The sequence below is a fragment of the Micromonospora sp. NPDC053740 genome (assembly GCF_040677775.1).
In the GTDB taxonomy this organism is placed as follows: domain Bacteria; phylum Actinomycetota; class Actinomycetes; order Mycobacteriales; family Micromonosporaceae; genus Micromonospora; species Micromonospora alfalfae.
The window spans coordinates 395,965-452,540 of the sequence record NZ_JBFASO010000005.1 but is presented as its reverse complement, the minus strand read 5'-3'; the positions used below and the strand labels follow the sequence as shown (position 1 = coordinate 452,540).

47 protein-coding genes and 1 riboswitch are annotated in these 56,576 nt (G+C 72.7%); of the genes, 32 read left to right on the top strand and 15 right to left on the bottom strand.

Translation table 11 applies throughout. From position 1 onward, the window contains the following. The first annotated feature begins 150 nt into the window (after positions 1–150). Positions 151–621 carry a GNAT family N-acetyltransferase gene (locus AB0K35_RS17200; protein WP_363886137.1) on the top strand — a complete coding sequence of 157 codons (471 nt, stop codon included), beginning with the start codon at positions 151–153 and terminating at the stop codon, positions 619–621. Positions 622–808: 187 nt separating this feature from the next. On the opposite strand, the gene AB0K35_RS17195 is transcribed toward AB0K35_RS17200, so the two are convergent. After that, positions 809–2,920, bottom strand: coding sequence for a glycogen debranching N-terminal domain-containing protein (locus AB0K35_RS17195; RefSeq protein ID WP_238671761.1), 2,112 nt, complete (start codon positions 2,918–2,920; stop codon positions 809–811). A gap of 145 nt (positions 2,921–3,065) precedes the next feature. Here AB0K35_RS17195 and AB0K35_RS17190 point away from each other — a divergent pair, with 145 nt between their 5' ends. From AB0K35_RS17190 to AB0K35_RS17175, 4 genes are all read left to right on the top strand, one after another. Further along, positions 3,066–4,055, top strand: a complete 990-nt coding sequence (locus AB0K35_RS17190) for a LacI family DNA-binding transcriptional regulator (protein WP_363886133.1) — start codon at positions 3,066–3,068, stop codon at positions 4,053–4,055. A 24-nt stretch (positions 4,056–4,079) separates the two neighbouring features. Beyond that, entirely contained in the window at positions 4,080–5,330 is a 1,251-nt protein-coding gene (locus AB0K35_RS17185) for an extracellular solute-binding protein (protein WP_363886130.1), read from the top strand. Between the two features lie 72 nt (positions 5,331–5,402). Next, positions 5,403–6,524 (top strand): sugar ABC transporter permease, encoded by a 1,122-nt coding sequence (locus tag AB0K35_RS17180; protein WP_363886128.1) that lies wholly within the window; start codon positions 5,403–5,405, stop codon positions 6,522–6,524. 1 nt (position 6,525) lies between these two features. Beyond that, positions 6,526–7,413 (top strand): carbohydrate ABC transporter permease, encoded by an 888-nt coding sequence (locus AB0K35_RS17175; RefSeq protein ID WP_363886126.1) that lies wholly within the window; start codon positions 6,526–6,528, stop codon positions 7,411–7,413. 43 nt (positions 7,414–7,456) lie between these two features. Here AB0K35_RS17175 and AB0K35_RS17170 read toward each other — a convergent pair whose 3' ends face one another. Further along, positions 7,457–8,032, bottom strand: a complete 576-nt coding sequence (locus AB0K35_RS17170; protein WP_238671766.1) for a GNAT family N-acetyltransferase — start codon at positions 8,030–8,032, stop codon at positions 7,457–7,459. 35 nt (positions 8,033–8,067) lie between these two features. On the opposite strand from AB0K35_RS17170, the gene AB0K35_RS17165 reads away from it, so the two are divergent. Beyond that, positions 8,068–9,342 (top strand): glycosyltransferase 87 family protein, encoded by a 1,275-nt coding sequence (locus AB0K35_RS17165; RefSeq protein WP_238671767.1) that lies wholly within the window; start codon positions 8,068–8,070, stop codon positions 9,340–9,342. On the opposite strand, the gene AB0K35_RS17160 is transcribed toward AB0K35_RS17165, so the two are convergent. Then, positions 9,241–9,792, bottom strand: a complete 552-nt coding sequence (locus AB0K35_RS17160) for a GNAT family N-acetyltransferase (protein WP_238671768.1) — start codon at positions 9,790–9,792, stop codon at positions 9,241–9,243. The two genes, AB0K35_RS17165 and AB0K35_RS17160, sit on opposite strands and share 102 nt — an antisense overlap. Before the next feature lie 79 nt (positions 9,793–9,871). Between AB0K35_RS17160 and AB0K35_RS17155 the strand changes: the two genes are divergently transcribed. The 5 genes from AB0K35_RS17155 to AB0K35_RS17135 all read left to right on the top strand — a co-directional run bounded on the left by AB0K35_RS17155 (position 9,872) and on the right by AB0K35_RS17135 (position 16,038). Beyond that, positions 9,872–11,101 (top strand): crosslink repair DNA glycosylase YcaQ family protein, encoded by a 1,230-nt coding sequence (locus tag AB0K35_RS17155; RefSeq protein WP_363886121.1) that lies wholly within the window; start codon positions 9,872–9,874, stop codon positions 11,099–11,101. 4 nt (positions 11,102–11,105) lie between these two features. Next, positions 11,106–11,759 (top strand): DUF2752 domain-containing protein, encoded by a 654-nt coding sequence (locus AB0K35_RS17150; RefSeq protein WP_363886118.1) that lies wholly within the window; start codon positions 11,106–11,108, stop codon positions 11,757–11,759. Positions 11,760–12,582: 823 nt separating this feature from the next. Continuing rightward, positions 12,583–13,323, top strand: coding sequence for an FAD-dependent thymidylate synthase (gene thyX, locus AB0K35_RS17145; protein WP_363886162.1), 741 nt, complete (start codon positions 12,583–12,585; stop codon positions 13,321–13,323). 47 nt (positions 13,324–13,370) lie between these two features. After that, entirely contained in the window at positions 13,371–14,297 is a 927-nt protein-coding gene (dapA, locus tag AB0K35_RS17140; protein ID WP_238671771.1) for a 4-hydroxy-tetrahydrodipicolinate synthase, read from the top strand. A 52-nt stretch (positions 14,298–14,349) separates the two neighbouring features. Continuing rightward, on the top strand, positions 14,350–16,038 hold the full coding sequence (locus tag AB0K35_RS17135; RefSeq protein ID WP_112586590.1) for a ribonuclease J: 1,689 nt from the start codon (positions 14,350–14,352) through the stop codon (positions 16,036–16,038). A 78-nt stretch (positions 16,039–16,116) separates the two neighbouring features. Here the strand turns inward: AB0K35_RS17135 and AB0K35_RS17130 are convergent, their stop codons facing one another. From AB0K35_RS17130 to AB0K35_RS17120, 3 genes are all read right to left on the bottom strand, one after another. Continuing rightward, a complete protein-coding gene (locus AB0K35_RS17130; RefSeq protein ID WP_363886116.1) occupies positions 16,117–17,172 on the bottom strand; it encodes an LPXTG cell wall anchor domain-containing protein in 1,056 nt (351 codons plus the stop codon). Between the two features lie 123 nt (positions 17,173–17,295). Beyond that, complete coding sequence (locus AB0K35_RS17125; RefSeq protein ID WP_363886159.1) at positions 17,296–18,873, bottom strand: YbjN domain-containing protein; 1,578 nt, start codon at positions 18,871–18,873, stop codon at positions 17,296–17,298. An 86-nt stretch (positions 18,874–18,959) separates the two neighbouring features. Further along, complete coding sequence (locus tag AB0K35_RS17120; RefSeq protein WP_363886113.1) at positions 18,960–19,439, bottom strand: YbjN domain-containing protein; 480 nt, start codon at positions 19,437–19,439, stop codon at positions 18,960–18,962. 113 nt (positions 19,440–19,552) lie between these two features. Between AB0K35_RS17120 and AB0K35_RS17115 the strand changes: the two genes are divergently transcribed. Further along, positions 19,553–22,012: a DNA translocase FtsK 4TM domain-containing protein gene (locus AB0K35_RS17115; RefSeq protein WP_363886110.1), complete on the top strand. Its 2,460-nt coding sequence runs from the start codon at positions 19,553–19,555 to the stop codon at positions 22,010–22,012. A 66-nt stretch (positions 22,013–22,078) separates the two neighbouring features. Here AB0K35_RS17115 and AB0K35_RS17110 read toward each other — a convergent pair whose 3' ends face one another. Continuing rightward, positions 22,079–22,324: a hypothetical protein gene (locus AB0K35_RS17110; protein WP_238671774.1), complete on the bottom strand. Its 246-nt coding sequence runs from the start codon at positions 22,322–22,324 to the stop codon at positions 22,079–22,081. Between the two features lie 83 nt (positions 22,325–22,407). Further along, positions 22,408–22,722, bottom strand: a complete 315-nt coding sequence (locus AB0K35_RS17105; protein ID WP_238671775.1) for an SMR family transporter — start codon at positions 22,720–22,722, stop codon at positions 22,408–22,410. A 61-nt stretch (positions 22,723–22,783) separates the two neighbouring features. Then, positions 22,784–22,854, bottom strand: a riboswitch (guanidine-III (ykkC-III) riboswitch). A gap of 92 nt (positions 22,855–22,946) precedes the next feature. On the opposite strand from AB0K35_RS17105, the gene AB0K35_RS17100 reads away from it, so the two are divergent. From AB0K35_RS17100 to AB0K35_RS17070, 7 genes are all read left to right on the top strand, one after another. Next, a complete protein-coding gene (locus AB0K35_RS17100) occupies positions 22,947–23,870 on the top strand; it encodes an ornithine cyclodeaminase family protein (RefSeq protein WP_363886108.1) in 924 nt (307 codons plus the stop codon). Positions 23,871–23,953: 83 nt separating this feature from the next. Further along, positions 23,954–25,462, top strand: coding sequence for a 30S ribosomal protein S12 methylthiotransferase RimO (gene rimO, locus AB0K35_RS17095; protein WP_363886105.1), 1,509 nt, complete (start codon positions 23,954–23,956; stop codon positions 25,460–25,462). Between the two features lie 77 nt (positions 25,463–25,539). Beyond that, positions 25,540–26,130 (top strand): CDP-diacylglycerol--glycerol-3-phosphate 3-phosphatidyltransferase, encoded by a 591-nt coding sequence (pgsA, locus tag AB0K35_RS17090; RefSeq protein ID WP_238671778.1) that lies wholly within the window; start codon positions 25,540–25,542, stop codon positions 26,128–26,130. 266 nt (positions 26,131–26,396) lie between these two features. Then, positions 26,397–26,852 carry a CinA family protein gene (locus AB0K35_RS17085; protein ID WP_238671971.1) on the top strand — a complete coding sequence of 152 codons (456 nt, stop codon included), beginning with the start codon at positions 26,397–26,399 and terminating at the stop codon, positions 26,850–26,852. A 250-nt stretch (positions 26,853–27,102) separates the two neighbouring features. Beyond that, the gene (locus AB0K35_RS17080) at positions 27,103–27,537 is read left to right on the top strand and encodes a helix-turn-helix transcriptional regulator (protein ID WP_238671779.1); all 435 of its coding nucleotides are present in this window, start codon (positions 27,103–27,105) and stop codon (positions 27,535–27,537) included. Positions 27,538–27,735: 198 nt separating this feature from the next. Beyond that, positions 27,736–28,608: a PspA/IM30 family protein gene (locus AB0K35_RS17075; protein WP_112586609.1), complete on the top strand. Its 873-nt coding sequence runs from the start codon at positions 27,736–27,738 to the stop codon at positions 28,606–28,608. A 23-nt stretch (positions 28,609–28,631) separates the two neighbouring features. Then, positions 28,632–29,417: a hypothetical protein gene (locus AB0K35_RS17070; RefSeq protein ID WP_091400455.1), complete on the top strand. Its 786-nt coding sequence runs from the start codon at positions 28,632–28,634 to the stop codon at positions 29,415–29,417. Between the two features lie 38 nt (positions 29,418–29,455). On the opposite strand, the gene AB0K35_RS17065 is transcribed toward AB0K35_RS17070, so the two are convergent. Next, entirely contained in the window at positions 29,456–33,079 is a 3,624-nt protein-coding gene (locus tag AB0K35_RS17065) for a hypothetical protein (RefSeq protein WP_363886102.1), read from the bottom strand. A gap of 165 nt (positions 33,080–33,244) precedes the next feature. Then, positions 33,245–34,054, bottom strand: coding sequence for a DNA-formamidopyrimidine glycosylase family protein (locus AB0K35_RS17060; protein ID WP_238671782.1), 810 nt, complete (start codon positions 34,052–34,054; stop codon positions 33,245–33,247). 109 nt (positions 34,055–34,163) lie between these two features. On the opposite strand from AB0K35_RS17060, the gene AB0K35_RS17055 reads away from it, so the two are divergent. After that, positions 34,164–35,426, top strand: a complete 1,263-nt coding sequence (locus AB0K35_RS17055) for a hypothetical protein (RefSeq protein ID WP_363886099.1) — start codon at positions 34,164–34,166, stop codon at positions 35,424–35,426. Between the two features lie 33 nt (positions 35,427–35,459). On the opposite strand, the gene AB0K35_RS17050 is transcribed toward AB0K35_RS17055, so the two are convergent. Continuing rightward, positions 35,460–35,702, bottom strand: coding sequence for a CPCC family cysteine-rich protein (locus AB0K35_RS17050; RefSeq protein WP_238671784.1), 243 nt, complete (start codon positions 35,700–35,702; stop codon positions 35,460–35,462). Positions 35,703–35,727: 25 nt separating this feature from the next. Next, complete coding sequence (locus AB0K35_RS17045) at positions 35,728–36,528, bottom strand: SAM-dependent chlorinase/fluorinase (protein ID WP_238671785.1); 801 nt, start codon at positions 36,526–36,528, stop codon at positions 35,728–35,730. 101 nt (positions 36,529–36,629) lie between these two features. Between AB0K35_RS17045 and AB0K35_RS17040 the strand changes: the two genes are divergently transcribed. Continuing rightward, a complete protein-coding gene (locus AB0K35_RS17040) occupies positions 36,630–37,187 on the top strand; it encodes a hypothetical protein (protein ID WP_238671786.1) in 558 nt (185 codons plus the stop codon). Between the two features lie 222 nt (positions 37,188–37,409). Here the strand turns inward: AB0K35_RS17040 and AB0K35_RS17035 are convergent, their stop codons facing one another. Continuing rightward, a complete protein-coding gene (locus tag AB0K35_RS17035) occupies positions 37,410–42,080 on the bottom strand; it encodes a DEAD/DEAH box helicase (protein ID WP_363886097.1) in 4,671 nt (1,556 codons plus the stop codon). A 178-nt stretch (positions 42,081–42,258) separates the two neighbouring features. Between AB0K35_RS17035 and AB0K35_RS17030 the strand changes: the two genes are divergently transcribed. The 10 genes from AB0K35_RS17030 to AB0K35_RS16985 all read left to right on the top strand — a co-directional run bounded on the left by AB0K35_RS17030 (position 42,259) and on the right by AB0K35_RS16985 (position 52,975). Continuing rightward, positions 42,259–42,645, top strand: a complete 387-nt coding sequence (locus tag AB0K35_RS17030) for a hypothetical protein (protein WP_363886094.1) — start codon at positions 42,259–42,261, stop codon at positions 42,643–42,645. Positions 42,646–43,060: 415 nt separating this feature from the next. Further along, positions 43,061–45,895, top strand: a complete 2,835-nt coding sequence (locus tag AB0K35_RS17025) for a Na+/H+ antiporter subunit A (RefSeq protein WP_363886091.1) — start codon at positions 43,061–43,063, stop codon at positions 45,893–45,895. Positions 45,896–46,068: 173 nt separating this feature from the next. Beyond that, positions 46,069–46,548, top strand: a complete 480-nt coding sequence (locus tag AB0K35_RS17020) for a Na(+)/H(+) antiporter subunit C (protein WP_238671790.1) — start codon at positions 46,069–46,071, stop codon at positions 46,546–46,548. Beyond that, positions 46,548–48,053 carry a Na+/H+ antiporter subunit D gene (locus tag AB0K35_RS17015; protein WP_238671791.1) on the top strand — a complete coding sequence of 502 codons (1,506 nt, stop codon included), beginning with the start codon at positions 46,548–46,550 and terminating at the stop codon, positions 48,051–48,053. The genes AB0K35_RS17020 and AB0K35_RS17015 overlap by 1 nt, the downstream gene beginning before the upstream one ends. After that, positions 48,050–48,661: a Na+/H+ antiporter subunit E gene (locus AB0K35_RS17010; RefSeq protein ID WP_238671792.1), complete on the top strand. Its 612-nt coding sequence runs from the start codon at positions 48,050–48,052 to the stop codon at positions 48,659–48,661. The genes AB0K35_RS17015 and AB0K35_RS17010 overlap by 4 nt, the downstream gene beginning before the upstream one ends. Then, on the top strand, positions 48,658–48,921 hold the full coding sequence (locus AB0K35_RS17005) for a monovalent cation/H+ antiporter complex subunit F (RefSeq protein ID WP_030489433.1): 264 nt from the start codon (positions 48,658–48,660) through the stop codon (positions 48,919–48,921). The genes AB0K35_RS17010 and AB0K35_RS17005 overlap by 4 nt, the downstream gene beginning before the upstream one ends. Beyond that, on the top strand, positions 48,921–49,280 hold the full coding sequence (gene mnhG, locus AB0K35_RS17000) for a monovalent cation/H(+) antiporter subunit G (protein WP_238671972.1): 360 nt from the start codon (positions 48,921–48,923) through the stop codon (positions 49,278–49,280). Before AB0K35_RS17005 ends, mnhG begins: the two co-directional genes overlap by 1 nt. A gap of 216 nt (positions 49,281–49,496) precedes the next feature. Beyond that, positions 49,497–50,852, top strand: a complete 1,356-nt coding sequence (locus AB0K35_RS16995; RefSeq protein WP_238671793.1) for a hemolysin family protein — start codon at positions 49,497–49,499, stop codon at positions 50,850–50,852. Then, positions 50,849–51,913, top strand: coding sequence for a hemolysin family protein (locus tag AB0K35_RS16990; RefSeq protein ID WP_238671794.1), 1,065 nt, complete (start codon positions 50,849–50,851; stop codon positions 51,911–51,913). The genes AB0K35_RS16995 and AB0K35_RS16990 overlap by 4 nt, the downstream gene beginning before the upstream one ends. Positions 51,914–52,045: 132 nt before the next feature. Beyond that, the gene (locus AB0K35_RS16985) at positions 52,046–52,975 is read left to right on the top strand and encodes a sporulation protein (protein ID WP_238671795.1); all 930 of its coding nucleotides are present in this window, start codon (positions 52,046–52,048) and stop codon (positions 52,973–52,975) included. Positions 52,976–53,133: 158 nt separating this feature from the next. Here AB0K35_RS16985 and leuE read toward each other — a convergent pair whose 3' ends face one another. Next, positions 53,134–53,805, bottom strand: coding sequence for a leucine efflux protein LeuE (leuE, locus tag AB0K35_RS16980; RefSeq protein WP_091400492.1), 672 nt, complete (start codon positions 53,803–53,805; stop codon positions 53,134–53,136). Then, positions 53,805–55,049 (bottom strand): bifunctional pyridoxamine 5'-phosphate oxidase family protein/GNAT family N-acetyltransferase, encoded by a 1,245-nt coding sequence (locus AB0K35_RS16975; protein ID WP_363886086.1) that lies wholly within the window; start codon positions 55,047–55,049, stop codon positions 53,805–53,807. The genes leuE and AB0K35_RS16975 overlap by 1 nt, the downstream gene beginning before the upstream one ends. 36 nt (positions 55,050–55,085) lie before the next feature. Between AB0K35_RS16975 and AB0K35_RS16970 the strand changes: the two genes are divergently transcribed. Further along, a complete protein-coding gene (locus tag AB0K35_RS16970; protein WP_363886085.1) occupies positions 55,086–56,426 on the top strand; it encodes an aminotransferase class I/II-fold pyridoxal phosphate-dependent enzyme in 1,341 nt (446 codons plus the stop codon). The last annotated feature ends 150 nt before the right edge of the window (positions 56,427–56,576 follow it).

The following is a 56,576-nucleotide window of genomic DNA, read 5'->3' as shown; positions in this document are numbered from 1 at the left end:
CCAATCTGCTCCCGCTCCAGCGGACTCAACCTCGACGCCACAACCACCCCAACGACAAACACCGAAGAGTGTTGCAACCACCGGTTGAGCCCGCCGAGCTGACGGAAAGTGTCCAAGATCTACGATCGCGGGCCGGGTAGGATCCGGCGAATGATCAATGGGGGACACCTGGATCGGGCCGGGCGGCGAGTGACGCTGCGGCCGGTCGACGACGACAACTGGCGGGCGGTGGCCGACGTCGCCCCGCGCGACGACCAGCGCCGGTTCGTGGCCGCGCTGGGCGCGCGCTATCTGCTTCTGAGCACTCGCTCCGAGGTGTGGAACTCGCTCGCGGTGTACGCCGACGAAACCGTCGTCGGGCACGTCATGTGGGGCGTGGACGACGACGGTTCGCACTGGATCGGCGGGATGCTGATCGACGCCGCGGAGCAGGGCCAGGGCGTCGGCCGGGCCGCTGTGCAGACGCTGGCCCCCTGGCTGGCGGCCCGAGCCGGCAACCCCCCGGTCCGCCTGTCGTACCACCCCGACAACACCCCAGCCGCCGCCCTCTACACCTCCCTGGGCTTCCACCCCACCGGCGCCGTGGACGACGACGAGCTGATCGCAGAACGAACCCCCTGACCCCCGCGATCTTGCACTTCCTGTCCCCACATAAGGGGCATACCGCCCCATACCGACAACCGAAACCGCAAGATCGCGGGGTTCACCGGGCCTGGCCCACGTCGATCATGGAGTTGTGGGTGCTGACGCCCACCACAACTCCATGATCGACCGGCGGGGGTGGGGTGGGGCGGGGTGGGGGGAGTGGTTAGGGGAGGCGGGTTGGGGTTTTGGGGTGGCGTTGGGTGGGGAGGGTCGGGGTTGCGGTCAGTGGGGTGGGGAGGCCGGTGACTGTGGCTTCGCCAGTGCGGTCGACAGTGACGTGCACCGGGGCGTTGGCCACGCGGAGGCCGTCGACCGCCACGGCGCCGAGCTCTGCTCCCGCCAGGGGTGCCAGTCGCACCGTGCCGCCCGGTACGTCCGGGTAGAGCCCAGCGGCGGCCTGGAGCAGCAGCACCGCGCCCGTCGCGGCCCACGCCTGCGGTCGACACGACGCCGGGTACGGCACCGGGCGGCTCACCTGCGCCCGGTCGTCGCCGCCGTACAGCTCCGGCATCCGGTAGTCGAACGCCTCGGCCGCGCTGAGCAGCCCCTCGGCCAGACCGAGCGCGGCCTCGCGGTGCCCGGCCCGGGCCAGCCCGCCGAGCACGATGGCGGTGTCGTGGGTCCAGATCGAGCCACAGTGGTACGACAACGGGCTGAATCCGGCGTCGTCGCTGGACATGGTGCGTAGCCCGAACCCGGCGGACATCGTTTCGGTGGTGAGCAGGCGCGCTACCTGGGCCTCCTCGTCCCGGTCGAGCAGGCCGGTGCCGAGCAGATGGCCGATGTTGCTGGTCAGCGAGTCGACCGGGCGTTTGTCGCGGTCGAGGGCCAGCGCGGGTTGCGGGCCGTGGCGACCGTCGACCCAGAAGCTCTTGCGGAACCGGCCGACCAGCGCGGCGGCGTGCTCGCGCCAGCGGTCGGCGCCCGGGCGGCCAAAGGCGTCCAGCAGGGCGGCGCCGTTCACCGCGGCCTCGTGCGCGTACCCCTGCACCTCGGCCAGCACGATCGGCGCGGTGGCCAGGGACCCGTCGTGGAAGCGGACGGCGTCGCCGGAGTCCTTCCAGCCCTGGTTGGACAGGCCGTGTCCGGTGGTGTCGATGTACTCGACCAGTCCGTCGCCGTCCGGGTCGGCGTGCTCGCCGAGCCAGTGCAGCGCCGCCTCCAGGTGCGGCAGCAGGGGCTCGATCTGCTCGGCGGGCATTCCCCAACGCCACGCGTCGTGCAGGAGGTTCACCCAGAGCATTGTGGCGTCGACGGTGCCGTAGTACGCCGGTGGAAGGCGCAGGCCGTTGTCGGGCAGGGCGAACGCGTGGCGGCGCAGCTCGTGCAGGATCTTGCCGGGGGCCTCGCCGGTCGCCGGGTCGACGCGGGTGCCCTGCCGACGGGCGAGCACGCGCAGGGTGCCGGCGGCCAGGTCGGTGCCGAGCGGCAGCATCATCCTTGCGGCCCAGAGGCTGTCCCGGCCGAACAGGGTGAGGAACCAGGGCACCCCGGCGCCGAGGAACACGTCACCTGGTGCGCCGGTCTCGGCCAGTCGCAGGCCGCGCAGGTCGTCCAGGCTGCGGTCGAGCAGTCGGGTCAGCCGTCGGTCGTCGGCGCTCACCTCGGGTCGGGACCACTCGGGCTCGCCGGTCGGGCCGACGACGACGGCGCGCGGGTCGTCGACGCTCAACTGCCAGCGCAGCACGGTCTCGCCGCCGGGCGGCAGGTCGACCGGCCAGGCCAGCCGGGGCGTGGTGGCCCGCTCGCCGTCGGCGCGCACGTCGGCGCCCGGAGCGGTGACGGTGACGGTGATCCCGGTGCCCGACCAGGTGAGCGTGCCGGGCCGAGCGGTCGTTGCCGGCAGCGCGTCGGTGGCCCCACCGGACTTGACGACCTCGATGGGTGCCAGGTCGCAGCCGAGGTCGACGGTGACGGTGGCCCGTACGCCGACAGTGGCGGTGGAGACGATCCGCAGTTCCTCGGTGAGGCCGTTGCGGGTGGCCCGCCGGAGCCGGTCGACGCGGACGGTGGGGTCGGGCGTGGGGTCACCGAGCCAGCGGGCCAGGCTCACGAAGTGTGCGCCGTGCGGGCCGTCGTCGCCGCGGGCCAGCCCTTCGAGCTCCCGCTCGTCGATCCGCAGCTCGGCGCGGGAGAGCACCCGGGCGTCGGCGTGGAAGACGCCCTGGACGCCGGTCGGGCGGATCTGCCCGGTCGCGTCCCCCAGCGCGCTGGTCGGGGCGAGGACCACCCCGACCAGCTCGTGCAGGAGGGGTTGCAGCTGGCGTTCGATCACGGTGTGGCTCCAGATCCTCGGGGTGCGGGGCGGCCATCTTGACAACGCGCCCCTGGCGGTGCAAAGTGCGAAACATTCCAGAAACTTGAACGATCCAATCCTGCCTTATCCAAATTGGATCGTTCAAGACGGCGAGAGGGATTAAGTGGCCGAAAAGGTGACCATCGCGACGGTGGCCCGGCACGCCCGAGTCAGCCGGCAGACGGTGTCCAACGTGCTCAACGCCCCGCACATCGTGCGGCAGGAGACCCGTCAGCGGGTCGAGGACGCGATCAACGCGCTCGGTTACCGGGCCAACCAGGCCGCCCGGCAGATGCGCACCGGCCGGTCCCGCCTCATCGCCGCCCGGATCGACCCGACCCGCGACGGCATCAACGGCTCCGTGCTCGACCGCTTCCTGCACGGCCTCACCGAGACCGCCGATGCCGCCGGCTACCGGGTCCTGCTCTACACCGCCACCGACGACGACCGGGAGATCGCCACCTACGGCGACCTGCTCGGCACCTACGAGTTGGACGCGTTCGTGCTGGTGGGCACGAAGTACGGCGACCCGCGTACCGAATGGCTCGCCGACCGGGACGTGCCGTTCGTGACCTTCGGTCGCCCATGGGACGCGCTCGACGCGCACCCCTGGGTGGACGTGGACGGCGCGGCCGGCACCGCCCAGGCCACCCGACATCTGCTCGACGCCGGCCACCGGCGGATCGCCTTCGTCGGCTGGCCGGAAGGCTCCGGCGTCGGCGACGACCGGCGGGCCGGCTGGCGCGACGCCCTGCGTGCCGCCGGCATCGACCCGACCGGGCTGCACCGGGAGACCGAGGACGGCATCGCCGAGGGCGAACGTCTGATGCGTGACCTGCTCCTCGCGGCGGCACCGAGCGCCGTGGTCTGCGCCAGCGACTCGCTCGCCCTCGGCGCTCTCCAGGCGATCCGCGGCATCGACCCGCCGGTGGCGGTGATCGGCTTCGACGACACACCGGTGGCCGCCGCGGTCGGGCTGACCAGCGTCAGCCAACCGCTCGGCGACGCCGCCGCCCGCTGCGTGGACCTGCTCACCGGGGTCCTCGACGGCGACCACGAGACCCCCACCCCCGTGCTGCTCCAGCCCTCGCTGGCACTGCGGCACACCGCGTAGTCCCACCCCCCACCAGGAGAAACCATGGCACCCCGAACAATCACCCGGGCAGCGGTGGCCGGCCTCGCCGCCGTCGCTCTCCTCGGCTCCGCCGCCTGCGGCAGCGGCTTCGACGACTCCTCCGGCGACACCGCCCAGTCCAGCGGCCCGGCCAGCCTGCAGATCCTGATCGGCTCGTCCGGCGAGGCCGAGACCAAGGCCGTGCAGGACGCCGCCGCGAAATGGGCCGGCAGCTCCGGCAACACCGCGACGGTCACCCCGGCGCAGGACCTCACCCAGCAACTCGGTCAGGCGCTCGCCGGCGGCACCCCGCCGGACGTCTTCTACGTGGACGCGGCCCAGTTCGCCAACTACGCCAGCGTCGGCGCCCTGGAGCCGTACGGCGACAAGGTCAGCAACTCGGGCGACTTCTACGAGAGCCTGCGCACCGCCTTCACGTACGACGGCAAGCTCTACTGCGCGCCCAAGGACTTCTCGACACTGGCCCTGCAGATCAACACCGACCTGTGGACCAGGGCCGGGCTGACCGACGCCGACGTGCCGACGACCTGGGAGCAGCTCACCGCCGTCGCCCAGAAGATCAAGGCCAAGGGCCAGGTCCCGGTGGCGCTCGGTGACACCCGGGACCGGATCGGCGCCTTCATGGTGCAGAACGGCGGCTGGCTGGTCAGCAAGGACGGCAAGCAGCCCACGGCGGACACCCCGGAGAACCTCGCCGCCCTCCAGTACGTCAAGACCATGCTCAGCACCGGACTGGCCAAGTACCCGAAGCAGCTCGACGCCGGCTGGTCCGGTGAGGCGTTCGGCAAGGGCAAGGCCGTGATGACCATCGAGGGCAACTGGATCAAGGGTGCTCTGCAGAACGACTTCCCGAACGTGAAGTACAAGGTCGTGGCGCTGCCGGCCGGCCCCAAGGGGCAGGGAACCCTCTCCTTCACCCAGTGCTGGGGCATCGCCGCGAAGAGCAAGTACAAGGACCAGGCGATCAAGTTCGTCGAGGCGATGACCAGCGGTGAGCAGCAGATGACCTTCGCAAAGGCGTTCGGTGTGATGCCGTCCCGCCAGTCGGCCCGCGACCAGTACACCGCCGCCTTCCCGGCGGACAAGGTGTTCATCGACGGCGCCGCGTACGCCCAGGGCCCGGTGAACGCCCCGAAGATGGACAGCGTCCTCAAGGACCTCGACACCGGTCTGCAGGGGTTGGCCAACGGCGACCCGAAGACGGTGCTGCAGAGCTTCGACAAGAACGCCAAGGCGGCGCTCGGCGGCAGCTGAGGTGACGGCGGGGGCCCCGGCGAGCACCGGGGCCCCCGCCGCACGTCGGCCCGAGAGAGGAAGGGAGGGAAGATGGCAACCGAGACACTGACCGCCGAGGCGACCGCGGGCGAGGGCGGCCCGCGCCGACGCAGGGGCGGCATCCGGAGCAACGAGAACCTCGCCGGCTGGCTCTTCGTCGCGCCGGTGATCGTCATCCTGGGGTTGTTCCTGCTGCTGCCGATCCTGATGGCGCTCTGGGTCAGCCTGACCGACTGGAACGGCCAGGGCAGCCCCTTCACCGGCGACGTCCCGTTCGTTGGCGGGCACAACTACACCCAGTTGTTCACCGAGGACGGGCTGGCCCGCCGCGACTTCATGACCAGCATCCGCAACAACATCTACTACGTGGCGATAGTGGTGCCGGCGCAGACGGTGCTCGCGCTCGGGCTGGCGTTGGTAGTCAACAACCGGGTGCTCAAAGGCAAGAGCTTCTTCCGCAGCGCCTTCTACTTCCCCTCGGTGACCAGCTCGGTCGCGATCAGCGTGGTGTTCCTGTTCCTCTTCGCCAACTCCGGCGCGGTGAACGCGCTGCTCGGCTTCGTCGGGATCGACGGCCCGGAGTGGTTCGCCGACTCCCGGGGGGTGCTGCACCTGTTGTTCGGCGCGGTCGGCGTCGACTCGCCACCGGCGGCACTGGCCGACGGCGGCCCGTTCGGGTTGACCTGGTGGGACTGGTTGGCCGGCCCGAGCGTGGCGATGATCTCGATCATCACGTTGGTTGTCTGGACCACCTCCGGCACCTTCATGCTGATGTTCCTGGCCGGGTTGCAGAACGTGCCGGTAACCCTGGACGAGGCGAGCACCCTCGACGGCGCGTCCCGATGGCAGCGCTTCCGGTACGTCACCCTGCCGATGATCAGGCCCACCATGTTCCTGGTGCTCACCCTCGGCATGATCGGCTCCTGGCAGGTCTTCGACCAGGTGTACGTGATGAGCCAGGGCGACCCGGCCAAGACCACGCTCACTCCGGCGTACCTGTCGTACCGGACCGCCTTCCGGGACTTCGACTACGGCTCCGGCGCGGCCATCTCGTTCGTGCTGTTCCTGATCATCATCGTGCTCACACTGATCCAGCGCCGGGCGCTGGCCGAGCGGAACACCGACCGGCCGCGCCGCGGCTGGCGGCGTCGGCGCGTACCGGAAGGGTCCTGAGATGGCAGTGCTCACCGACCACCCGGCGGCGACGCCCGCCCGGCGTCACCAGCGCACGGCCCGCACCCTGGCCACCCGCTTCCTGGGGTACGCCACCCTGGTCTTCTTCGGGCTGGTGTTCCTCTACCCGTTCGTCATCCAGATCGGCAACGCGCTCAAGACCGACCCCGACGCCGCGGCGAACCCGCTCTCACCGTTCCCGGACCCGCTCACGCTGGCCGGCTTCGAACGGATCTTCGCCGGCACCAACTTCCCGCTGTGGCTGGGCAACTCGCTGCTGGTGACGGTGCTGGTCACCATCGGCCGGGTCTTCTTCGACTCGCTCGCCGGGTACGCGCTGGCCCGGCTGCGGTTCCGCGGCCGGGGCGGACTCTTCGCCGCCGTCATCGCGGTGATGGCGGTCCCCGGGGTGGTGCTGCTGATCCCGAAGTTCCTGGTGCTCAACCAACTCGGCCTCTACAACAGCTACGCCGGTCTGGTGGTGCCGCTGCTGGCCGACGCGGCGGGCGTGTTCATCATGAAACAGTTCTTCGAATCGATTCCGGTGAGTGTCGAGGAGGCTGCCCGGATCGACGGGGCGAGCATCTTCCGTACCTTCTGGTCGGTGGTGCTGCCGATGGCGAAACCGGCGCTGATCACCCTCACCATCCTGTCGTTCCAGGGCTCCTGGAACGAGTTCCCGCACAGCCTGGTGTCTGTGCAGGACCCGGACCTGTTCACCCTGCCGCGCGGGTTGGCCGACCTGGTCAGCGGCTCGCTCGGCAAGGGCACCCAGTACCCGCTCAAGCTCGGCGCCGCGCTGCTGGCCACCATCCCGGTGGCGATCATCTTCGTGGTGTTCCAGCGGTACTTCGTCCGCGACGCCAACGACGGCTCCGACAAGGGCTGATCCGGTCGGTGCGGCGGCCCCGACCTCGGGACCGCCGCACCTGTCACTCGACCTTCTCGGCCGGAACGGCCACGTGCAGGCGCACCTGAGGCACCAGCATGTCGTCGACGTCCAGCGCCCGGGCCGCCCCGTCGAGCTCCCAACCGGTGCTGGTCAGGAACTTCCGGGTCGCCTCGTCACCCTCGAACGCCCAGGCCACCGCCCGACTCATCCCGTCCTCCCGCCACAGGTCGACGGCGGCGGCGAGCAGCCGACTGCCGTGCCCCCGCCGGCCCCACCGCGGCTCCACCAGCAGGTCGGTCACCGCCGCCACGTCCGGGCCGAGCGCCTCGGCCGGCTCACCCGGGGCCAACGCCTCGCCGTCGGCCGGGCCGGAGGCGGCGAACCCCACCAGATACGATTGCTCGGCCTGTTCGACGGCGACCAGCACCCGGTGCGCGCCCGAGGGCGGCTCCAGCACCGCGGCGCTCCACCGCCGGGCGAGGAACGCCTCGTCCAGGTTGTCGAGCACATGCCGAGGAAGGATCCGGCGGTACGCGACCCGCCAGGTCGCGAGCTGGATGCGTGCGATCTCGCCGGCGTCCTCGGGACGCGCCGGGCGGACGTACCCGAGAGCCATGGGACGGAAGCCTACGCAGGGCGAGGGAGACGACGGTGGCGCAGGGTGCCAACAGGACAACCGCGCAGGTCGTCGGGGTGGTGGTGCTCGCCGCGGCGGTCACCGGGTTCCTCGCCGTCGCCGCCGTCCGGCACGGGTTCTTCGACCTGAAGGTCTACTACGGCGCGTTGACCTGGTGGGTGCACGACGGCGGGGAGATCTACGACTACCTCAAGCCGGGCACCCAGTACGGCTTCACCTATCCGCCGTTCGCCGCGCTGGTGATGCTGCCGATGGCGTACCTGCCGTGGACGGCCGCGATCGTGGTGAGCGTGCTCGCCAGCGTGGCCACCACAGCGGTGCTGATCTGGTGGCTGGTCGACCCGATCGCCCGCCGCGCCGGCTGGACCCGGTGGTTCGCCCTCGCCGTGGCGCTCTGCCTGGCCGCCGCGTTCGAACCGATGCGGGAGACTGTCAACTTCGGCCAGGTCAACACGCTGCTGCTCTTCCTGGTGGCGGTGGATCTGCTGCGGCTGCTGCCGGCCGGAAACCGGTGGGCCGGTGTGGGCATCGGCCTCGCCACGGCGATCAAACTGACCCCTGGCGTGTTCATCGTCTACCTGCTGGTGACCGGGCGGTGGCGGGCGGCGCTCACCGCCAGCGGCACGGCCGGCGGTGTGTCGCTGCTGGCCGCCGCGCTCTTCCCTGACGCGTCCCGGGAGTTCTGGACCGAGGCGCTGTGGAACACCGGGCGGGTGGGCGAACTGGCCTTCGTCTCCAACCAGTCGCTGCGCGGGGTGGTCGCCCGGCTCGACCCGGAGCACCCGAGCACAGTGCTGTGGCTGCTGCTCGTGCTCGGCACCCTGGCACTCTGGGCCTGGCGCTCCCGGGCCGCCGTCGTGGCCGGCGACGAGGCCACCGGCCTGGCGCTGACCGGCGCGGTGATGTGCCTGGTCAGCCCGGTCACCTGGGTGCACCACCTGGTCTGGCTGCTGCCCGCCCTGATCCTGCTTGTCGACAACGCGATGGCCGCGCCGGCCGGCCGCCGACGGCAGGTCCTGCTGGCCGCCGCGACCATCGGGTACGCGGTGCTGATCAGCCGGACCGTCTGGCTCTGGGAGAAGGACTTCACCGGCGTCGACGGCTTCCTGGGCAGCAACGCCTACGTGTGGGTCAGTCTCGCGTTGCTGGCCTTCCTGCCGATCCGCCGGTGGCTGACCCCGAACGGGTCAGCGGTCGAGGCGTCCGGCGTACCGCAGCTCGACCAGCCCGACCGGCAGGCCCCCACCGGCCAGCGGCACCTGGTAGGTCGACCGCTCACCGTCCGGTGACAGGCCGACGCGCTCGCAGAAACGCCGGGCCCGCCGGTTGTCCGCCAGCACCCACGCCCGGTAGCCGGCCCAACCCCGCTCGGTGAGCCCGCTCCGGGCCGCGTCCAGCAACGCCGCCGCGGTCCCGTCACCCCAGTGGGCCGGCTCCACGTAGAGCGCCACCACCTCGCCGACCGTCGGGTCCAGGTCGTCCCGATCCTGGTTGCGACGGTACGGCCCGAAGGTGGTGAAGCCCACTACCAACCCGTCCACCTCGCCGAGCACTGTGGTGAACGGGTGTTCCGGATCGGCGGTGCCGACGTCGCGACGACGCTGCGCCCAGGCCACCACGTTGAGCCGACCGAGCACCTCGTCCGGCATGAAGCCGGCGTAGCCCGCCTGCCAGCCGTGCACGTGTACCCGGGCGACCGCCTCGGCGTCGTCCGGCTCCTCCCGACGGATGGTCAGCATTGCACCGTTCTATGCCCCGTTGGTCGTCACGTCCAGCTTCCCGCACCGGCGTCGTACCGATGAATTAATGTCGCCGACGATGACCGCACCGGAATCGCTCTCGCTCGCCCAGGCCCGCCGCGTGGCGCTCGCCGCCCAGGGCTTCGCCGACCCGGCGCCGACGGGCGTGCCCACCCGCCGGCACCTGCGTCGCGTGCTGGGCCGGGTCGGGCTGATCCAGATGGACTCGGTCAACGTGCTGCAACGGGCGCACTACCTGCCGCTCTACAGCCGGCTCGGGCCCTACCCGACCACGTTGCTCGACCAGGCCGCCTACCGACGCCCGCGTGAGCTGTTCGAATACTGGGGCCATGAGGCGTCGCTGGTCCCGGTGGAGCTGCACCCGACGCTGCGCTGGCGGATGGCCCGCGCGCACAGCGAATCCTGGGGCGGCATGCGGCGGATCGCCCAGGAGCAGCCTGAGCTGGTCGCCTGGGTGCGGGACGAAGTGGCCGCCCGGGGGCCGCTGACCGCCGCCGAGATCGAGCACGACGCTCCCCGCGAAACCGGCAACTGGGGTTGGAACTGGTCGGCGGTCAAGCGGGCGTTGGAGTTCCTGTTCTGGGCCGGGGAGGTGACCGCCGCCGAGCGCAGCACCTCCTTCGCCCGCCGCTACGACCTGCCCGAGCGGGTGCTGCCCGCAGCAGTGCTGGCCGCGCCCACCCCCACCGACGCCGAGGCGTACCGGACGCTGGTTTCCCTCGCCGCGCGGTCCCTCGGGGTCGCCGCCGAGCCAGAGCTGCGCGACTACTTCCGGTTGCCGCTGGCCGGCGCCCGGCAGGCCGTCGCGGAGCTGGCCGAGGCCGGTGAGCTGGTGCCGGTCACCGTGGCGGGCTGGCGGCAGCCGGCGTGGCTGCACGCGTCCGCCCGGCTGCCCCGCTGGGTGCGGGGCAACACACTGGTCAGCCCCTTCGATCCGCTGATCTGGGAACGTGCCCGCACCGAGCGACTGTTCAACTTCAGCTACCGGATCGAGATCTACGTCCCGGCGCCACAGCGGGTCTACGGCTACTACGTGCTGCCGTTCCTGCAGGGCGACCGGTTCACCGCCCGGGTCGATCTGAAGGCCGACCGGAAGGCCGGGGTGCTGCTGGTGCCGGCCGCCTGGCTCGAACCCGGCGCCGACCCGGGGGAGACCGCCGTCGCGCTCGCCGCCGAGCTGTACCGCCTCGCCGGCTGGCTCGGCCTGGACGCGGTGGCCCCACCAGCGGCCGGCGATCTGGCCGGTCCGCTCACCGCCGCGTTGGCCGGTGTGTCCGGTGTACCGTGAGCGCGTGACGAGCGCTCCCGGACCGGTCGACCAGCCGCACCCCGCCCCCGGCGCGGTCCACACGGCGCCGGCCGACGGTGGAACGGGTCCCGCCGGCGCGGGTCCCGGCGGTTTCGTTCCCGCCGGCGCGGGTCCCGGCGGTTTCGGTCCCGGCGGCTCGGGTCCGGAGGGTTGGCCGACCACCCCGCCGGGCGGCTACCCGGCGCCCGAGCCGGACCGGCTCACCCGGTTCGTGTTGCGACTCTACGAACGTTCCCCGCGCTGGGCAGTGCCGCTGGCCGCAGTCGGCTGCGTCGCCATCGGCATGAGTTACGCGCTGCTCAGCAACCCGACCTACGCCGACCCGGACGCAGCGCCCACCTGCCTGCTCAAGTTGACCACCGGGCTGGACTGCCCGGGCTGCGGTGGCACCCGCGCGCTCTGGTACGTGCTGCACGGCGACCTGCCGGCCGCCGCCCGGCACCACTTCCTGTTCGTCTTCGCGCTGCCGTTCCTCGCGTACCTCTTCGTGGCCTGGGCGGGAAACCAGGCGTTCGGTTGGCGACTGCCCGAGCTGCGGATCAGCTCGAAGGTCATCGGCGGTTTCCTGGCCGCGTGGCTGGCCTTCTCGGTGCTACGCAACCTGCCCTGGGCGCCGTTCACCTCGCTCTACGTCTGACCGCGTCCCCGTCCGCCGCGTCGCTGCCCGGACGCGCCGCTGCCCGGACGCGCCGCTGCCCGGACGCCGGGGCTCGGGCGGATGGCGCTGTTCGGGCGTCCTTTGGACCTGATTCGTTTACGACATCAGGGGGACTCCTTCAGCGCGCCCACCACCCATGATCGACTCGGCATCCGGAAAATCGGACCATCCACCCGACCCGGATAGCGCGACTTTCAGGAACCCGTGTCGATCACCCACTGAGCAGCTGCACAGCCGCGTTCGCGGCGCACGGCGGCCGACGCCCCTCGCCCCAAGATCGCGCTCGATCCTGGATGTAGTGGGGTCGGGCAAGACGGATGCCACTACATCCATGATGTTGCGCGATCTTGCGAGCGGAGACGGCTGCGAGGCCGCTCGGGCCCCGGTCGCTCGGCTCGTTCGGCCCCGATCGCTCGGCTCGCTCGGCTCGCTCGGGTCGCTCGGGTCGCTTGGGGGAGCGGCGCTCGGGCCTCGGCCGCCGGCTTCGGCGGCCCACCCGCCGGGGCTGATGTCGCCAACGATTCAGCTCCAAAGGACGCCAATGGAACTGTCCGCTCCGGCCTCGATGCCGATGCCGATGCCTCGGCCTCGGCCTCGGCCTCGGACCCAGACCCGGACCTCGGACCCGGACCTCGGACCTCGGACCCGGACCCGGACCCAGACCCAGACCTCGGACCCCGCCTCCGACAACGTCCCGGGGGCGGCGGCGGGTTCGGTGCTGTCTGAGTGATCGACATTGCACGGGGCGCGCCTGAGTTGGGTTGGGCGGCACCCCACCACTAAAGTCCCAGGAATGCCGGACATGGTGCAGCCCCAGGTCAAGTTGATCGCGTGGACCCAATTCGCGGCCCCGGACGACGTGCCGTGGTCGACCGACGCTGAGGGCGGCCAGGCGCTGGCCGAATTCGCCGGTCGGGCCTGCTACCAGTCGTGGAAGAAGCCGAACCCGGCGACCGCCACCAACGCCGGCTACCTGGCGCACATCCTCGAGGTCGGGCACCTCTCGGTGCTGGAGCACGGGTCGGTCACCTTCTACTTCACGGGGGTGTCCCGCTCGTTCACCCACGAGCTGATCCGGCACCGGCACTTCTCGTACTCCCAGCTGTCGCAGCGCTACGTCCCGGAGCGGGACGCGGCAATGGTCGAGCCGGCCGTCATCGCCGACGACCCCGAGCTGCACAAGAAGTTCGTGGAGGCCGCCGAGGCGAGCGTTCGGGCGTACACCGAGTTGCTGGAGGGCCTCGAGCAGCGCTTCTCCGACGAACCGAACCCGACCCTGCGCCGCAAGCAGGCCCGGCAGGCGGCCCGCGCGGTGCTGCCCAACGCCACCGAGACCCGGATCGTGGTCTCCGGCAACTACCGGGCCTGGCGGCACTTCATCGCGATGCGCGCCACCGAGCACGCCGACGTGGAGATCCGTGAGCTGGCCGTGGAGTGCCTGCGCCAGCTCCAGGGGGTCGCCCCGAACGTGTTCGCCGACTTCGCGATCACCACGCTGCCGGACGGCACCGACGTGGCGGCCAGCCCGCACGAGGCGTCCTGAGCCCTTCCCCGGCGGGCCCCGGCTGGTCGTCCGCTAGGTTGGAGGGTATGACGCACGACCACCTCGACGCCGCGTCCCGCCCGGCGTCCCGCCCCTTCGGCCGGCTTCTCACAGCCATGGTGACCCCGTTCACCCCGGACGGTTCCCTCGATCTCGACGGCGTCGCCCGGCTGGCCAGCCACCTGGTCGACGAGCAGGGCAACGACGCGCTGGTGGTCAACGGCACCACCGGTGAGTCGCCGACCACCACCGACGCGGAGAAGGAACACCTGATCCGGGCTGTGGTGGAGGCCGTCGGTGACCGTGCCAAGGTGGTCGCGGGCGTTGGCACCAACGACACCCGGCACACCATCGAGCTGGCCGCCGCCGCCGAGAAGGCGGGCGCGCACGGCCTGTTGGTGGTCACCCCGTACTACAACAAGCCGCCGCAGAGCGGGTTGCTGCGCCACTTCACCGCGGTGGCCGACGCCACCGGCCTGCCGGTGATGCTGTACGACATTCCGCACCGCTCCGGCGTGCCGATCGACACCGAGACGTTGGTCCGGCTCGCCGAACACGGTCGGATCGTCGCGGTCAAGGACGCCAAGGGCGACCTGACCGCCACCAGTTGGGTCACCAGCCGGACCAGCCTCGCCTTCTACAGCGGCGAGGACGCCCTCATCCTGCCGGCGCTGGCCGTCGGCAGCGTGGGCGTGGTCGGCACCTCGACACACTTCACCGGGGCGCTGACCGCACAGATGATCGAGGCGTACGACGCGGGGGACATGCCGGCCGCGCTGGCCCTGCACCGGCGGCTGCTGCCGCTGTTCACCGGCATCTTCCGTACCCAGGGCGCGATCCTGGTGAAGGCGGGCCTAGCGTCGCTGGGCCTGCCGGCCGGCCCGGTGCGACCCCCGCTCGTGGACGCCACCGACGACGAGATCGCCCAGCTGCGCGCGGACTTCGCGGCAGCGGGCCTGGAGCTGCCCGAATGAACGAACGACACGATGGACGTCGAGTAACGGCGTCGCAGAACGAGGTGGACGCGTGACCGAGGCGCACATCGAGGCGGAACTACCCCCGCCGCTGCCGGAGGGCGGCCTGCGGATCATCCCGCTCGGCGGGCTCGGCGCCATCGGCCGGAACATGACCGTCTTCGAGTACGACGGCAAGTTGCTGATCGTCGACTGCGGGGTGCTCTTCCCCGACGTCGAACAGCCCGGTGTGGACCTGATCCTGCCCGACTTCGGCCCGATCCTGGACCGGCTCGCCGACGTCCAGGCGATCGTGCTGACGCACGGCCACGAGGACCACATCGGCGCGGTGCCGTACCTGCTCGCCCACAAGCCCGACATCCCGCTGGTCGGCTCACAGTTCACCCTCGCCCTGGTCGAGGCGAAGTTGGCCGAGCGGCGGATCCAGCCGTACACGCTGACCGTGCGGGAGGGCGGCCGTGAGCGGCTCGGCCCGTTCGAGTGTGAGTTCTTCGCCGTCAACCACTCGATCCCGGACGCCCTCGCGGTGGCCATCCGCACCCCCGCCGGCCTGGTGCTGCACACCGGCGACTTCAAGATGGACCAACTGCCGCTGGACGGCCGGATCACCGACCTGGCCGGTTTCGCCCGGCTCGGCGCCGAAGGCGTCGACCTGCTGCTCTCCGACTCCACCAACGCGGAGATCCCCGGCTTCGTCACCCCCGAGCGGGAGATCGGCCCGGTGCTCGACTCGATCTTCGCGAAGGCCAAGGGCCGGATCATCGTGGCCTCGTTCGCCTCGCACGTGCACCGCGTGCAGCAGGTCTTCGACTCCGCAGCCGAGCACGGCCGCAAGGTCGCGCTGATCGGCCGGTCCATGGTCCGCAACATGGGCATCGCCCGGGACCTCGGCCTGCTCAACATCCCGGCCGGCCTGGTCATCGGGATCGAGGAGGCGACCACGCTGCCGCCGGAGCAGATCGTGTTGATGTCCACCGGTTCACAGGGTGAGCCGATGAGCGCGCTGGGCCGGATGGCCAGCGGCGACCACCGGCACATCACGATCGCCCCCGGTGACACGGTCGTGCTGGCCTCCTCACTGGTGCCCGGCAACGAGACCTCGGTCTACCGGGTGATCAACCGGCTCGCGCGGGCCGGCGCGGTGGTCGTGCACAAGGACGTGGCCAAGGTGCACGTCTCCGGGCACGCCCCCGCCGGGGAACTGCTCTACCTGCTCAACGTGGTCCGGCCCAGCAACCTGATGCCCGTGCACGGCGAGTGGCGTCACCTGCGCGCCCACGCCCGGCTCGGCATCGAATCCGGGGTCGCCGCCGATCGGGTGGTGCTCTGCGAGGACGGCGACGTGGTCGACCTGGTCGAGGGCCGTGCCAGCCTGGTCGGGCACGTGAAGAGCCGGTACGTCTACGTGGACGGCCTCGCCGTCGGTGACGTCAGCGAGTCGCTGCTCACCGAACGGCGGATCCTCGGTGACGGCGGCTTCATCGCCACCACCGTGGTCGTCGACTCGGTCACCGGCAAGGTGGTCGCCGGCCCGACGCTCTCCGCGAAGGGTTTCTCCGAGGACCCGGAGGCGTTCAACCCGGTGGTGCCGCTGGTCACCGAGGCGCTCAACCGGGCCGCGGCGGACGGCATCACCGACCCGCACCAGCTTCAGCAGATCGTCCGGCGGACGGTGGGGCGGTGGGTCAACGACAAGTACCGTCGTCGGCCGATGATCGTGCCCACAGTCGTCGAGGTCTGACCGCACGCGTCACGATGCCCGTCCGCACACGAGGTGCGGGCGGGCATCGCCGGTTCCGATCGGGCTCGCCGTTGCGGGTCAGCCGCGCTGGAGCCGGCGTCGCAGGAGCAGCAGTCCGCCGCCGAGGGCCAGCAGCGACACGCCGATCAGGCCGTACACGATGGTGGTCGTGCCGGTGCGCGGCAGTTCCGTCGCCTCCACGGCGGGCGTGGCCGGTGCCGTGGTCGCTGGCGTGGTCGGGTCGGCCGGTGGCGCGGTGGTTGCCACGCCGCCGCCTCCGGATCCGCCGCCGGTCAGGCGGAGCGTCACCGAGGTGTCCGGGTTGGTGTACCGGTTGGTGGGCGCGAGCCAGAGGCGAACGCTCTTCGTGCCGCCGGTGGCCGCCATCCGTACGTCGAAGCTGTCCGTGGCGCCGTCGGCGAGGCGGCGCTCGCGCAGGATCTCGCAGCCCACACCGTTCATCCGGCCGCTGTCGGAGCACCCCGGTGCGGTCACCCGCACACCGTCCGGGGTGGCGACGTTCAACGAGTACCCGCCGATGTCGAACGTGCCGGTGTTCGTGACCAGGACCCGGATGGTCGCGGCACCGTCGACGACCGGGCCGGCGGTGGCCCGTAGCCGCAGCGTCGTGCGGTCCGGCCAGTTGATCCGGAAGTCGGTGGGTCGGTCGGCGCGGCCAGTGGCGTCCTGACCGGCAACGGAACCCCACTCGGTCACCCCGAAGACCGGCTGCGCAGCCGATGAGGTCACCGTCATGCGGTACGTCCGATCGCCTCCGGCGGGCAGTTCCGCGCCGCCGCAGACCCAGGTCCTCGGCGCACCGTCGCCGGCCCGGCAGTCGCCGCCCGCGGTCAGGTCGGCATCCTGTGGCAGGCGGAGCACGAAGAAGCCCTTCGCCGCTGTCGCACCCTCGTTGACGACCTTGACCTCCAGCGGGCCCGACGGGTGCCACGGGTCGCCGCCGAGGAAGACGATGTCGGCCCGGGCCAGGATCGTCGGCGCGGCGCTCCCGGCCGTCGTGCTCGGCGAGACGGTCGGCTTCGCAGGGGCGGCACCGGCAACGGTCGGGGTGGCGAGGGCGGACAGGGCGAGCACGGCGGCACCGATAATGCCGGACCGGAGCGGGCGGTTCATGACGACTCCCGAGGGGTTGCGGTGGGCTGACGGCGATATCACCCCGGTGCCGTTCTCCCGGTTGCGAGCTGTCGGATGTCGTGCAGTCGCGCGGCAACTGCAACCGTTGACGCCACTGGCGAATCAGGGCAGCGCGGCGACCGCTTCGGCGTACGCGATGCCGGTGGCGATGGCCGCGTCCATGAGGATCCGCAACTGCGCCGGGGCGACCCCGTGCGCCAGGTCGGTGGCCACATCGCCGGCCAGCACCAACTCGTCGCCGAGGTCGTGCGCGTACGCCTTGGGCAGCAGCCGGTCGTGGTTCCAGGCGTTGCAGAAGGCGTACGCCTCGGCGCGGCGGGCCGCCGGCAGCCGGCGGTTGGCCATGGCGCGGGCGTGCAGCACCTCGCCGCGCTCACCGGCCCGCCGGAACTGGATCACCGTCCCCTCCCAGTGGCCGACAACCGTCTCGCCCTCGTCCACCAGGTACCGGTCGCCGCGCCCGTCCAGGATCCCGGTGATCATGGCGAGGGAGAGCGCGGACAATTCACGCTCGCCCAGCTCGTGCTCGGCGTCGGCGTCGGCCTGGACGTCGGCCCGATCGGCGTCGGGCCCGTCAGGTTCGTCGTCGGTGGGCAGCGGGACGGGCGCCGCGAGCGGGCGTTCGGCCAGCCAGGCGGCCATCCGTCCGGAGTGGTGCCCCGTGCCGTTGCGCGCGTCGAAGCTGCCGGCCAACTCGTTGGCCACCCCGAGCAGCAGCGCCCCGAGCGTGGCGACGTCCAGCTCGGTGGCCGTCCGCTCGCCGTACGCCGGGCGCGGCATCGTCCGCCCGCCCAGCCCCGCGTCGGCTGCCAGCCCGCAGACCAGTGCCCCGGCGGCGGCGAACTCCATGGCGGCGAGGTCGTCGGTCGGCCGGTCCAACCGGGGCAGCTGCTCGGCCAGAATGGCCAGTCCGCGCTCCAGGTGTCCGCCCAGCGCGCAGAATCGCAGGTGCGCGGCGAGGTGCGGGAACGCCGCGCGCTCCCGGCGGTGCCGGCGGTACGCCCGCACGTGCGCCGTCGCCGCCCGCGCCGGCTCGCCGGTGCGCAGTGCCGGCAGCAGACCGGCGACCAGGTCCCGCTCGGGCTGGTCGGTGCAGGACCGCGGGTCGCCGTCGGTCTCCCCGAGCTCGGTGACCGCGGCACGCCACTCGCCCCAGCCGGCCAGCAGTTCGGCACGCCGGGCCGAGGCGCAGCCCGGGCAGCCGCCGGCCGGTCCCGGCCGTTTTCCGGACCATCGCTCGTACCAGTGCCGGGCGGTGGGCTCGTCGCCCAGGTGATCGGCGATCCGGCAGTGCAGCTCCGCGACGGTCGGTGTGTCCGGGCCGTCCGCGCCGACGCGGTGGGCAAGGTCGTGCAGCAGGGACCGCGTCTGGTCCAGTCCGACCCGGGGGGTGCCGAGCAGCGCCTCGACCGCGTACCGCTGGTAACGCAGCAGCAGCCCGGTCTCCGTCTCGCTGAGCAGGTCGGGTCGGTGGTCGGCGGCGGCCCGGCAGCGCCGGACCGGCTCGACCAGACGCCACCGCTCCCCGTGCAGCAGGTACGCCTCGATCAGCGCGAACCGCGCGTCCATCCCGGACCGGACGTCGCCGGCCGCGTCGGCGCGTTCGGCGAGCCGCTCCAGGGCCACCTGCCGGGCCGGGCCGTCGGGGAGGTCCCGGGCCTCGGCGAGCGCGGCCTCCAGCGCCGGTACGCGGCTCCGCGCGAGGCGGTCACCGGAGCCGGTGGGTGGCGTGCCGGTGCGGCTGCCGGTGACGTCGTCCCGGCCGGTCACGACGGCACCGCGCCGGGCAGTCGACGGACCGCCACGGACAGCTGGCAGCCGGTGGAGATGCCACAGTCGAGCAGTTGATCGAGCTGGTGTGGGGTCACGCCGCGTTCCAGGTCGGTGATCACCTCTCCGTACACCCGGGCCCGGCCGTCGTCGGCGACGTGGACGAACGCCTTGGGCCAGAGCCGGTCGTGGTTCCAGGAGTTGCAGAACGCGTACAGGTCGGGCACCCGTTCGATGCCGAAGGTCGGATCGACCATTGTGCGGATCTGGAGCAGCTCCCCGTCCCCGCCGACGCGGAGGAACCAGATCAGGTTGTCGTCGAAGGTGCCCACCAGATCGCCGTCCGGGGTCGGGCCGACGGACCGGCCCCGGGCAGCGAGCACCGCGGCGACCAGTTCGCCGGTCAGCGGACGCAGCGCGCCGGGGTGCCCGGCCAGCGGATCGTCCGGATCGCCTTCGATTTCCGGCGACGCCATGGGGCATCCCTTCTGAGGCGGATATCACGACCGGCGGTGGGGTTCGTGTTACGACGCGCGGACACGACCCGGAAAAGCGGGGATCTGCCCGGCCCCACCGTTACCGTGACTCTATGGCGGGCCGTACCTCTCAGGCGAGCCGGCGGCGCGGCGCGTCGCCGCGCGGTGGCACCAACAGTCGTGCCCGTCAGCCGGCGAAGAAGAACACCCGGGCACCGGTCCGACGTCGCACCACGCCGCCCCGGCCCGGCCCGGCGGTCTACGTCGGCCGTGCGGTCGGTGCACTGTGGATGGGGCTGGCGCACGGGATGGGCTGGGCGGTGCGCGCCGCTGGCCGGCAGGCCGCCTCGGCCCGCGACCTCGACCCGGCGCACCGCCGGGATGGTGCCGGGCTGCTCATGTTCGGGCTCGCCCTGCTCAGCGCCGTGGCGCTCTGGCTGTCCGGAGCGGGGCCGGTGGGCGCGCGACTGGCCGACACGATCCGGCTGTTCCTGGGCGCGATCTCGGTTGTCGTACCGGTGCTGCTGATGATCGGGGCGTGGCGGCTGATGCGTCAGCCGGCCGATCCGGAGCACCGGGGCCGTGGGCTGATCGGTTGGGGTTCGCTGCTGGTGTCGACCGCCGCGCTGCTCCAGATCGGTCAGGACCCGGCCGACCCGCTGGAGCGGGACTTCGCCGGCGGTCTGGTCGGCGCGGGCGTCGGTGGGCTGCTGGAGCGGGCGGTCACCGCCTGGGTGGCGGTGCCGTTGCTCGTCCTGCTGCTGCTCTTCGGCCTGCTCGTGGTGACCGCGACGCCGATCAACAAGATCCCGGAGAGGCTGGGCCTGCTCGCCGGTGGGCTGGTGGGCGCACCGGAGGCGGATGAGGAGGCGGACGAGGTGGCCGTCAAGCCGGCGCGCAAGCGACCGGCGAAGCGGATGCCCCCGCCACTGGACCCGGACGACTTCGAGGACGTCGACGGCGCGGACCTCCAGGAAACCATGGTGCTGCCGCGCAAGTCTCCGGCGAAGGTGCCGGCGAGCCGGAAGCCGTCGGTCGAGCCGCCGGAGCACTCGCCCGCCCCGACCCGTGCCGAGCAGCTCGCGTTGACCGGGCTGTCTGGGGACTACACCCTGCCGCCGGCCAACATGCTCAGCGCCGGGGCCGCCGCGAAGACCCGCAGCAAGGCGAACGACGAGGTGATCGCCGCTCTGACCGGCGTGTTCGACCAGTTCGATGTGGACGCCGCGGTCACCGGCTTCACCCGTGGTCCGACCGTCACCCGCTACGAGGTGGAGCTGGGGCACGGCGTCAAGGTCGAACGGATCACCCAGCTGTCCCGCAACATCGCGTACGCGGTGAAGTCACCGGACGTACGGATCCTCAGCCCGATCCCGGGCAAGAGCGCTGTCGGCGTGGAGATCCCGAACACCGACCCGGAGAACGTCGCCCTCGGCGACGTGCTGCGCTCGCGCGCGGCGACAAGCGACCACCACCCGATGGTCGTGGCGCTCGGCAAGGACATCGAGGGCGGCTACGTGGTGGCCAACCTCGCCAAGATGCCGCACATCCTGATCGCCGGTGCCACCGGCGCGGGCAAGTCGAGCTGCCTCAACACCCTGCTGGTGTCCATCCTCACCCGGGCCACCCCGGACGAGGTGCGGCTGCTGCTGATCGACCCGAAGCGGGTCGAGATGACCGGCTACGAGGGCATCCCGCACCTGGTCACCCCCATTGTGACCAACGCCAAGAAGGCGGCCGACTCGCTGGACTGGGTGGTCCGCGAGATGGACATGCGCTACGACGACCTCGCCGCCAACGGGGTCCGGCACATCGACGACTTCAACCGCAAGGTCCGCAACGGCGAGATCACGGCTCCGCCGGGCAGCGAGCGCGAGATGCGTCCGTACCCGTACCTGTTGGTGATCGTGGACGAGCTGGCCGACCTGATGATGGTCGCGCCGCGCGACGTCGAGGACTCCGTCGTCCGGATCACCCAGTTGGCCCGGGCCGCGGGCATCCACCTGGTGCTGGCCACCCAGCGTCCCTCGGTCGACGTGGTGACCGGTCTGATCAAGGCGAACGTGCCGTCCCGGCTGGCTTTCGCCACCTCCTCCCTCGCGGACTCCCGGGTCATCCTCGACCAACCGGGCGCGGAGAAGCTGCTCGGCCGCGGTGACGGGCTCTTCCTGCCGATGGGGGCGTCCAAGCCGGTCCGCATCCAGGGCGCCTGGGTCACCGAGCGCGAGATCGCCGACGTGGTGAAGTTCTGCAAGGACCAGCGTGAGCCGGAGTTCCGCAAGGACGTGCTGGCCCCGGCACAGGAGAACAAGAAGAAGATCGACGAGGACATCGGCGACGACCTGGACCTGTTGGTGCAGGCGGTGGAGCTGGTGGTCACCTCGCAGTTCGGCTCGACCTCGATGCTGCAACGCAAGCTGCGGGTCGGTTTCGCCAAGGCGGGCCGCCTGATGGACCTGATGGAGACCCGGGGGGTGGTCGGTCCGTCCGAGGGGTCGAAGGCGCGCGACGTGCTGGTCAAGCCGGACGAGCTGGACGAGGTCCTGGCCGGCCTGCGCGGCGACGTGGACTGACCGGCACTCGACCCTGGACGCGCGACGGGCCCGCCGGGATCCGGCGGGCCCGCGACGGGGGAGCGGTCAGTTGCTGATCAGAGCGCCGAGGATCACCAGGCTGATGATCGCGGCGACGACGCTGGCCGCGGCGGCGTACCAACCCAGCGGCTTGTCACCGAGCACCGCGCCGACGACGCCAGCGATGACGCCGAGCACTCCGAAGATGACCGGGTTGAGCAGCAGGGCCAGGACCGCGAAGACGAAGCCCACGATGGTGAGGATGCGGGCGGCGTTGCTGCGGGGACGGGCGGTGCTCGGCATGTCGGCCATGTCTTCCTCCGGGTGAGAGCCTGTCGTGACGAATCGATCAATACCCACTGTGGGCGCTCGCCACGCCTGCCCGGCGGGGCACCTCAGTGGAAGATCTTCAACCCGATCACACCGGCGACCACCAGCAGGAGACAGAGAATTCGGGGCAGGCTCGCCGACTCGCCGAGCGCCAGCATCCCGATCAGCGCGGTGCCGACGGCGCCGATGCCGACCCAGACCGCGTAGCCGGTGCCGACGGGAATGTCCCGGAGCGCGTACGACAGCCCGGCCATGCTCAGCAGCAGGGTCACCACGAACACCACCGACGGGACCAGCCGGCTGAAACCGGCGCTGCGGTCCAGGGCGATCGCCCAGGCCGTCTCCAACAGTCCCGAGATCACCAGTACGAGCCAGGCCATCGCTTCACCTCACCGGAAGCGCCCGGGCTTCCGCGCCGGGACGAGTCGAGTCTGCACGTCACGCGGGGCGTCTTGGCCTGACCGGGTACGCCCACCACTCGTCCGGAGCGGCCACGAGCATCCGGCCACTGGTGCCGACGCTAGCACCGGCCCCGGTGGCGGGGAGGTGACCATCACCACGGTCCGTTGACCTCCACTTGACTTCAACTTGCAGTATCGCCAGCATGACCATGCTCTACGCCGACCCCGAGGTCGCCGCCGCGCTGGACGCCGCCACCACTGTCGACGCCATGCGCGCCGCCCTCCTGGCCGCGTACGAGGGCCGCCTGATCGCGCCGCCCCGGGCCGCCGCACCGCTGAGCGGCGGACGGATGGTGCTCACCGCCGGGCACCTGGTCGGCGAGTGGTACGGCTTCCGCTCGTACGACACCTTCGGTCACCCGCAGGGCGAGCAGTTGGTGGTGCTGCACGACGCCCGGACCGGGGCGATCCGGGCGGTCGCCGTCGGCGAGGAGTTGGGCTCCCGTCGTACCGGAGGGTTGGGGGGCCTCGCTGTCGACGCGCTGGCCCGTCCCGACGCCGCCACCCTCGGGGTGATCGGCTCCGGCCGGCAGGCATGGACCCAGGTCTGGGCCACCGCCGCGGTCCGCCCGCTGCGTGAGGTGGTGGTGCACAGCCGCTCGGCCGCTCGCCGGGATGCCTTCGCGGCCCGGGTCCGTGCCGAACTGGGGGTGCCGGCCCGTGCGGTGGCCGACCCGGGCGTGGCCGTCGCCGGGCGGGACCTGGTGGTGCTGGCGACCACCAGCCCGACCCCGGTGCTCTGCGCCGCCGACCTCAGCCCCGGAACGCACGTCAACGCTGTCGGCTTCAAACAGCGCGACCGCAGCGAGTTCGGCACCGACCTGCTGGACACCGCCGACCTGCTGGTCACCGATTCACCGGCCCAGGCGGCGGACTACCAGCCGCCGATGCTCGCCGCCTCACCCCCGTACGCCGGGCGGTTGCGCGACCTGGGCGGCATCCTGGCCGGCGCGGTTCCCGGCCGGACCACCGCGGACCAGATTTCCGTCTTCTGCTCCACCGGCCTGGCCGGCACCGAGGTGTTCCTGCTGGACGCGCTCACCCGGGTTGGCGCCGAGGCGCGCTGACCGGAATGACGTTCGCCTCCGTGTCGACAGTCTCCGCCGCAGCCCGCGTGCGTGGGCTTACCCGACCGGCCCGGTACCCTCGGATGGTGTCTGCCACCTCTCCTTCTCCCGCTGACCACGTCGAGGGCCGTCGCGTCGCCCTGCTGACCCTGGGCTGTGCCCGCAACGAGGTCGACTCGGAGGAGCTGGCCGCCCGCCTGCACGCCGACGGCTGGCAGGTGACCACCGACGGCGAGGGCGCCGACGTGGTGGTCGTCAACACCTGCGGTTTCGTGGAGAAGGCCAAGCAGGACTCGATCCAGACCCTGCTCGCCGCCGCCGGAACGGGCGCCAAGGTGGTGGCCGCGGGCTGCATGGCCGAGCGGTACGGCCGGGAGTTGGCCGACAGCCTGCCCGAGGCCCAGGCGGTGCTGAGCTTCGACGACTACCCCGACATCGCCGCGCGGCTGAACGCTGTCGTCGCCGGCGAGCAGATCACCGCGCACACCCCACGGGACCGGCGCGAGCTGCTGCCGCTGACCCCTGTGCAGCGCCGCGACAGCGGTGTCTCGCTGCCCGGCCACGGCACTGTGACCCGCACCGTCGTCGACACCGACGAGCACACCCCGGCACACCTCCGTCAGGTGCTGCGCCGACGGCTCGACACCGGTCCGGTGGCCTCGCTGAAGCTGGCCAGCGGCTGCGACCGCCGCTGCGCGTTCTGCGCCATCCCGGCCTTCCGGGGGGCCTTCGTCTCGCGTACCCCGGACGAGCTGCTCGCCGAGGCGGAGTGGCTGGCCAAGACCGGCGTACGGGAGCTGGTGCTGGTCAGCGAGAACTCCACCTCCTATGGCAAGGACCTGGGTGACCCGCGCGCCCTGGAGAAGCTGCTGCCCCAGCTCGCCGCGGTGACCGGCATCGTCCGGGTGCGGGCCAGCTACCTCCAGCCGGCCGAGACCCGGCCCGGGCTGATCGAGGCGATCGCCACCACCCCGGGCGTGGCACCGTACTTCGACCTGTCGTTCCAGCACTCCAGCGAGCCGGTGCTGCGCCGGATGCGGCGTTTCGGCTCCACCGACCGGTTCCTGGAGCTGCTGGCGAGTGCCCGCGCCCTGGCCCCGGACGCGGGCGCCCGGAGCAACTTCATCGTCGGTTTCCCCGGCGAGACCCGCGCCGACGTCGACGAGCTGGTCCGGTTCCTGACCGAGGCCCGGCTCGACGCGATCGGCATGTTCGACTACAGCGACGAGGACGGCACCGAGGCTGCCGGCCTGCCCGGCAAGGTCTCCGCTGCGACGATCAAGCGGCGCTACGACCGGCTCAGCGCCCTCGCCGACGAGCTCTGCTCGCAGCGGGCCGAAGACCGGCTCGGCTCGACGGTCGAGGTGCTTGTCGACACGATCGAGGACGGCGTCGTGGAGGGCCGGGCGGCCCACCAGGCGCCGGAGGTGGACGGTTCCACCACCCTGGTCGCCCCGGCCGAGGGTGGGGTCGACCTGGCCGCGCTGCGCCCTGGCGATCTGGTGCGCGCAACGGTGACCGGCACCGAAGGGGTGGACCTGCTCGCTGTGCCGGATGAGATGATCTCGGCGGCGCCCGGCGCGGCACGGTGACGGCGGGCCCGAGCGGAGCGGGGGACCCAGGTGGTGCGGTGCCGGGAACGCCACGGCGGCCCGAGCGGAGTGCGGCGGTGACCGGGGCGACGGAGTCGACGCCGGGCCGGGTGGTGGCAGTGGTGCCGGTCGTCAACGCGGCGAACGCGTTGACCGCCCTGCGGCTGGTGCTGGTGCCGGTCTTCGCCGCCTCGGTGATCATGTCCGGGATGACCCACGCCGGTTGGCGGATGGCAGCCTGCCTGATCTTCGCCGTTGCCTCGGCGACCGACCTGGTGGACGGCTGGATCGCCCGCCGCTTCGGGCTGGTCACGTCGGTGGGCAAGGTGGCCGACCCGATCGCCGACAAGGCGCTGACCGGCGCGGCGCTGGTGCTGCTCTCCTGGTACGACCAACTGCCCTGGTGGGTCACCGCGCTGATTCTCGTCCGCGAGCTGGGCATCACCGGGCTGCGGTTCTGGGTGATCCGGCACGGCGTCATCGCCGCCAGCCGAGGGGGCAAGGTCAAGACCGCGCTCCAGATCCTCGCCATCGCCTGGTACCTCTGGCCGATGCCGGCCGCGCTCGCCACCGTCGGCCCCTGGATCATGGCTGCCGCCGTACTGGTCACTGTCGCCACCGGCTTCGACTACATAGCCCAAGCCCTCCGCCTCCGCCGCCCCCGCTAACCCCCGTCCCCCCCCAGGCCCTCAGGCCCCGCCCACCCCGCCGTTGATCATGAAGTTATTGCCCTCCCCAGCGGCGTGTCGTGACGCTAACTTCATGATCGACCCGCTTGGGTCGGGGTTGGGGTTGGGGGTTGGGGGTTGATGGGTGGGGAAGGAACTGGTGCATGGGGGCTGGGGTGTCGGCGGACGGTGGCGGCGTGGGTGGTGCTGCGGTGGGTGGTGCTGAGGTGGACGGGGCTGAGGTGGGCAGTGCGGCGGCAGGGGTCGTGCACCGGCTGGCCGAGCGGCACGAAACCCTGGCCACTGTCGAATCGCTCACCGGCGGGTCGCTCGCCGCTTCGATCGTGAACATCGCCGGGGTCAGCGGGATCTACCGGGGTGGCCTCGTGGTGTACGCCACCGAGCTGAAGGCGACACTGGCCGGCGTACCCGCTGACCTGCTGTCCGAGCGGGGGCCGGTGGACCCGGACGTGGCGGCGGCGCTCGCCGAGGGCGGCCGGCAGCGGTGCGGCGCGGACTGGGGGCTGGCCACCACCGGAGTCGCCGGCCCCGAGCCGCAGGACGGGAAGCCCGTGGGCCTCGTCTACGTCGCGGTCGCCGGCCCGAACGGCGGGGCGGTCCGCCAGCTCGACCTGGGCGGCGGGCGGGACCACGTCCGCGCGGCGGCCGTGGTCGAGGCGCTCCGGCTGCTCGCCGAGCGACTGGTTGACGCGACCCCGTGAACGCCAGGGCCAGAACCACGCAGGCCGGGACCCGGGCCGGAACTGCGGGCGGGACCATTCGGCGCGCTGCGGAAATGGGCGGCGGCGCGCCCCGGTGAGCCCGTCCCGACGAACCGACGGGCGGGGCGGGATGTCGCCCGGGCCCGCAACGGGTACGGTTGCGGGAAGGCTCCGACGTTCGGGGTCGGCGCGGTCCGCCGCGACCGGCCGCCCAGCGGCGGGCGCGAGGTATCCCTCAGGGGGAGGTGCGATGATCCTGCTACGCCGGGTGATCGGTGACGCACTGCGAGCGCGTCGGCAGGGCCAGCAGCGCACGCTGCGTGAGGTCTCCACCGCCGCCAACGTCAGCCTCGGCTACCTCTCCGAGATTGAACGCGGGCACAAGGAGCCGTCGAGCGAGCTGCTCGCCGCGATCTGCGACGCCCTCGGTGCCCGCCTCTCCGAGCTGCTGCGTGAGGTGAGCGACACTGTGGCGCTCGCCGAGCAGATGCCCGGGGTGCTCGTCTCGATGCAGGACGAGCCGGCCGACGCCGCAGCCAAGAGCACCAACCGGGGTGTCCGTCAGGTCACCTCCAACGGCACTGTCGCTGTCTCGGTCCGCCAGGACTCGCCGCTCAAGGCCACCCTGCGCAGCACCCGGGTCCGCCCGACCGAGCGCGACCGGGACGTGGTCTGCGCGGCCTGAGCCGCCGATCCAGTTGACCATGGGCGGGGTGGCCCCGGCCGCGTAGGGTTGCTCGCAGGAGCCGCCGGTGCTGTCGACCGCCCGGTACGGATGCCTCACTGGCGTTCGGCTGGGACGATGGAGACCTGCCGGTCACGGTCAGCCGGTCCAGCCGGCCCGGCCGTGGTGGAGCGACGCTACTGAGGGGATACCGCGGAGATGGCGAACCCGTTTGTCAAGGGTTGGAACTACCTGATGGCGCTCTTCGGTGCGAAGATCGATGAGCATGCCGATCCCAAGGTGCAGATCCAGCAGGCCATCGAGGATGCCCAGCGGCAGCACCAGGCGCTGGTCCAGCAGGCTGCCGCGGTGATCGGCAACCAGCGTCAGCTGGAGATGAAGCTGTCCCGGCAGATGACCGAGGTCGAGCGGTTGCAGGGCAACGCCCGGCAGGCCCTGGTGCTCTCCGACCAGGCCCGGGCCAAGGGCGACGAGGCCGAGGCGGTGCGGTTCGAGCAGTCCGCGCAGACGCTGGCCAGCCAGCTCGTCTCCGCCGAGCAGGCCACCGAGGACCTGAAGACCCTGCACGACCAGGCGCTGGGCGCCGCCGCCCAGGCCCGCCGAGCGGTCGAGAACAACTCGATGATCCTCCAGCAGAAGCTCGCCGAGCGCACCAAGCTGCTCAGCCAGCTGGAGCAGGCCAAGATGCAGGAGACGGTGGCCCGCTCGCTGGAGTCGATGTCGTCGCTGACCGCGCCCACCAACACCCCGTCGCTGGACGAGGTGCGCGACCGCATCGAGCGGCGGTACGCCAACGCGATGGGTCGCGCCGAACTGGCCGGCAACTCCGTCGAGGGCCGTATGTTGGAGATTCAGAAGGCCACCATCGACTCGGCCGGCTCCGCCCGGCTGGAGCAGATCCGGTCCAGCATGGCGGGGGAGCAGCTCGGCGGCGCGGCCCAGCGACCGGCCGTGCCGCAGGCCGAGAAGACCGGCCCGGCCAACGACCCGACGGCCGCCGCCCGGCTTGACGAACTGCGCGCCAGCATGGCTCGCGAGCGGGGCACCGGCGACCCGACCGCCGCCGGCTGAACGACCGGATCGAGGGGGTCACTGTGGCAGACGAGCGGACCCGGTACTTCCGGAGACTGGGCCGGCTTCGCCGGTCGGCCCGACGGTGGAGCGTGCTGGCCGGTGGGCTCGGCGGCGCGGCGGTGGTGCTGACTCCGTACGCCGGCCTTGGTCTGCCCGACGCGGCCTGGGCCGGCGCCGCGGGCAGCGCGGTGGCGCTCGCCGCCTGGCGCTGGATCGACGTGCGCGCCCTGGCCGCCCAGCCGGCGCCCCCCGCTCTCGACCCGGCCGAAGCGGCGGCCCGGTCACGGGCCCGACTGATCGCCGCCGTCGAGCGGCTGCCGGTCGGCCCGGGCGTGCTCGCCGAGGTACGCCGGGTCCGTTCCCGGATCGCGCTGCGCGGCACCAGCGCCGGGGAGCAATGGGCCCGACTGGACCGGGCGGCGCTCACCCTGGCCGGGATGGCCCCCCGGCTCACCGGGCTGGCCGAGCCGGCGGTCCTGGAGGCCGCCGCCGCCGACCGCTCGCTGCGCGACCTGGCCGCGCGGGTGGCCAGCGTCGAACGCGCGCTGCGGCTGGCCCCGGCCGACGCCCGGCCCCCGCTGGCCGAGGCGCACGCCGCGCTGACCGCTCAACTGGAGGGCGGGGTGGCCGCGTACGAACGGCTTGTGGTCGCCGCCGCCGGCTACCTGGCCGAGGACTCCCGACCGGAGACCGCCCACCCGGCCGCCGACCGGCTCACCGAGGCGACAGACCTGCTGCACGGGGTCGCCGGGGCACTTGCCGAGCTGCGGGCCGTCGGCACCCCGCTGCGCGCGCCGACGCGCTGACAGCGCACGCCCCGCGGCGGCCCGCGGACCCCCGCCGGTCACGGTGGTGTCGTCACCAGGACCGGGCCGGTGTACGGCGAGGTGCCCACGACGTTGAACGACCGGATCCGGTAGTGGTACGTCACGCCCCGGGCCAACCCCGTGTTGGTGAAGCCGCGCCCGGTCACCGTGAAGGTGGCCGTCGCCTGCTCGAAGGCCGGGTCGAGTGCCCGCTGCACGATGAACCCGGACCCCGGGCCGCCCGGTGTGCTCGCCTCCCAGGCCAGGATCACCGTCGCGGTGTCCGGCCCCGGTGCGCTGGCGGTGGCGCTCACCCCGCCGGGGGTTCCCGGCGCGGGCGGCGAGGTCACAGTGGCGACTGTCGACCACGCCGAGGCGGAGCCCAGGTAGGTGGTCCGCACCCGGTAGTAGTACGTGGTGTCCGGTGCCACTGCCGCGTCCAGGTGACTGTCGCCGACCCCGATCGCCGTGGTGCCCGGGCCGCTGGTGAACGTCGGGTTGGTGGCCCGCTGCACGTCGATGCCGGTGGCGAACGAGCGGTTCGTCCAGCGCAGCGCCACGCGCAGCGGCGCGGCTGGCGGGAGCGCCGCGACCAGACCGCTCGGCGCGGCCAGGTGCACCGAGGCGGGTACCCCGTTCGACCAGGACGAGTAGCTGACCGCGTTCTCCGCCCGGATCCGGTAGTGGTAGGTCACCCCGGGGGTCACTGTCGCGTCGGTGTAGCGGGTGGCGGCGGCCGCGACGGTGATCGTGGTGACCTCGCCGCCGAAGGTGGCGTCGGTGGCCCGTTGCAACACGTGGCTGGTGGCTGGCGGTCGCCCGCCGTTGCTGGTCCAGGCAAGCGCGATCGCCGGTAGCGCGGTGGCCGAGCCGGACACCGGTGTGGCGGTCAGCCCGGTCGGCGCCTTCGGCGTCACCCGCAACACCAGCGGCCTGCTCATCCCGCCGTCGCGGTGGCCGGCGAGCTGACTGTGCCAGCGGTACTCCCAGCCCAGGTTGACCAGTTGGTTGACCACAGTGGCCGGTCGACCGTCGATCGGGCTGACCGGCGTCGACCCGGTCCGCGCTCCGGCCCGGCGGCAGGGGTCGAGCAGCCGGACGCTGTCCCCCAGCTTGAACGGCAGCGTCGGCGCGACCGGGCGCAGCGCCACCACCACGTCCTCCCGCGGGTTGACCCGGACGACTCCCTTCCAGCCCAGCTCCGTGCCGTGCGGGAGTCGCAGCGTGCCGTCCCAGCCAACCCGGTTGATCACCTGCACGTCGCAGCCGGCGATATGCAACGGCTCGGTCTGCCGGACGTTGCCGCTGATCCGCCAGAGCTGAGTGCCGTCGGTGGGGGAGCCCACCGGCACGGCGGGGTCGGTGGCGAAGAGCACCTCGGTGACCGGGTCGGTCGCACCGAGCGGCAGCGTCGTCGGGTTGAGCGGCCCGGCGTGTGGGTGCCCGACGCCGAGCCGGCCCGCCGACCGGCCGTGGTCCGGTTCGACGATCTGCTGTGCGGTCTTCACAGCGATCGGCACTGTCACCGGGCCGGTTCCGGCCGTCGGCGTGAACGTCACTGTGGTGGCGTGCACCGGCACCGTCGTCTGCGCCGGGGTCCGGGTGCCGAACGCCGGGTCGTACGCCGGCTGCGGGACGATCGGCGGGCGCTGGCTGGCCGCGTACGCCACTGGCAGCCGTTCGCGCAGCCGGCCCAGGTCGTACGGCGGCTCGGGCGTCCCGGTGACCCGGAACTGGAGCACTGTGCGGGTGTTCGGGCCGTACCCCGGTTCGGTGGCGGGCGGGCCGCCCTCGGCGCTGCGGTCCGGGGCGTCGGTGTGCTGGTCGTAGCGACTGTCGAAGCCGGGCAGCGGGGCCGGGGCGTCGTTGTAGAGGATCAGCGTGCTGCCCGGGGGCACGGCGGAGAAGTCGACGAGCACGTCGGCGCGTTCGCCCGGGGCGAGCAGCACCGTGTGCCCGTCGACGTTCAGCACTGTCGGGTCGAGCCGGTCGTAGCGGTAGCCGATCGGTTGGTTCGGCAGCACCACCGGCGCCGGCAGGAGGCCGGCCTCGTTCCCGATCTGGATGAACTCCGGGCCGGCGGCGCGCGGGTCCGGCACACCGCCGTCGCGTCCGTCGGTCGGCCACCCCGCCGGACGGCCCGCCGCCCGCGCGGCGGGCACCATCGGCACCTCACCGGCGTCGGGGTCGGCGAGCGTGCCGTCGGCCGTCCACATCGCCGCGTCGGAGCGGGCGCGGTAGAGCTGGAGGTTGAGGCTGCGGTCCAGGCAGGCGTTGAGGATCCGGAACCGGTACGCGCGTGGCCGCACCTCCAGGTACGGGTAGGCGACGCCGTTGACGAGCGGGGTGTCGCCGTACGCCTCGGGAACTGCGGACGGGTGCGGTACGCCGGGGCTCAGCGGCGGCTCGTCCGGCGCGCCGACCGGATCGTAATACGGGTTCGGCACCCAGCCGTCGGCGTGGGCGTCGGCGTGGGCGTCGGCCGGGGCGGAGTTGCGGGACCAGGGTCCGTAGTCCCACCGCCCGGTGGGGTTGCGTCCGCCGGAGGAGTACGGGTTCTGCCGGGGTTGGTAGACGTGCGGGTGCCAGAGGCTGCCGAGCGCGCCCCAGCGTTCCCGGTCCCAGGTGGGGTCCTCGGCGGCGAGCTGGGTGTCGTCCGGAACGAACGTCTTGTCCTCGATCACCAACGGCACCTGGTCGGCCGGCAGCACCGCGTCGGCGACGAGCTGGTCCTCGGCCGGGTCGGTGAGCAGGTAGAGCGCGAGCTGTCCGCCGTAGACGGTGAGCCGGGCCAGGCCGAGGGTGTTGTCGTGGAACCACAGGAGCCGGCCGCTCTGCTCGTTCGGGAAGTAGAGAGTGGTGGCGCCGGCGCCGGGCGCCGGCATGTCCGGCACGTGGGCCAGGCCGGGGCCGGTCGGGTACGGGGTGATCTCCCCGGCCGGGGTGATCCACTGCCCCGGGTTGCCCGCGCTGGTCCAGCCGGTCTGCGCCCCGGCCAGGTGCAGCACGGCCCGGTTCTGCGGGTACGGCGCCGGTCCGTCCAGTGGGCCCGGACCGGCCCCCTCGATGGTGTCGTCGACGGGCAGGAACAGCTCGCCGGACCGACCGGTGGGGAGCTGGTTGATGAACTTCACCCGGACCGGTCGACCTCGACGGGCGTAGATCATCGGCCCGAGGTGCCACAGTCGCTCCGGAGGCGCCACAGTGTTGTGTCCGGCCGGGTCGGTGCCCAGGTTGAGTTGCCGGTAGCCGCGCAGCCGGGTGACCGGCAGGTCCCGGTGCAGCCGCTGGGCGTACTCCTGTAGGCCGATCTCGTAGTAGTCGCAGCCCGGATAGCTGATGGTGTCCGGCACCGCCACCGGCAGGTGGCTGCCGAGGTCGCCGTGGCCTGGCTGGCCCGGGACGGGCAGTGGGTCGACGAACTTGCGCAGCCCGGTTCCGGCCACCACCTGCCCGTCGGGGCCGCGCGTCGGGCGGGGGCTGTACGCGAAGTTCGGCACCGGACCGAAGTAGCGGGGCACGACGGCCGGGTCCAGGCTCGGCGTGACAACGGCCTCCTCGGCGGTACGCGGGGTCGGCACGGACGCCGCCCGGCCGTCGGCGCCGGTGTCGCGGGTGGTCCGCTCGAAGAAGGTGGAGCGGAGTCTGCGGAACATCGCCATGACTCTCCCCGGTTCGGGGCGCGAGGGCCGCCACCCCGGCGTGGGGGACCTCGGCACTCTGCTGACGGTCGGTGAGCGCTCAACCGCAGCATGCGACTCCGGCGGCCGGTTAGGAATTACCCAATCGTCCGTTTCTGCCATGGATCCCGTCTGGCGGGAGCCTGGTCAGTCGGATGACGACGGACCCGGACGCTCGGGCTGGCAGACCGGGCACCAGTAGGTGACCCGTTCGCCCAGCTCCTCCTTGCGGATCGCGGTGCCGCAACGGCGGCAGGGCTGGGCGCGGCGGCCGTACACGTAACTGGTCTGCCCCCGGTGCAGGGAGCCGGTGCTGCTCTGCGTCCACCGGCCCCGGTTGGCGGCGAGCAGCCGCTGTGCGAGGGCCACCAGGCCCGGCAGGTCGGGCACTCCGCCGACCGGGGTCCACGGTGACACGCCCCGCAGGAACAGCACCTCGCACTTGTAGAGGTTGCCCACGCCGGCCAGGTTGCGCTGGTCGAGCAGCGCCTCGCCGATTGTCTGCTCCGGGTGCTCGGCGAGCCGACGGACCGCCTCGGCCGGGTCCCAGTCGGAGCCGAGCAGGTCGGGGCCGAGGTGGCCGACCAACTGGTCCTCCTCCGAGGTCGGCACCAGGGTCACCTCGTGCAGGTGGTAGCCGACCGCGACAGCGCCGGGGCTGCGCAGCACCACCCGGATCAGGTGCGCGGGCCGGCCGCTCCAGCGTTCCCCTGGGGCGTACGCCCGCCAGGCGCCGTCCATCCGCAGGTGGGAGTGCAGGGTCCAGTGCTCCTGGGTCGGGGCGTCGAGCCGCAGCAGCAGGTGCTTGCCCCGGCTGGCCGACTCGCGGACGGTCCAGTTGGTGAGGTCCGTGGTCGCCAGTTGTGGCACCCGGAAGTCACTGCCGGTGATCCGCGCGCCGGCGAGCGCACGGTGCAGCACGCGCGCGGTGTTCCAGACTGTGTCGCCTTCGGGCACTCTGCCATCCTCCCTCTTTCGAGCAAGATTCGCATGTGTCGCTATTTGTACTCAGGTTCCTCATGATCTCCTGACATGCGAAGGTCAGGGGGTTCTGAGGAGAATGCCCATGACGCGACCCTCTTGTCGTATCCCATCCGTCGCCCTCATCGCCACCCTCGCCCTCCTGCTCACCGCAGCGCTCCTACCCGCGACCGGCCCTGCTCCGGCCGCGCCCGGCGGCGCTCCGATCACCCTCGTCGCCGCGGCACCCGGCGACGAACTGTGGAGCGCCGACCTCACCATCGTCGACGGCGACGATGTCAACGTCCGGCGTACCAGCGCCGGCCTCCGCCTGCGGGAGGCCCGGTCCAACGGGCGCGGCGCCCGCAGCCCGCACAGCGCGGTAGCCGAGGGGATGCTGCTGACCGCTCCCCGCACCCTCGCCCGGCCGGCCACCCGGGTCCGTGCCGAGATCAACGCCGCGGTTCCGGCCGGGGCGACAGTGGAGGCGCAGGTCCGCGGCTGGCGGGCCGCCGGCTGGACGGAGTGGCGGGCGGCCACCACCGGCGCGGTCTTCGACCGGCCGGTCAGCCGGGTGCAGACCCGGGTGGTGCTCACCGCCCCCGATGGCGGCGCCACGGCGACGGTACGGCGTGTGCAGCTCACCGCCGACGCGAACGCCGCCGTCTCCGCCGCCACGCCCGGCCGCACCTACCGGGTGTACGCCACCCGCATCGGGCTGGTGGGTGAACTGACCGCCAACGGCCGTACCGTGCAACCCCGGGACCACTTCGCGGCGCTGCCGTCGCGGCGCGGCCTTTCCCCGCTCAACACCGGTGACTACACGGTGCGGGTCTGCACCACGAGCGGCTCCCGCTGCGAGTACGCCCCGGTCTGGGACGTCGGGCCGTGGAACACCCGCGACGACTACTGGAACCCCTCATCGGTCCGGGAGAACTGGAAGAACCTGCCGCAGGGCCGGCCCGAGGCGCAGGCCGCGTACCAGTCCGGCTACAACGGCGGACGGGACCAGTTCGGGCGGACCGTGCTCAACCCGGCCGGCATCGACCTGGCCGACGGCACGTTCTGGGACGGGTTGCGGCTGACCACCAACGCCTGGGTGGACGTCGCCTACCTGTGGACCGGAGGCGGGCCGCGCGGCGTGGTCGGTGACGGCCCGCTCAACATCCGCACCGGGGCCAGCACGTCGTACGCGACGCGTGGCCTCGCCGCCCGGCTGGCCCACGTGCCGATCCAGTGCTACGTCACCGGTCAGTCGGTTGCCGGCCCCTACCGGACCACCACCCGCTGGAACCGTCTCACCAGTGGCCAGTACGTCAGCCACGCGTACATCTCCAGCGTGTACGGCGGAAGCGTGCCGGTCTGCTGAGCCACGCTCACCCCGTCGGGCGCCCCGTCGACGTCAGGGGCGCTCGTCGGGGCGAGCCGTGCGCACCATGTCCTGGTAGCGCGGGTGGCTGGCACCGTAGACGGCGTAGTTGAGACGGGCGTGCGTGAGGCTCAGGTCGCCGTTGGGGCCGCCCCGCACGGCGTCGGCGTCGGCGTCGGTCTGGCCGTCGTCGGTCCAGAAACAGACGGGGCAGGTCCCCCCGCCGGTCCGGGATGCACAGCAGGGACAGCCCACAGGAACCACATGCTCACCCACCGGAGAAGCATTCCACAGTCGAACATCAGCCCGATACCCGCAGGAGGTCCCCCGGGGAGGTCGCGAGGAGGTCCGCGGCTCGCCCGCCGTTGACAGCGACAGCGACCAGGCCGGCCGAATCGACGTACGCCACCAGGCCACCGGCCGGGGCGTCGCCGAAGGTCCGCCCGTGCACCGCCACAAGGGCCGGCACCGGCCCCGGCGGGCCCACCCGGAGCGTGGCCGGCAGCGGATCGAGCAGCCCGGCCGGCGCGGCCAGTTGGACGTTGCCGAAGTGGTCCACGGTCAGCACCTCTGCGGTGAAGCCCTCCGCGTCCCGGGTCACCGTCGGCGTCGGAAGTCGCACCAACCCGGCCGGGTCGACCGGCGGGCCCGCGTCGGCCAGCGGCGCGCCGAGCGCCAGCCGGGCCGCCACCGGCGCGAAGACGTCGCGGCCGTGGAACGTGTCGGACACCCGGGGGGCCAGCCAGCGCGACCCGGTCAGCTCGACCGCGTCGGTCACCCCACCGAGCGCGGTGGCCGCGTCCAGCAGCAACCCGTTGTCCGGGCCGACCAGCAACCCGCCCGGGGTGGCCAGCGCGACTCCCCGTCGGGCGGTGCCCACTCCCGGATCGACCACCGCCACGTGCACTCCCACCGGCAGGTACGGCACTGTCTGCGCCAGCACGGCGGCACCGCGCCGGACGTCCGCCGGCGGCACCAGATGGGTCACGTCGATCACCCGGGCGGCCGGCGCGATCCGGGCGACGACCCCGTGGCAGGCGGCCACGAAGCCGTCGGTGAGGCCGTAGTCGGTGGTCAGCGAGATCCAGGGCACTGCGGACATGCCCGCAGGCTAGTAGAACAGCGGCGTGCTGGCGGATACGGGACAGCGCAGTGGCCGACCGGCCCCTCCCGCCGCCGGAGGACGTTGGGCAGACTGCCCTGGTGACAACTCGGAACCTCCCCGCAGTCGGAATCCTGCTGGTCGCCGTCGCCCTCAGCGCCGGTTGTGGCAGTGACGACGACGGCAGCCCGACCGCGAACCCGTCCGTCTCGTCCGAGGCGGCCCCGACCGGCCTGCCGACGCCCCAAACCGCACCCAGTGCCGACGGCGCGACCCCGCCCTCCGCCGCCGCGCAGGGCACGACGCAGCGGCGGCCGGCCAGCCCGCCGCCGGTGGTGCTGCCCAAGCGCCCGGCCGCTGCGCCCGGCGCGAAGCAGGTAGTCGACGCTTTCCGGGCCGCCGGCCTGAAGGTGCCGCGCCCGAAGGACCGCTCGGTCGACTGTGGGCCGGACGGCCTCGGCCTGGGTTGTTCCGAGCTGATGGCCACCGACGCCGTCACCGTCTACGTCTTCCCGGACGAGACCAGCGCCAGCGACATCGCGGAGACCTGGGGTGGCCAGTCGTACCGGCGTGGCGCTGTGGTGCTGAACTACCTGGAGGCGAAGACCCCGGCCGCCGACCGCCCGCGCTACGAGAAGGTGCTCAACGACCTGCACTGAGCGCTGACGCGTCGGCGTGACCGAGACGTGCTGTTCTATTGACTGTGATGTCTGTGAGTCATCGTGATGACTCACAGACATCAGGCTCTGTGCGGCTTTGCCCTCGGCGGGGGTTTGGCTGGCCGGTTGGGCATCGGGCGTCGATCGGCGCGTGCGCTCGTTCCCGTTGGTCGACGGGCAGCCGCGCACGCCCGGCACACAATGGTGGGCCGTCACTGACTGTCAGCCGCGCAGGCGCAGGCCGCGGGGGGTGGCCCGGAAGCCGGCGGCGGTCAACGCGTCCCGCAGCGGCGACGAGTGCACCGCCTCGCCATCGGCCCGCTCCACCGACATCGCGCCCAACGCCCCGGAGTGGACGGCGTCGGCGAGCGCCTTGCCGGCCGCACCGAGCGTGTCGGTGTCGTCGGTGAAGGACAGCAGCGTTCGGCCGCCGCGTTCGACGTAGAGGACGAGGTCACCACCGACCTGCACCACCAGGGCACCCGCCTTGCGGCCGGCCCGGTGCCCGGTCGCCGGGGTGGCACCGTCGCCGGAGTCGATCACCCGTTCCGGCCAGGGCAGCGCCGCGCCGTACGGGTTGGCCGGGTCGGTCGCGGCGAGCACAGTAGCCACCGCGCCCCGACCCCGGGCGCCGTCGGTCGGCTCGGCCAGCGCGCGCAGCCGGTCCACCGCACCGGGTACGGCGAACTGCGCCGCCCCGAGCCCTTCGACGAAGTAACCCCGGCGGGCCGCGCCGCGCTCCTCCAGCGCCGACAGCACCGGGTAGACCGCCGAGAACCCGCCGACCACCTGCTCGGCCATCACCGCGCCCCGGGTGACCACCCCGTGCCGCTCCAGCAGCAGGTCGGCGAGCGCGGCGGCGCGCCGGGTCGGGTCGAGGTCCCGATCCGGGAGACGCGACCAGCGGCCGGCGACTGTCGGCGGGCCACCCCGGGTCGGCAGCGCCACCCGGCCGGGCCGCCGGTAACGGGTGCGCGGCGCGGACGGCCGGGAGCGGTGCGCGCCGCCGGCACCGAGCACCGCGCGCAGCGGGGCGAGGGTGTCGTTGCTGAGGTGCCCCGCCCAGACCAGATCCCAGATCACAGCGGTCAACGCGGCGTCGTCGGTCGACCCGACCCGGTCGGCCAGCGGGCGGAAGAAGAGCGCCTGCCCGTCGCCGAGCGCGTCGAGCACCGCGTCGTGCAGCGGGGTACGGGTCAACGCCTCGTCGGGCGGCGGGAGCAGCAGCGGCGCGGCGTCCGCGTACGCCAGGGTGACCCAGCCGTCGCCCCCGGAGATCGCACCCGACCCCGCCCAGAGCACCTCCCCGCTGGCGCACAGCTCGTCCAGCTGGGCGGGGGAGTAGTCCGCGACCCGGGCGGGCAGCACCAACCGCTCCAGCGCGGACGCCGGCACCGCAGTGCCCTGCAACTGCTCCACAGTGGCGGCGAGCGCCTCCACACCTCGGGCGGACGAGCCGACCTGCTGCCAGCGCGGCAGGAACGTGGCGAGGGCCCGGGGCGGCACCGGCTCGATCTCCCGGCGCAGCGCCGCCAGCGAGCGGCGGCGCAGCATCCGCAGCACCTCGGCGTCGCACCATTGAGCGCCGGCGGAATCCGGAGTGAACTCACCGGACACCACCCGCCCGGTGGCGCCGAGCCGGCGCAGCGCCTGCTCGACCACGAAGACCCCGAGCCCGAACCGGGCCGCGCAGCTGGCCGCGGCGAACGGCCCGTGGGTGCGGGCGTAGCGGGCGACCAGGTCGCCGAGCGGGTCGGCCACCGGGGCGAGGTAAGCCTCGGCCACCCCCATCGGCAGTGCCACGCCGAGGGCGTCGCGCAGGCGGGCGGCGTCTTCGACGCCCACCCAGCGCTGCTCGCCCGCGATCCGGACCCGCAGCACCCGGCGGGTGGCCTCCAGCTCGCTGAGCCACGTCTGCGGCACACCCCGCTCGGTCAACTCGGCGTCGCTCAGGTCACCGAGCACCCGCAGCAGCTCGACGACGTCCTCGGCGTCGCGGGGGCGGCGCTGATCGGTAAGCCACCGCAGCTGCCGGTCGGTCTCGGTGAGCACCGCCGGGTCGAGCAGCTCCCGCAGGTCAACCCGGCCGAGCAGCTCGCCGAGGAGCGTGGAGTCGAGGGCGAGTGCGGCGGCGCGGCGCTCGGCCAGCGGGGCGTCGCCCTCGTAGAGGAACGCGCCGACGTAGCCGAAGAGCAGCGACCGCGCGAACGGCGACGGGGCGCTGGTCTCCACCTCGACCAGCCGCACCTTGCGGGTGGCCAGGTCGCGCATCAACCCGGCCAGCGCGGGTTGGTCGAAGACGTCCTGGAGGCACTCCCGAGCAGCCTCCAGGGTGACCGGGAAGTCCGCGTACTCGCGGGCGACGTCGAGCAGTTGCGCGGCGCGTTGCCGTTGCTGCCAGAGCGGTTGGCGGCGGCGCGGGTCGCGGCGCGGCAGCAGCAGCGACCGGGCGGCGCACTCCCGGAAACGGGCGGCGAAGAGGGCGGAGGTGCCGACCGACTCCTCCACGAGCTGGGTGATCTCGTCGGGCTCGAAGACCACCACGTCGGCGCCGGGCGGCTCGTCGGCGGTGTCCGGAAGACGCACCACGATGCCGTCGTCGGAGGGCATCACCTGCGCGTCGACCCCGTACCGCTCGGCCAGCCGGCGGCCCACAGCGAGGGCCCAGGGTCCGTTGACCCGGGCACCGAGCACGCTGTGCACGGCCAGCCGCCAGTCACCGAGCTCGTCGCGGAACCGCTCGACCACTACCGTGCGGTCGTCGGGAAGCGAGCGGGTCGCCTCCCGCTGGTCGCGCAGGTAGGCCATCAGGTTGCGGGCGGCCCAGTCGTCCAACCCGCCGTCGCGCAGCGCGGCCAGGGCCGCCTCGTCGGTCTGGCGCAGCAGAGCGCGCACCCGGGCGCCGATGGCCCGGCCCAGCTCCACCGGCCGGCCCAGCTGGTCGCCCTTCCAGAACGGCATGCGTGCGGCCTGGCCCGGAGCGGGCGACACCAGCACCCGGTCCGGAGTGATCTCCTCGATCCGCCAGGAGGACGAGCCGAGCAGGAAGACGTCGCCGACCCGGGACTCGTAGACCATCTCCTCGTCCAGCTCGCCGACCCGGGCGGCCCGCTCGGCGCCGGCCAGGAACACCCCGAACAGGCCCCGGTCGGGGATCGTTCCGCCGCTGGTCACCGCGAGGCGTTGCGCTCCCTGGCGGCCGGTGAGCAGGTCGGTGGCCCGGTCCCAGACCAGCCGGGGACGCAGCTCGGCGAACGCCGTGGACGGGTAGCGGCCGGAGAGCATGTCGAGCACTGCGTGCAGCGCCGAGTCGGGAAGCTCGGCGAAGGGCGCGGCCCGGCGGACCAGCACCGCCAGGTCGCCGAGCGGCCACGGCTCCAGCGCCACCATCGCGACGATCTGCTGGGCCAGCACGTCCAGGGGGTTGCGCGGGTAGTGCAGCTCCTCGATCGCGCCGGCGGTCATCCGCTCGGCGACCACCGCGCAGGAGAGCAGGTCGCCGCGGTGCTTGGGGAAGACCACCCCCCGCGAGACCGCGCCCACCTGGTGCCCGGCCCGGCCGACCCGTTGCAGGCCGGCGGCCACGCTGGGCGGCGCCTCGATCTGCACCACCAGGTCGACCGCGCCCATGTCGATGCCGAGCTCCAGGCTGGAGGTGGCCACCACAGCCGGGAGCTGGCCGGACTTGAGCGCCTCCTCGATGTGCTTGCGTTCCTCCCGGGAGACGCTGCCGTGGTGGGCGCGCGCGATCACGGGCGCCGCGCCGGTGGCCGCGCCGGACTGGGCCATCACCTCGGCCGGCGGCCGGTTGCGCACCGGACCGGCGGGGCCACCCCAGCTCTGCGCGCCGGACGCCGGGTCACCGTCGCCCGCCGGGTCGTCGCCGGTCGGCAACCCCTCCGGTACGCCGATCGCGCCCTCGCCCGACGCGGATGCGGCCACCGCCTCGGCGGCAAGCTCGTTGAGCCGGGCGCACAGTCGCTCGGCACTGCGCCGGGAGTTGGTGAAGACGATTGTCGAGCGGTGCTGCCCGATGAGCGTGAAGACCCGCTCCTCCACGGCCGGCCAGATCGACGCCCGGCGTGGCCCGGGGCCGCCGAGGTCGTCCTCCGGTGGCTGCTCCTGCTCGTCCAGGCGGGTCATGTCCTCCACCGGGACCTGCACGCTGACCTCGATGGTCTTCGGGGTGGCCGGCTGCACCACGTCGACCGGGCGGGCGCCGCCGAGGAACTGCGCGCAGGCGTCGATCGGCCGGACGGTGGCCGAGAGGCCGATGCGCTGTGCCGGGGCGGGCAGCAACTCGTCGAGGCGTTCGAGGGAGAGGGCGAGGTGGGCGCCGCGTTTGCTGCCGGCCACCGCGTGCACCTCGTCGACGATCACCGTCTGGACGCCGCGCAGCGAGTCGCGAGCCGCGGACGTGAGTAGCAGGAACAGCGACTCGGGGGTGGTGATGAGGATGTCCGGCGGAGTGCGGGCGAAAGCTCGGCGCTCGTCGGCGGGCGTGTCGCCGGTGCGCATGCCGACGGTGATGTCGGGCGGTGCGACGCCCAACCGGGTGGCCGCCTGCCGGATGCCGGCCAGCGGGGCGCGCAGGTTGCGCTCCACGTCGACGGCGAGAGCCTTGAGCGGGCTGACGTAGAGCACGCGGCACCGTTGGCGGGCCTCGGCCGGTGCTGGCTCGCGGGCGAGTCGGTCCAGTGACCAGAGAAAGGCCGCGAGCGTCTTGCCCGAGCCGGTGGGCGCCACCACCAGCGCGTTGCGGCCAGCGGCGACCGACCGCCAGGCGCCGGTCTGCGCGGCGGTCGGGGCGGCGAAGGCGTTGTCGAACCAGGCGCGGGTGGCCGGACCGAACCCGGCCAGCACCGCGCCGGCGTCTGCCTCTGCCCCGGTCACCGGTCCATCGTGCCCCGCCGGTCCGACATCCACGAGCGACCTCACGACGGAATGAGCCAGCAAGAGGCAAAAAGCGTGGAACGTGCGCTTAATACGTTAAGTCTCACTTAACTGCTTGCTTCTGAGGAGCAACATAAAGTAACTTCACTCGCAACGCGAACCGGGGTGAGGTGATCTGATGGCCGGCGAGCAGCGCACTGTCGAACCGGGCACCGACGTGCTGATTCGCAAGGTCGACAGCCACCTCGCCGCGCTCCGCGCCGGTCTGCACGGCCCCGAGCTCGAGCTCGCCGAACGTCTCGCCCACTGTCTGCGCGAGATGGTTCTCTGCACCGCCCAGGCCAGCGCCGCCGACCGGGGTCAGGTCCGCGTTGCCGTGCACTACTTCGTGCTGCGTCGCGAGAGCCGTGGCCGCCTGCTGTCGGTGCGGTCGCTGACCGCCGCCGAGCGGGTGGTCGACCGGGTCGCCCGCCAACTCGGCCGCCTCGACCTGCTGGCCGAGCTACGCCGCGACCGCCCCATCCCCGACGACGCGCAACCCCTCAACAACGCCCTCCTGCACTGACGAGGCCCCACCGCGCCCACCTCGCCTCGCCTCGCCTCGCCTCGCCCCGCCCCGCCCCGCCCGGTCGATCATGGAGTTGTGGTGGGGGGCAAATACCCCGTAAGACACCAAGCCAGGCACCACAACTCCATGATCGACGGGGTCGGGCTGCTCGTTCCCCGTGATCTTGCACTTGCTGTCGCCGCATAGGGGGCATTACGTGCGTCTCGACAGCCGAAACTGCAAGATCGGCGCAGGCGGGGAGGTTGCGAGTCACGCAGGCGGAGAGGTTGCGAGTCCGGGGTGGGGTTGAGGCGCGCTACGGGGTTGGCGGGCGAATTCTGGCAAAACCGCCCGGCGGGGGAGGAACTGGCGTCTGATCGCTGCTAGGCGCCACCGCTGCCACGGGCGTCGGCCATGTCGATCGGGAGCGCAGGTGCTGGTACTGCTCGTCCTCCATCTCGTGGCGGCCCTCGCCGCGCCCGTGCTCGTCCGCTGGTGGGGTCCGCGCGCGTGCTACCCGCTGGCGCTCGCGCCGGCCGCCGCGTTCTGCTGGGCGGTGGCTCGCACCCCGGCCGTCGCCGACGGTGGGGCGGTGGTCGAGACGTACCCGTGGATCCGGCAGTTGGGCCTCGACATCGCGTTCCGGCTCACCACGCTGTCCTGGCTGATGACGCTGCTGATCGGCGGCGTCGGCGCGCTGGTGCTGGTTTACAGCGCCCGCTACTTCGGTGCCGGTTCCATCGGGCTGGCGCAGTTCGCCGCGGTCCTGGTCGCGTTCGCGGGCGCGATGCTCGTCCTGGTCTTCGCTGACGACCTGCTGCTGCTCTACGTCGGCTGGGAGCTGACCACGATCTTCTCGTACCTGCTGATCGGGCACAGCACCGAACGGCGGTCCAGTCGCTGGGCGGCGGCGCAGGCGTTGACAGTCACCACGCTGGGCGGCCTCGCCATGCTGGTCGGCTTCATCATGCTGGGCGAGCACGCCGGCACCTACCGCTGGTCGCAGATCAGCGCGCAGCCACTGCCCGGCGGCGGGTACCTGGTGGGCGCCGTGCTGCTGATCCTGGCCGGTGCGCTGTCCAAGTCGGCGGTGCTGCCGTTCAGCTCGTGGCTGCCGGTGGCGATGGCGGCACCCACGCCGGTCAGCGCCTACCTGCACGCCGCCGCCATGGTCAAGGCCGGCGTCTACCTGGTCGGGCTGCTCGCGCCGACGCTCGCCACTGTCGGCCCGTGGCGGCCGGTGGTGCAGGTCGCCGGCGTGGCGACCATGCTGCTCGGCGGGTGGGCCGCGCTGCGCCAGACCGACCTCAAGCTGCTGCTGGCGTACGGGACTGTCAGTCAGCTCGGTCTGCTGGTCGCGGTGACCGGCTCGGGGACACCGGACGCCGCGCTGGCCGGCACCGCGATGCTGCTGGCGCACGCCCTGTTCAAGGCGGCGCTGTTCCTTGTCGTCGGCATCATCGACCACGGTGCCGGCACCCGTGACCTGCGCGAGCTGTCCGGGCTGCGGCACTGGTCCCGGCCGCTGTTCGTGGTCGCCGTGCTGGCCGCGGCGTCGATGGCCGGTGTGCCGCCGCTGGTCGGCTTCGTGGCCAAGGAGGCGGTGTTCGGGGCGTTCACCGACCAGCCACTGCTCCTCACCGGTCTGGTCGCCGGGACGGTGCTCACCGTCGCGTACAGCGCCCGCTTCCTCTGGGGCGCGTTCGCCGACCGGCCCGGTGTGGCGCCGGTCCCGCCGGGGCCGATCGCCGCGTCGCTGCTGGTCCCGCCTGCGGTGCTCGCCGGTGTCGGTCTGCTCGCCGGTCCGGCCGCGAGCGTGCTCGACGACCTGCTGCGCCCGTACGCCGATCTGCTCGGCGGGGTCGACACGCACCTGGCGCTCTGGGCCGGGCCGACCCCAGCGCTCGGCCTGTCAGTGCTGGCGCTCGTCGGCGGCGGCCTGCTCTTCGCCGTGCGCGGGCCGCTCACCCCGGTGCTGGCCCGGCTCCGATCGCCGGTGCGGGGAAACCAGGGGTACGAGTGGGTCATCGGCCGGTTCGACCGGCTGGCCATCGAGGTCACCAGCGCCACCCAGCGCGGCTCACTGCCGCAGTATCTGGGCATCATCCTGGTCACCCTGGTGCTGGTGCCGGGCGCGGCGATGTTCTCCGCCAGCCCCTGGCGGGCGCGGATTCCGCTCTGGGACAGCGCGCTGCAACCGGTGGTCGTCGTGGTGATCACGGTGGCGGCGGTGCTGGCGGTCGGCGCCCGTCGCCGGCTGACCGCGATGCTGCTGGTGGGCATGACCGGCTACGGCACGGCGATGTTGTTCGTGCTGCACGGAGCGCCCGATCTGGCGCTCACCCAGTTTCTGGTGGAAACGTCGACGATCGCGGTCTTCGTGCTGGTGCTCCGTCGCCTGCCGGAGCGGTTCTCGGCCCGTCCGCTGCGCCGTACCCGCTGGGCCCGTCGGGTGATCGGGGTCGCGGCCGGGGTGGTGGCCGCCGGGTTGGCCCTCACTGCCGTCGGCGCACGGCGGGCACCGGACATCTCCGCCGCCTTCCCCGACCTGGCGGTGGCGCACGGGTACGGCCGCAACGTGGTCAACGTGACCCTTGTCGACATCAGGGCCTGGGACACGATGGGCGAGCTGGCGGTGCTGGTGGTGGCCGCGACCGGGGTGGCCAGCCTGATCTTCGAGCGCTCCCGCACCGGGCCGCGGCCGCGGCGGCCCGGTTCCGAGCAGGGGGAGGGTGGACGCGGCCGGCCGGTCTGGCTGCGCGGTGGTCCGACCCTCTACGAGGAGCGCCGCTCGATCGTGTTGGAGGTGGTCACCCGGCTGATCTTTCACACCGTCGTGTTGTTCTCGCTGTTCCTGCTCTTCTCCGGGCACAACGCGCCGGGTGGCGGGTTCGCCGGCGGGCTGGTGGCGGGTCTCGCCCTGGTGGTGCGCTATCTGGCTGGCGGCCGGTACGAGCTGACCGAGGCGGCCCCGATCGGCGCCGGCGCGATTCTCGGGGCCGGGCTGGCCATGGCTGTCGGCAGTGGCGTGGTGGCGCTGCTGGTTGGCGGGTCGGTGCTGGAGAGCGCGAAGGTCGACCGGGCCCTGCCACTGATCGGCGACGCCCATCTGGTCACGTCGCTCTTCTTCGACATCGGCGTCTACCTGGTCGTGATCGGGTTGGTGCTGGACATTCTGCGCAGCCTCGGTGCCGAGGTGGACCGGCACATCGAGGCCACCGGCACAGCTGCCGGCGGGTTGGCCGTCGACAAGGGGGACCGGGCGTGAGCGCGAGGAGTGAGCCGGGTTTGCGAGCCCCGCAGTCGCGAACAGGGGTGGCGCGGTGAGCGCGAGGAGTGAGCCGGGTTTGCGAGCCCCGCGGTCGCGAACAGGGGTGGCGCGGTGAGCGCGAGGAGTGAGCCGGGTTTGCGAGCCCCGCGGTCGCGAACAGAGGTGGCGCTGTGACGCGGAGCGGTGCGGGGCCGACGTTGGTGCTGGTGCTGGCCGTCGCGGTGCTGGTCGGGTGCGGTGTGATCCTGCTGTTGGAGCGCAGCCTGACCCGGATCCTGCTCGGGGTGGTCATGCTCGGCAACGGGGTGAACCTGTTGATCCTGTTGGGCGGGCGGTCGGGCGGGGCGCCGGTCGTCGGCACCGGTCCGGTGGACCGGATGAGCGACCCGCTGCCGCAGGCGATGGTGTTGACCTCCATTGTGATCACCTTCGGGTTCACCGCGTTCCTGCTCGCTGTGGCGTACCGCAGCTGGTATCTCTCCGGCGACGACGAGGTGCCCGACGACCTGGAGGACCGGCAGATCATCCGGCGGGCCGGGCGCAACGAGGTGGGTGCTGTCGATCGCGGTGGGGAGGGCCCGAACGGCGATCCGGAGCAGGTCGATCCCGAGCCAGCCCGCCGCCGGTTACGACGCGGGGACGAGTCGTGATGCGCGCCCTGGTGCCACTGCCGGTGGTGGTGCCGCTGCTCGGCGCGGCGCTGACCCTGCTGCTGGCCGGGAAGCCCCGACTCCAGCGCGCGATCAGTGTGTTGTGCCTGAGCGGCACGCTCACGGTGGCGGTGCTGCTGCTGGTGCAGGCGTACCGGCACGGGCCGGTGGTGGTGGCGGTCGGTGGGTGGCCGGCGCCGGTCGGCATCGTCCTGGTGGCCGATCAACTGGCCGCGCTGATGCTGGTGGTCTCCTCGGCGGTGACCCTCTGCGTGCTGTTCTACTCGATCGGCCAGGGTCGCAGCGATACCAGCGAGAGCTCGCCGGTGTCGATCTTCCACCCGACGTACCTGGTGCTCACCGCCGGCGTCACCAACGCGTTCCTGGCTGGTGACCTGTTCAACCTCTTCGTCGGGTTCGAGATCCTGCTGGCCGCGAGCTTCGTGCTGATCACCCTGGGGGGCACCGAGACCCGGATCCGGACCGGGTCGACGTACGTGGTGGTCAGCATCCTCTCCTCGATGATCTTCCTGACCTCGGTGGGTCTGGTGTACGCGGCCACCGGCACGCTCAATCTCGCCCAGCTCGCCCAGCGTCTCGACGACCTGCCCGACGGTGTCCGACTGGCCCTGGAGTTGATGCTGCTACTGGCCTTCGCGGTCAAGGCGGCGGTCTTCCCCCTGTCGGCCTGGCTGCCGGACAGCTACCCCACCGCGCCGGCCCCGGTCACCGCCGTCTTCGCGGGTCTGCTCACCAAGGTGGGCGTCTACGCGATCATCCGTACCGAGACGTTGCTGTTTCCCGGTGGGCGTGCCCACATCCTGCTCATGGTCGTCGCCGGACTGACCATGGTGATCGGCATCCTCGGTGCGGTGGCCCAGTCCGACCTGAAGCGACTCTTCTCGTTCACACTGGTCAGTCACATCGGCTACATGATCTTCGGGGTGGCGTTGAGCACCGCCGCCGGCCTCTCCGGCGCGATCTTCTACGTGGTGCACCACATCACCATCCAGACCACGCTGTTCCTCGTCGCCGGGCTGGTCGAGGAACGTGCCGGCAGCACCGACCTGCGTCGTATCGGAGGGCTGGCCAGGGTGGCGCCGCTGCTGGGTGTGCTCTTCTTCATCCCGGCCATGAACCTCGCCGGAGTGCCACCGTTCTCCGGCTTTCTCGGCAAGCTCGGTCTGCTCCAGGCCGGGGTGGCCGCCGGCGGGCCGCTGCCCGGGGTGCTGGTCGCGGCCGGGACGCTGACCAGCCTGCTCACCCTGTACGTGGCGTCCCGGGTGTGGAACATCGCCTTCTGGCGCTCGCCCCGGCTGGCCACCAGCAAGCCGGTCGTTCAGTTGCCGCGGCTGATGGTCGGCGCCACAGTTGCCCTGGTCGCCATCGGGCTGGCGTTGACAGTGCTGGCCGGTCCGCTCTTCGACGTCACCGCCGACGCTGCCGCGGACCTGCGGCTGCGCACCCCGTACGTCCGTGCCGTGCTGCCGGACGGTGTGCCGTGACGGGCTCCCCGGAGCCGGCTCCCGACGCCCCCGGGCCCGCCGTGGTGGGGCGGGGCCGGCTCGGGCGCTGGCGGGACCAGGCGGTGGCGCTCGGGTGGCTGGTGGTGGTCTGGAACCTGCTCTGGGGCGACATCAACTGGGCCAACCTGGTCGGTGGCCTGCTGGTGGGTGCGGCCGTGCTGGTGTTCTACCCGCTGCCGGCGGTCAGCTTCGGTGGCCGGTTGCGACCGTGGCCGCTGCTGGCGTTCGCGGGTCGGTTCGCCGTCGAGCTTGTCAGCGCGAGCCTGCACATCGCCCGGATCGCCGTGCAGCCCGGCTACCGACCGCGTGGGGCGATCATCGCGGTCCGGTTGCGGGTGGCCACCGACCTGAACCTGGCGCTCACCGCCGAGGTGGTCTCGTTGGTGCCGGGCACGTTGATCCTCGAGGTGGACCGGGACTCCGGAACGCTCTACCTGCACGTCCTGGACACCCACGGCCCCGCCGACCTCGGCGTGGCCCGGGCCCGCGCGCTCGCCGTCGAGCGGCGGATCGTCCGCGCGGTCGGCTCCACCAGCGAGCTGCGCCGACTTGACGTCACCTCACCCGAGAAGGGAACCCGCCCGTGACCACCTTCCTGGCCGTCGTCCTCACCGCACTGCTGTCGGTCACCGCGCTCCTCGCGCTGGCCCGTCTCTACCGTGGCCCGTCGCTGGTGGACCGGGTGATCGCCGCGGACATGCTGCTCGCCACGATGGTCGGCGCGGTGGGCGCCGAGGCGGCGGTCAACCGGCACGCCACCACGCTGCCCGTGCTGGTGGTGCTCTCCCTGCTCGGCTTCGTGGGCTCGGTGTCGCTGGTCCGCTTCGCCGTCCGGGAGCAGCAGTGATCGCGACGATCGCGGACTGGCTCGGCGCCGGTTGTCTGGTGGCCGGCGCGCTGCTCGCCCTGGCCGCCGGGATCGGCGTACTGCGTTTCCCGGACGCGCTGTCCCGGATGCACGCGGCCACCAAGCCGCAGGTGCTGGGGGTGCTCCTGTTGCTGCTGGGCATCGCGTTGCGGCTGCGGTCCCCGGCCGACCTGGGAATGATCCTGCTGGTGGCTGTCTTCCAGTTGGCGACCGCGCCGGTGGCCGCGCAGATGATCGGGCGGGCCGCGTACCGGTCGGGGCGGCTCGACCGGAGTCTGCTCGACGCCGATGAGCTGGCCGAACGCGGACCAGGCAGCGGGTCGGCGGGCCCGGCGTGACGACCGCCACGGGCCGGGCCTGCCGACCCGGCGGGACGCTGGAGGCGTCCGCTGAACCGGACGTTGCGCTCCTTCGGCCCACCCCCAGCGGAGTCCCAGGCAGCGCCGATAAAATGACGGCATGATCGACTCTTCTGCCCAGGAGGGCAGCAGTAGCCAGCCGGGTCGTGCCCGGCATATCCCCGTACCGACGACCCCGGGAGCCCTGAGCGACCCGTGTTGATCGTCGTTGGTCTCCTTCTGATCACCATTCTCACTGCCGCCACCGGCTACTTCGTGGCGCAGGAGTTCGGCTACGTGGCAGTGGACCGGGGCAAGCTGCGCCAGCTCGCCGATGACGGCGATCAGGCCGCCGCCCGGGCCCTTACCGTCACCAGCCGCCTCTCCTTCATGCTCTCCGGTGCCCAACTCGGCATCACCGTCACCGCGCTGCTGGTCGGCTACGTCGCCGAGCCGTACCTGGGCGGTGGTCTCGCCGACCTGCTCGGCGTGGCCGGCGTCAGCGAGGCGGTCAGCCTGCCGCTGTCGGTGGCGCTGGCCCTGGTCATCGCCACCATCGTGCAGATGGTCCTCGGTGAGCTGGCCCCGAAGAACCTGGCCATCGCCCGGGCCGAACAACTGGCCCGGGCGCTGAGCCGCTCCACCCTGATCTACCTCGCCGTCGCCGGGCCGCTGATCCGGCTCTTCGACCGGGCCTCGGTCCGGCTGCTGCGCCGCATCGGCATCGAGCCGATCGAGGAACTGCCCAGCGGCGCCACCCCGGCGGACCTGGAACAGATCATCGCCGAGTCCCGCGAGGAGGGCAGCCTCGATGCCGAGATGTCCACGCTGCTCGACCGAGGTCTGGACTTCCGCGAACTGACAGCCGGCGAGGCCATGGTGCCGCGCGTCGACGTGCACACCGTCCGGGGGCACGAACCGGTGAGCCGGGTGGTCGAGCTGCTGGACACCGGCCACTCCCGCTTCCCGGTACGCGGTGCGGAGGGCGTCGACGACCTGCTCGGCATCGTCGGCATCGCCGACGTGCTCGGCGTACCCCCGGCGGAGCGGGCCACCACCCCGGTGAGCGCGGTGGCCGGGCCGCCGCTGCTCGTGCCGGAGACGTTGCCCCTGCCGACGGTGCTCGACCGCCTGCGGTCCGGGCACCGGCAGATGGCGTGCGTGGTCGACGAGTACGGCGGCTTCGCCGGTGTCATCACGCTGGAGGACATCGCCGAGGAGCTGGTCGGCCCGATCCGCGACGAGGACGACCCACCGGAGCGGGCACCGGCCCGGCAGGACGACGGGTCCTGGGTGGTGCCGGCCCGCTGGCGGATCGACGAGGTCGCCGACAGCACCGGCATCGCCCTGCCCGAGGCCCCCGAGTACGACACCCTGTCCGGGTTGGTGATGCGGGAGCTGGGCCGGGTGCCCGAGGTCGGTGACCGGCTGGAGATCAGCCTGCAGCCGGAGGGCGCGGACGGCGAGGACAACGAGATGGAGCCCCGGGCGTTGGTCGAGGTGCTGGCCGTGGACCGGCACGTGGCCGACTCGGTGCGGTTGCAGCTGACCAAACCCGAGGTGACCGCATGAGCCCCGGGATCGCACTGTTCAGTTCGGTGATCCTGCTGGCGCTGAACGGGTTCTTCGTGGCCGCCGAGTTCGCCCTGGTGGCCAGCAAGCGCTACCGCCTGGAGCAGGCGGCGGCGAACGGTGGCCGGGCGGCACGCGCCGCGCTGGACGGCGTCCGCGAGTTGTCGCTGATGCTGGCCGGCGCGCAGCTCGGCATCACGTTGTGCACACTGGGTCTCGGCGCGCTGGCCGAGCCGGCGATCGAGCACCTGCTCAGCCCCCTGCTGCACGCGGTGGGCATACCGGACGCGGCCAGTCACCTGATCGCCCTGGTCTTCGCCCTCGGGGTGGTGACCTTCCTGCACCTGGTGGTGGGGGAGATGGCACCGAAGTCGTGGGCGATCACCGACGCGGAGCGCTCGGCGACGCTGCTCGCGTTGCCGTTCCGCGCCTTCGCCCGGGTTTCCCGGCCGGTGCTCTCCGCGCTGAACGCCCTGGCCAACGCGATCCTGCGGCTGTTCGGCGTCAATCAGCAGGACCAGCTCGCCCAGGTGCACGGCCCGGACGAGCTGCGGATCCTGCTGGAGCAGTCCCGAGAGCACGGGCTGCTCGGCGCCGAGCAGCACCAACTGCTGACCAGCATGCTGGAGTTGCAGGGCACCTCGGTGGCGCAGGTGATGGAACCGTTCTCGACCATGGTCACCGTCCGCCGGGACGACCCGGCCGAGCGGATCGAAGAGGTCAGCCGGGGCAGCGGCCGATCCCGGCTCGCGGTACTCGACGAGGCGGGCGACGTGTGCGGGCTCGTGCACGTGCGGGAGGCGGTACGGGTGGTGACCACCGGCCGGGTCGCCACCGCCGGGGAGCTGATGACCCCCGCGTTCACCCTGCCGGCGACGTCCTCGGTCACCGAGGCGGTGGCGGCGATGCGGGCCCGGCAGTCGCAGCTCGCGCTGGTCCGCAATGGCGGTGGCCCGGCCCGGCCGATCGGGTTCGTGGCCCTGGAGGACCTCCTCGAGGAGGTCATCGGGGAGTTCGACGACGAGACCGACACGGTTCCGCGCGGGCGTCGGTTGCGCTGACCTGCCGACCCGGCCGCACTGATGAAGTGCGGCCGGGTCAACGCTCGCCCCGGCGGCGGGCTTGAGCCGACCCCGACCGGGTAGGCGCGCCTGGTGGGGCCGGCGGGGCCCCGTCCCGGGAGGGGGCGCGCGGTGCGGCTGACGGGAGTGTCACCGGAATCCGGTGGCACCGGGCTCTCCGTGCAGACCACGCTGCCCAACCCGAGTACCCGCCCGGGCCTGCGCCTGCCCGGGCGGGTGACCCTCGCGGCCGGCCCGGAGGACGTGCTGGTGCGGCACATCCGACTTGGCCTCGTCACCACTGTCGAGCCGGACGATCCGGCCGCGGCCCGACGTCTCATGCAGTTTCACCACCTGCCGATCGCCGGCCGGTTCGTCGTACCGGCCGGTCGGCGGCGGGCTGTCGACTTCGCGTTCCCGCTGCCGTGGGAGACCCCGGTGACCACCTTCGGCGGGGTGCCGCTGCTGAGCCTGCGGATGGGCCTGCGGACCGAAGTGTCGCTCGACCCCGACCTCGACCAGGGGGCGATGGTGCCGGTGTTCGTGCATCCGATCCCCACCCAGCAGCACGTGCTGGCGGCGCTGGACACGCTGGGCTTCATGATCCGCCAGTCCGGGTTGCAGGAGGGCGGGTTGCCGGGGGTGGAGCACACCCTGCCGTTGCACCAACGCTGGGGTTACTGGGTGGGGCCGCTCTACGCCGGCCCGATCACCGAGCTGGAAGTGATCTTCGTGACCAACTCGGCGGGCCTGGAGGCGATCCTCTGGATGGATCGCCGGCTGGCGCTGGCCGGAATCACCCACCAGAGCATCAGCCGGTTCCGGATCTGGCACGAGGACGCCGACCGGCGGGACTGGGTCGCCACCGTCGACGGCTGGATCCGCCAGGCGATCAACCGGCACGCCGCCGCGGCCGCGCACGCCGACTGGTCCGCGCAGATCACCGGGTCCGCCCACGTCAGCCGCCATCCCGACGAGCCGATCCGTCCGGGCTACGGCCTGGGCGGCACCGCCGGCGGCGCGGGCGTGGGAGGCGGCGGCTCCGGCGGCGACGGCACCTAACCCCACCCCCACCCCACCCCCACCCGCGCCCCCGCGCCCCCGCCCTCCCACCCCCGCGATCTTGCAGTTTCTGCGGCGACAAACCAGCTCAGAGTGCGCGTTTCGACGACCGAAAGTGCAAGATCGCGGCGGGCTGGCCGGCGCTGGCGGGGTGGGGGTTAGCCGGCGCTGGCGGTGGCCAGCTTGAGGCTGAAGGCCAGGAACAGGGCTGCCACGGCCGTGGTGCCACCCGCCGCCAGGCGGCGGCGTTGGCGGAACTGGGCGGCCAGGAAGGTGCCCGCGAAGATCAACGCGGTCAGGTAGAGCGCGCTGGTCACCTGCGCGATCAGCCCGAGCAGCAGGAACGACAGCGCCGGCCAGGCGTAGCCGGGGTCGACGAACTGGATGAAGAACGAGATGAAGAACAGGATCGCCTTCGGGTTCAGCAGGCTGATCACCAGCGCCTTGCGGAACGGGCTGCGCATCGCCGCCGGCTCCGCGGCGTCGATGAGCCGCGGCGTGCTCGGGTCGTTGCGGTCGCGCCAGCGCCGCACGGCGCCGAGCAGCATGGTCACCCCTACATAACCGAGGTACGCGGCACCGGCGTACTTGATCACCATGAACAGCGGCGGGTACGCCTTGAGCAGCGACGCCACCCCGGCGGCGGAGAGGAACATCAGCACCCCGTCGCCGACGAACACCCCACCGGCGGCCCGGTAGCCGACCGCGACGCCCCGCTTGGCCGCCGTGGAGAGCACGAAGAGTGAGTTCGGCCCGGGCAGCAGGATGATGGCCACGGTGCCCAGCACGTACGTCCAGATGTCGGTGATCCCCAGCACGCCCGCCATCATCACGCCACCGGTGCCGTCCGCAGAAGTCTTTCTCGCAGCCTGGCCTGTGCGTTCGGCCACTCGTCGACTGTCATCGAGTACTGCACGGTGTCCCGCCAGGAGCCGTCCGGGCGTTGCCGGTGCATCCGCAGCACCCCTTCCCGGGTCGCGCCGAGCCGTTCGATGGCCGCCTGGGAGCGGACGTTGCGGATGTCGGTGTGCCAGGCGACCCGTACCGCGCCCAGGTCGTCGAAGGCCCGGCTGAGCAGCAGCAGCTTGGCCTCGGTGTTGATTCCGGTACGCCACCACTGCCGGCCGAGGAAGGTGTGCCCGATGGCCACCGCCCGCCGCTCCGGGTCGATGTCGTAGTAGGAGGTGCTGCCCACCACCGCCCCGGTCGTCGCGCACCGCTGCACCCAGGCCACCCGTTCGCCCCGGTGCTGGGCGGCCAGGGCGGCGCCGATCACCTCGGCCGTTTCGGCGGGGGCGGTGGGCGGCGCGACGCTGAGGTGCCGCCACACCACGGGGTCCGCGGTGGCGGCGTGCAACTCGTCGGTGTGGGCCAGCTCCAGCGGCTCCAGCCGAACGTGCTCGCCGTGCAGCGGCACCGGGTCGTGCCAGGGCGTGCGGGGCGTGCGCAGGTACGCCGGCAGCGGCGCGGTGACTCCGGCGTCCGGCTCGGGCGCCCCGGCGGTCAGTCGCAGCGGCAGTACGCCGGCCCAGTGCGGCAGGTCCAGGTCGGCCTCGTCCTCGCGGACGCCGCCGGTGCGCGCCCGGACGGACACCTCGCGCAGTGGCAGTGCCAGTACGGCGGTCTCGGCCAGTTCGCGACGGCTGGGCGGACGGGTGGCGGTGCTGCGTCCCGCGCCGACCTTCTCGACCAGCGCGGTGAGCATGGCGAGCTTCTCCCGCTCGTCGGTGACCAGTCGGGCGGTGCCGTGCGCGACGACCGAGCGGTAGTTGGCGCTGTGGTGGAACTGGGAGCGGGCGTAGACGAGCCCGTCGAGCAGTGTCACCGCGACGCAGACCGGCAACCCGTCGTCGCCCCGGGCGGCGAGCAGCGGCCGACTGCCGGTGGAGCCGTGCAGGTAGAGCGTGTCGCCGATGCGGACGTGCAGGGTGGGCAGCACCCGTGGCTGGCCGTCGACCGTGAAGCTGAGCGCGCAGTCGTACGCCTCGTCGAGCAGGGCGTGGGCGGCGGCCTGGTCGTAGCTCATCTTGTCGCGGGAGCGGTGGGGTGTGGTCCGGGCGGTGGGTGGATACATGCGCGCGCCCCTTTGTTCTAGTACAATCTCTTATTTGTGTCAGCACGCTATCAGCTCACCGGTACGACAGCCGTCGAGATTTCGGCCAGCATCGAGTCGGGCATCCGTACCGGCGCCCTGTCACCGGGGGCCGCGCTGCCGCCCGTGCGGGCACTCGCCGCCGAGTTGGGGGTCAGCCCCGCCACCGTCGCCCGCGCCTACCAGGAGTTGCGCCAGCGTGGCCTGCTCGCCACCGCCGGTCGGCACGGCACCCGGGTACGCCCCCGCCCGCCGGTGGCCGCCCGCCGCTCCGCACTGCGCCCCCCACCGTTGCCCGGTGCCCGAGACCTGTCCCGGGGTGAACCCGACCCCCGTCTGCTGCCCCCGCTGGGCCCGCACCTGGCGGCGCTCGCCATCGAGAACGGCCCTTCGGTCGGTTACTCCGATGCCGGAGTGCTGCCCGAACTGGCCGAGGTGGCCCGTGCCCGGCTGCGCGCCGACGGCGTACCGGCCGGGGAGTTGACGCTCACCGGCGGTGCGCTGGACGGCATCGAGCGGTTGCTCGGCGCCCACCTGCGCCCCGGCGACGCGGTGGCGGTCGAGGACCCGGGCTGGGCCAACCTGCTCGACCTGGTCGCCGCGCTGGGCCTGCGCCCGATCGGCGTACCACTGGACGACGAGGGGCCGCTGGTCGCCGGGGTGGCCGCGGCGCTCGCCGCCGGAGCGCGGGCGCTGATCGTCACCAGCCGGGCGCAGAATCCGACCGGCGCCGCCGTCTCCGCGGCCCGCGCCGAGGCGCTGCGGACACTGCTCGCCGGCCGACGGGACCTGCTGCTGATCGAGGACGACCACGCGGCCGAACTGGCCCGCGTACCCCTGCACCCGCTCGCCGGTGCGACAGCGAGTTGGGCCTTCCTCCGTTCGGTGAGCAAGCCCTTCGGCCCGGACCTGCGGATGGCGGTGCTGGTCGGCGACGAGACGACAGTGGCCCGGGTGAGCGGCCGTACCCGGGTCGGCGCCGGCTGGGTCTCCACGGTGCTGCAACGCCTGGTGCTCGCCCTGTGGCGGGACCCAGCGGTCACCGAGTTGGTGCAGCGGGCTGCGCAGAGCTACGAGCAGCGCCGCGATGGGTTGCTCGCCGCGCTGGCCGAGCACGGCCTGGCCGCACACGGTCGCAGCGGCATCAACGTCTGGCTGCCGGTCGCGGACGAGACCAGCACGGTGACCGCGCTCCGCGACGCGGGTTGGGCGGTGGCCCCCGGCGCGCTCTACCGGATCGCCGCCCCGCCGGCCCTGCGCATCACAGTCAGCTCCCTGGACACCGCCGACCTGGCCCCCTTGGCGGCGGCCCTGGCCCAAGCCGAAAACCCACCCCCCTCCCAGGGCTTCCCCACCTAACCCCCCCGCGCCCCCGCGCCCCCGCGCCCCCGCGCCCCCGCCCCCCGCCCCCCGCCCCCCGCCCCGCGCCCCCCGCGATCGTGGGGGGTGTGTTGGGCGAATGTCGGTCCGGTGCCGATTGGTCCGGGGCGGAAGTGCAAGATGGCGGGG

Coding starts and splice junctions, on each gene's coding strand:
- AB0K35_RS16990 (WP_238671794.1), top strand. CDS start 50,849: ATGAGCCCCGGGATCGCACTGTTCAGTTCGGTGATCCTGCTGGCGCTG.
- AB0K35_RS17170 (WP_238671766.1), bottom strand. CDS start 8,032: ATGGCTCTCGGGTACGTCCGCCCGGCGCGTCCCGAGGACGCCGGCGAG.
- AB0K35_RS17015 (WP_238671791.1), top strand. CDS start 46,548: ATGCGCGCCCTGGTGCCACTGCCGGTGGTGGTGCCGCTGCTCGGCGCG.
- dapA (WP_238671771.1), top strand. CDS start 13,371: ATGACGCACGACCACCTCGACGCCGCGTCCCGCCCGGCGTCCCGCCCC.
- AB0K35_RS16975 (WP_363886086.1), bottom strand. CDS start 55,049: ATGTATCCACCCACCGCCCGGACCACACCCCACCGCTCCCGCGACAAG.
- AB0K35_RS17055 (WP_363886099.1), top strand. CDS start 34,164: ATGACGCGACCCTCTTGTCGTATCCCATCCGTCGCCCTCATCGCCACC.
- AB0K35_RS17030 (WP_363886094.1), top strand. CDS start 42,259: ATGGCCGGCGAGCAGCGCACTGTCGAACCGGGCACCGACGTGCTGATT.
- thyX (WP_363886162.1), top strand. CDS start 12,583: ATGGTGCAGCCCCAGGTCAAGTTGATCGCGTGGACCCAATTCGCGGCC.
- AB0K35_RS17115 (WP_363886110.1), top strand. CDS start 19,553: ATGGCGGGCCGTACCTCTCAGGCGAGCCGGCGGCGCGGCGCGTCGCCG.
- AB0K35_RS17180 (WP_363886128.1), top strand. CDS start 5,403: ATGGCAACCGAGACACTGACCGCCGAGGCGACCGCGGGCGAGGGCGGC.
- AB0K35_RS17130 (WP_363886116.1), bottom strand. CDS start 17,172: ATGAACCGCCCGCTCCGGTCCGGCATTATCGGTGCCGCCGTGCTCGCC.
- leuE (WP_091400492.1), bottom strand. CDS start 53,805: ATGATGGCGGGCGTGCTGGGGATCACCGACATCTGGACGTACGTGCTG.
- AB0K35_RS17185 (WP_363886130.1), top strand. CDS start 4,080: ATGGCACCCCGAACAATCACCCGGGCAGCGGTGGCCGGCCTCGCCGCC.
- AB0K35_RS17120 (WP_363886113.1), bottom strand. CDS start 19,439: ATGGCGTCGCCGGAAATCGAAGGCGATCCGGACGATCCGCTGGCCGGG.
- AB0K35_RS17200 (WP_363886137.1), top strand. CDS start 151: ATGATCAATGGGGGACACCTGGATCGGGCCGGGCGGCGAGTGACGCTG.
- AB0K35_RS17105 (WP_238671775.1), bottom strand. CDS start 22,722: ATGGCCTGGCTCGTACTGGTGATCTCGGGACTGTTGGAGACGGCCTGG.
- AB0K35_RS17100 (WP_363886108.1), top strand. CDS start 22,947: ATGACCATGCTCTACGCCGACCCCGAGGTCGCCGCCGCGCTGGACGCC.
- AB0K35_RS17045 (WP_238671785.1), bottom strand. CDS start 36,528: ATGTCCGCAGTGCCCTGGATCTCGCTGACCACCGACTACGGCCTCACC.
- AB0K35_RS17065 (WP_363886102.1), bottom strand. CDS start 33,079: ATGGCGATGTTCCGCAGACTCCGCTCCACCTTCTTCGAGCGGACCACC.
- rimO (WP_363886105.1), top strand. CDS start 23,954: ATGGTGTCTGCCACCTCTCCTTCTCCCGCTGACCACGTCGAGGGCCGT.
- AB0K35_RS17110 (WP_238671774.1), bottom strand. CDS start 22,324: ATGGCCGACATGCCGAGCACCGCCCGTCCCCGCAGCAACGCCGCCCGC.
- AB0K35_RS17080 (WP_238671779.1), top strand. CDS start 27,103: ATGATCCTGCTACGCCGGGTGATCGGTGACGCACTGCGAGCGCGTCGG.
- AB0K35_RS17155 (WP_363886121.1), top strand. CDS start 9,872: ATGACCGCACCGGAATCGCTCTCGCTCGCCCAGGCCCGCCGCGTGGCG.
- AB0K35_RS17075 (WP_112586609.1), top strand. CDS start 27,736: ATGGCGAACCCGTTTGTCAAGGGTTGGAACTACCTGATGGCGCTCTTC.
- AB0K35_RS17175 (WP_363886126.1), top strand. CDS start 6,526: ATGGCAGTGCTCACCGACCACCCGGCGGCGACGCCCGCCCGGCGTCAC.
- AB0K35_RS17160 (WP_238671768.1), bottom strand. CDS start 9,792: ATGCTGACCATCCGTCGGGAGGAGCCGGACGACGCCGAGGCGGTCGCC.